The sequence below is a fragment of the Pseudoalteromonas sp. bablab_jr011 genome (assembly GCF_016464045.1).
In the GTDB taxonomy this organism is placed as follows: Bacteria; Pseudomonadota; Gammaproteobacteria; order Enterobacterales; family Alteromonadaceae; genus Pseudoalteromonas; species Pseudoalteromonas lipolytica.
On record NZ_JACDWU010000302.1, the window covers coordinates 1 to 45143 of the forward strand.

A 45143-nucleotide genomic window follows, 5' to 3' on the forward strand; every position below is an offset into this window, starting at 1 on the left:
AAGCAAATTGCGCACATAGAAAAGGCGCTCAATGCGAGGCCGAGAAAATGTCTAGGGTTTAGGCAACCAGCGGTAATATTCGATGAATTACGCAAAGCAGCCTAATTTAGCGAGTGGTGCACTTCGGACTTGAATTCGCGGGTAAATAAAGATGAAATACAGGTACAAGATGAGGTGCCAGTATCAAACCTGCAAGGTATAAAAGATAAACAACATTGGTTAAATGTTTTTGGTAATGAAAATGATGCTAAAACACTAGCAGAGGTGTTTATTACGAGCTTGAAACAAGATCTAAACACGCTAACTGCACATGTGGATAACCAAGATATAGAAAAAATTCCCCCTGCTATTCATAAACTTAAGGGGGCTATTGTGATGTTGCAATACCCACCATTATCAAAAGTTATAGTGAGTACTGAAAATCGCTTTAATCAAGAAAAAGAGACGTTAATAGTCAGGGAATTAATTGTAGAGTTAAGCGACGTGATCGAAAAAATAAAGTTATGGTTATAATAAACTTAAATTAGATTATTTTATTTTTTCACCATATACTAAGCTGTGTATTGATATGTATCTTTAACTTTTATAATTAAGAGAGCTTTAAATGAAAGAAATCCGATCTTTTGTCAAATCTGCGTCTTTAACTGAACTTGAAAAAGCAAAACAGTTAATTGATTCAGCTATCGAGAAATATACTCAACAGCAAGAAGCTAAAAAAGAAGTACTCGATCTGTTAAAAGAAAAAGGACTTACATTAGAAGATTTACAAGATGTAGTAGGCACAGATAAGCGTACGAAAGTAAAACCTAAATACCGCATCGAATACAATGGTGAAATTATTGAATGGACAGGCCGTGGTAAACGCCCTAAAGCATTCCAAGGTGTTGACTTAACTAAGCACCTCGCTTAATTTCACCCATATGAACTTTTAGGGAAGCACATGCTTCCCTTTTTTGTCTTTATTACTGCACAAAATAATGAAATACGTACTTAGACCTTATCAGCAAGAGGCCGTACAGCGAACGGTTAGCCACTTTAAGCAATCGGACGAGGCGGCACTGATTGTATTACCAACAGGCGCGGGCAAAAGTTTAGTGATTGCTGAATTAGCACGTATTGCTAAACAGAAAATTTTAGTCTTAGCGCATGTTAAAGAGCTCGTAGAGCAAAACGCGCAAAAGTACATCAGCTTTGGTTTTGAAGCGAGTATCTTCTCTGCAGGGCTTAAACAAAAATCGCTTAAAGAACAGGTTACGTTTGCAAGTGTGCAGTCACTAGCGCGCAATACGGCGCAACTTAGTGATACGTATTCATTGCTCATTATTGATGAGTGTCATCGCGTCAGTGGGGATGATCAAAGTCAGTATGGTCAAGTGATATCCAGCCTTAAAAAACAGAACCCCCGGCTAAAAGTATTGGGGTTAACCGCGACTCCTTTTCGTATGGGAATGGGGTGGGTTTATCATCATCATTATCATGGCTTTGTAAGGGGAGATAAAGACGCACCCTTTAAAAAGTGTATTTTTGAGTTACCGCTTCGTTACATGATTAAACATGGCTATTTAACGCCGCCTCATGAAGTAGACGCAGCCATAAGCCATTATGATTTTTCATCTTTACCCAGCGATTCATTTGGACGCTATAGTGCTGAAAATATGAATGCGCTCCTCAAAGATAATACCCGCGCAACGAAGGCGATTATTGAGCAGGTTATTGACTACAGTGAGCATCGGCACGGCGTCATGATTTTTGCGGCAACAGTCATGCATGCCAAAGAAATCGTCGGCTACTTGCCAACTGACAATACCGCATTAATTACTGGTGATACAGATAACAACGAGCGCGACACTATCATCAATCAATTTAAAGCGAAAAAGTTGAAATTTTTGGTCAATGTGTCTGTACTCACCACCGGATTTGATGCGCCGCATGTCGATTTTATTGCCATTTTGCGTCCAACCGAGTCAGTCAGTTTATACCAGCAAATTGTTGGCAGGGGGCTTAGATTAAGTGAGGGGAAAAAAGAGTGCTTAGTGATTGATTACGCAGGCAATGGCTTTGACTTATTTTACCCAGAGGTGGGCAGTAAAAAAGCCCAAAGTGACAACGAACCTGTGCAAGTACTGTGTCCTGGTTGTGGCTTTGCGAATATTTTTTGGGGAAAAACAGATGCCGCAGGCAATGTCATTGAGCACTTTGGGCGTCGCTGCCAAGGTCTTCTAGACGATGATGATGGCACGCAAATACAGTGCGACTACCGTTTTAGGTTTAAAGAATGTGAGCAGTGCGGTGAGCAAAATGATATAGCAGCGAGGCAATGCCAAGCTTGCTCAGCCATGATGACAGACCCCGATGATAAGTTGCGTGAAGCCCTTAATTTAAAAGATGCGTTGGTGCTTCGCTGTAGTGGTTTATCGGCACAACTTATCGCAAATGGGCTGTTGAAAATTAGCTATTTTGATGAGGATGGTGCCAGTTGCGACGAAGTTTTTAATCTTAGCAACGACACAGGCCGTTTTATCTTTAACAAGCAATTTGGTCGGCGAGCTCAAAGGAATAGTGCCCCGATTACCTGGAAAACAGCAGAACAGGTTATTGAACAACAACATGTATTGGTCGCGCCAGATTTTGTTATTGCCCGAAAGAACAAAAAGTATGGTTGGAAAGTTGCCCAGAAACTATTTGATTATCAGGGTAATTATAGAAAAGCCAATCAATTAAAGTAATCAACGCCTGCCATATGCAGGCGTTATGTCGCGTGTTTATTCGTCAGCCATTAAACCCCAACCATCACCATAGCCGTTGTGGCTATTTGCGATGCTCTCGAGGTATTGTTCAGTTTGGCTTAATAGCGTGTGGTCAGGGACCATTTCAACACGTGTAACGACTTCCCACACCCCGGTGTCGGGACACTTTACTAACTCTGTTGCAGGCGCTAGTTCATCACTTGCAATTGCCGTTGCGAACTTTTCTGCTTCAGGTTTTTGTTCAAAAAGAATATAGAAATCTATTACTTGCATGCTGGTTAAATCAACACCAGCCGCTGCAATTTCTGCTAATAATTGACCATTTTCGTCGTCAGGGAAATGCATTTAATCGCTCATTCATTATAAATCTAGGAATTGTTAGCTATTGTAGCGAAAATAATTGGTTAACGCGCACTAATTTTAACACTTCAATTATGTCAGTGGCTATTTCACTGTGCTAGTATCATTTTGTATTTATCTGATTTATGACACTTTCAAAAAAGTAAGGATATTTTTTGTACATTCGGCATTTCTTTTTTGTCTTTTTAATTTTATTTTTTTCACTGAGTAATAATGCATTTAGTGCTGAAACGATCATCAAAGATTATAAAATTCAAGGGGTCAATGGCGACCTTGAAAAAAACGTCGCGCTTTACATTAAACCGTTAATAGATGAAAAAACGTCTAAAGCCTTGCAGCGTCATGCTAAAAGCCAAGTAAAGGCGAGCTTAAAAGCACTGGGGTATTATAAGCCTGTCGTTAAAATAAAATTTGATAACGCCGAGCAGTTGATCATCGTTGATATAGAGCGTGGGCCAGTGACACGTATATCCGACGTCGATATTACCATTAGCGGGGCCGGTAAAGCGGATCCTGAGTTTATGGTTGCTGTAGATAGTATTAGTTTAAAACCGGGTGATTTTTTAAATCACGCTAAATATGAAGCGGCAAGGAAGCGTATTGAAAGTCAACTTTTAGAGCTGGGGTATTTTGATGCTAAATGGCATGCACATACCTTGGCTGTATCTCTTAAGAAAAACAGTGCGAAAATTACCTTCAATGTTGATACCGGTCCTCGTTATCAATTTGGTGAAATAACGATAGGTAATCAAACGCCAGCTGAAAAATACATTCGATCTTTAGCTGAATTTAAGGCAGGTCAACCTTACAAATCAACAGAAGTATCCGACTACAATCTAGCGCTCTCGAGTACCCCTTATTTTACGAGTGTACGAGTCTATGCCGACATAGCAAATCGAAAAGATGGCAAGGTGCCAGTGAATGTTGATGTTTTGCACAAGCCTGCAAATAGTTACGAAGTGGGGGGAGGATTTAGTACCGACCTAGGCCCAAAAGTGCGTTTTAAATGGTCTAAACCGTGGATTACACAAGACGGACACTATCTCGAAAGCAACCTGAATGTCTCTGAAAAGCAACAAGACATATCGTTAGGTTATACTGTGCCGGTAAATGATCCAAATGATGATTTATGGCGTTTTTCAGTTGGTTATAAGCTCGAAGATAAGCTGACGAATGATGTATACAGTAAAATTTTAACAGCCCAACTGCAGCGCCAGTGGTTAACTGATGATGAGTGGGTGCGTACTGCCTTTTTAAGACGCGATAGAGAAACCTACCAAATTGGCGATGAAGAGCAAAGCTCTAAAATGCTGATGCCAGGCATTAGTTACGCGAAAAAAGACACCGAAGGTGGCACAACACCTTACGAGGGTTATCAATGGCTTATATCTGCCGAATTTGGTTTAAAAGACATGTTTTCAACGACAAATATTTTGCGACTTCAATTACAGAACGCTTGGCTTACAACCGTTGCTGATCGTCACATGATATTTTTACGTGCCAATTTGGGGGCCATGTTAGTGGATGATATTGACAATGTGCCTTTTTCACTGCGTTTCTATGCAGGGGGAGACCAAAGTGTCCGTGGTTTTGCATATCAATCAATTTCTCCTGAAGATGAAAAAGGTCGCCTTATTGGGGGGAAATACCTAGCCACTGGAACTGTTGAGTATAACTATCAATTTGCAGAACATTGGCGAGCTGCCGTCTTTGTAGACAGTGGTACAGCGACTAATGATTTTACTGATCGTGTTGAAGTAGGTGCTGGTTTTGGTTTTCGTTACTTAACGCCCGTTGGACCCGTTCGCATTGATCATGCATGGGGGCTGACAAAAGAGAGTAAAAGTACCCGTTTAAGTATTACCATAGGGCCTGAAATTTAATGAACAAGTTTAAAAAAACGACGACGATTTTATCAGCCATACTAGTCAGCGTAGGCGTCATACTTTTTTGTTTATTATTCACCGCGCCAGGAAATCACTTTATTGCATATTCAGCTAATAAATTAGTAGATGGCTTGAAGATAAATTTACCGAGCGGGCGTTTTTTGTACAATGATGCATTCGATGTCTCGTACGATAAACAAGGACTCAAGTTTTCAGCAAAACAACTAAAAATTGATTTGTACTGGTGGGGGTGTGATGGTGTTTGTGTAGACAACTTAAGTGCGCAAACAATAGATTTAAAACTTGATACACCCCCCTCTTTGGCAGAAAACCCACAACCAACCGATACAGAAATGACTGACGGTGAGCCCACCACGGCTGAGCAAATAACGTTGCCGATAAATGTCACGGTTAAACGCATTGCTGTTAATCGTTTTACCTTGGAGCATGCAAGTGCTGATGTGACGGTGAGCAAATTAAACCTGACAGCCTATGCATCACAATCTGATATCAACGTACACGCATTTACTATCGCCGATATTGCAGTTGCATTGCATGAAGTAAAAGAAGCCCCAAAAAGTGCGCCGCTGAATGAGCTGCCAGCTCTACCATCACTTGATTTTACCTTACCAATTAATGTGCAATTGCACGCATTTAAGGTCGATAAAGTTGCAATAACTCCTTTTGCAGCTGAAAGTGCGCACGTTATTAACAACATTGAACTTGAAGCGATAGCGAAAGAGAGTGAAATCAGCGTCGAGAAATTGGCTGCACGTTACATTGACTGGCAGTTGAATACCCAGTTTCATGCGCGTTTAAGGGGTGATAATAAAGTTGATGCCTCGTTGTCTGTGGTTAATTCTCAGCACCAAGCAACTCTTGGCTTAAATGGGCGTTTAGGGGATTTAAACTTAAACCTCACTACGCAGGGTCAATACCCAGCTACACTGAGTGGTCAAGTCAATCTACAACAAACGAATTACCCGTTTAGCCTAAAAGGTGGCATTGATACGTGGCTGTTAGACACAGAAGCTGCGCAATTACGTTTATCTGACCTTGCTATCAGTATGCAAGGCGATGCGGATGATTACGCCATTAATGTCAATTTAACAAGTCGGCTAGGTGCATACCCTGCGATGTTAACTGAAATGCAGGCAAATGGAGGCCTTACACGAGTCAAAATTGATCAACTAAAGCTCAGTGCTAACGACAGCCAAGCTACGGTTAACGCATCAGCAGATTGGTCTGAGGGCGTGACAAGTCAGTTTTCAGGCACGTTAAGCGATTTAAAAGCTCAGTACTTAACGGATGCCGTAAGCAGTAATTTATCTGGCAAGTTTAATGGCTCCTTCACTCTAAAAGACGAGGATTGGCAGCTAATCTTAGCAAACACAGTGATTGATGGCACAGTAAATGATATCCCTGTGAACGTCGCCTCTGACTTTAAACTCGACAGCAGCCTTCACGCGAGTTTTGATAAGCTTGAGCTTAAAAGTGGAAATAACGAAATTACACTATCGGGTCAAGTCGATGATACATGGCTTGTTGACGGTAAAATCCGCCTTGATGCAAGTGAACAAAGTGTGCTTCCTTTGCAGGGTAAAGGAAGTGCAGACCTTAAATTGCGCGGAGCACGCCTTGAACCGACAGCCAATGTGAACTTGCTCCTCAATACTTTAAGTTATCAGGATATCCAAGTTGAGGGTTTAGCGTTAAACGGGCAGTTTGATTATGCTGCGGACTGGCAAACAGAGATATCGCTTATTTTGGATTCAGCTAGTTTTGCTGAGCACAAAATTAATCAGATTGAACTTAATGCCTCAGGTGACAAAACGGATCACCATGTCGTATTTTTACTGGATGCTGATCAAGGTAAAGTGTCGTTTGATTTAGATGGAAAGTTCACAAAGAACACGTGGCAAGGGGCGTTAAGTCAAATACTTGTTACCGATAATAAAGTTCGTTTTGGAACAGATAAAGCCATTAATGTCAGTGTAAATACGCAGACGCAAGACTTTAATGTCTCGGCACACTGTTGGCAAAGTGAAAAGTCTCAGTTGTGTGTAAACACCTTGCAGCAAACAAAGCAATTGGGTCAACTTAATGCGCAACTTGGGGCGTTATCGATACCAGAGTTTAAACATTTCTTACCTGATAATCTCGATTTAACCGGCTTAGCGCAAGGTGAGTTTGTTGCCAACTGGCATAACGCAGAGCTAAAAACCCTGCGAGCTAACATAAATATGCAAGAACTAGCTGCATCACTAATCGATGGTGCGACAGTTTATAAGCTACCGATTGAGGTCTTCAGCCTGTCTGCGATAAGTGATGCAGAAACGGCGAAGCTTGAAGCGACACTCGACTCATCAGTACTTGGAAAAGTAACCTCACAAATTAATGTAGAGGATATTCAAAACCAGCAATTACTCTCGGGTGATCTGGTTATTGAAAAAATTCTACTCACGAATATACAGCCTTTTATTGGCACGTTAGAGCAGCTAAATGGTGATATTAAGGGTCAGCTGGCCTTGGCAGGTTCATTAAAAGAGCCACTCATTAATGGTGAGCTTAATGTTGACAGCATTAACTTAGAAGGAGCAACGCTTCCTGTTTCATTGCAAAACTCACAGGTGAATATCGCTTTTAATAATCAAAGTGCGACAGTGACTGGTGAGCTAAAAGACAGTGAAGGGGGAGCGCTAAAGTTATCTGGGGGTGTTGATTGGCATGCAGATTTACCCGATGTAAATTTACAATTGCAAGGCAATGAGTTCTTTGTACGTGCGCAACAAGATGTCACCTTTAAAGTGTCGCCTGAGCTCACTATGTCATTAAAAAATAATGCCTTTAACCTTGAAGGGCAGGTTGTTGTTCCGTGGGGGCGGATTGCCATTGAAGAGCTACCCGAGGGAGCTGTGCAAGTCAGTGATGATGAAGTCATTGTGGATATTGAACAACAACAAGCTGAAAAAGTTCCTTTCGATTACGCTATCAACTTAAAGGTACTGGTTGAAAGAGACGTGCGTATTGATTCATTTGGATTACAGTCAAAAGTCGAAGGGGATATTAATATCAACATGGACCAAACGACACCGATGATTGCCACCGGAGAATTAAACCTTGTTGAAGGAACCTACCGCGCTTTTGGCCAAGATTTACAAATAAGGACAGGTCAAGTCGGCTTTAGTGGCTCTATAGATAAACCGTATTTAAATATTAAAGCTATTCGCAACCCTGATAACACCGCAAATGGTGTGGTTGCGGGTATTACTTTAACCGGGAATGTGGAACAGCCATCGTTAAAAGTGTTCTCAGAGCCGGCAATGGATCAAGCACAAGCATTGGCTTACTTATTGAATGGTCAGCCACTTGACGAAGGGGACAGCTCAACCGATGCAATGTTGACGCAACTATTATTAGCGCAAGGTGTTAACCGCAGTGAAGGTGTGGTATCTAAAATTGGCGAAAGCTTTGGTTTATCGGATGTTAGCTTGAGTTCTACAGGCAGTGGCGATGATACTAAAGTTGAAATATCAGGCTATGTTACGCCCGGTATTCAAGTGAAATACAGCGTGGGGATTTTTGATTCATTGAGTGAGGTGGCAGTGCGCTATCAACTCTTATCACAACTGTATATTGAAGTGACCAGCGGTCTTAATCGCACTGTTGATATTCTGTATAAGTTTGATTGGGATTAATAACCATACCAATCCGCAATAAGACTTAATCATGTTGAGGGACTAAACCTGTCGCTGCCTGTTTTAAAAATGTCTGATTTACGACTGCATGGATGCAGAGCAATGCAGGAGCAATTGCAGTGAACACCTCAATAACGATATTTTTGACTTGTTATCAACGAGGTTATATTGCCTCAACATAGAGCACTTAATTAAGCGAATCGTATCACAGTGCGTTGGGGTATTTTTACTTGCTTAATTGTTAAGAAGTTAATAGGCTGAATTGTCAATTACTTAAAAGATAATAATAATGAAATTTAGTCTATTAACGGTATGCGTTGCTGCACTTTTAACAGGGCCTATTCACGCTGCTGATAACGTTGAAAAACGCTCAGCAGCTGAAATTATTGAAACCGCAGATGAGTCTCAATGGCGCATTGTGCAACCAAACAACGTTCTTAAACTTACTCTCCCGACGGGTGCCGCGTATATTGAGCTCAATGATGGCTTGGCGCCTTTGCACGCCAAAAATATGCGACTACTCGCCCAAGAAGGTTTTTATCAAGGGCTGAGTGTTTATCGCTTTGTTGAAGGTTTTGTCGCGCAAGGTGGTGACGCGAATGAAACAAAGTCGGTTAAAAAGGCGAAAAAAGCGCTGCCTGCTGAATTTTACTTAAAAACGGATACACCGCTGGCGATCACTGAATTAAAAGGCCCAGATGGTTACGCAGTAAAAACGGGCTTTCTAAATGGGTTCGCGGTTGCGCAAAATGAAAGTCAAACACAAACATGGCAAGTGCATTGCTCCGGCATCTTTGCAATGGCTCGTGATAACGATATTAACAGTGGTGGCACAGAATTTTATGTCACTATAGGTAATGCACAGCGCTACCTAGACCGAAATATTACAGTATTTGGGCGTGTATTAGAGGGGATGGAGCACTTTAACCAATTAATGCGAAAGCCCATTGAAGGTGCGGTATTTAATCCTATTACAGATATGCAAGTTCTGGCTGATATTACAGACACTGATACAAGCCAGTTTAAAGTAATGAAAACAGATTCAACAGCTTTTAAACAGTTAATCGATGCGCGCAAAAATCGAGTAGAAGATTGGTTCGTTGAAAGCCCACATTACATCGACGTATGTGCCATGCCTATTCCAACCGAGCGAATAATGCCAAGTAGCAGTAATACTTAATCATTTTGAGGGATTAAACCTGTCGCTACCTGTGTTAAAAGTGTCTGATTTACGACTGCATGGATGCAGGAGGTAGAGCAATGCAGGAGCAAATGCCGAGAACACCCCAATAACGACATTTTTGCCTTGTTATCAACTCGGTTTGATTGCCTCAAAACTGTTCATTTAATTGAGCGAATTGGCATAAATAAGCCATGACCACCCAATAGATTATTTGATACAATGGTTGCCCTATTGGCAAATAACTATAAGGGTATCGGGTGGTTAACCTAGGTCCGCTGTTCGGCGAATTAAAAACATGCTTACGCAAAGATCAATTCATCCTCAAAAAACGCCTGCATGGCATCAAAAAAATAAACGATGAAACAAAGCAAGCGAACATAGCGCAAAAAATCGCGGATGATATTGCTCGCTCACAGCAATTGCGTGTTCAACGTATAGCGGCATTACCAACAGTAACCTATCCAGAGCAACTTCCTGTTAGCCAAAAGAAAGAGGATATTAAGCTGGCGATTGCCAACAACCAAGTGGTGATCATTGCAGGTGAAACTGGCTCGGGTAAAACAACACAAATTCCAAAAATGTGCTTAGAGCTTGGTCGTGGGGTAGAGGGCTACATAGGGCATACTCAACCAAGGCGTTTGGCAGCTCGCAGCGTTGCTAACCGTATTGCTGAAGAGATGCAATGTGAGCTTGGTCAGCAAGTCGGTTTTAAAATTCGTTTTAGTGATCAGGTCTCAGATAACAGTTATATAAAATTGATGACCGATGGTATTTTGCTGGCTGAAATTCAGCAAGACCGCTTTTTAAATCAATATGATACGATTATTATCGATGAAGCCCATGAGCGTAGCCTAAATATCGATTTTATTTTGGGCTATTTAAAGAATTTATTGCCAAAACGCCCCGATCTAAAAGTCATTATTACCTCAGCAACCATCGATCCAGAGCGATTTTCTCAGCATTTTGATGACGCCCCGATTATTGAAGTGTCAGGACGCACTTTCCCTGTAGAAGTACGTTATCGCCCAACTACAGAGATTAATAAAGAAGAGATGGAAGCCGATGGTGACCAACTGCAAGGTATTTTTGATGCCGTTGACGAGCTGTGTGACGAAGGACCCGGTGACATTCTTATCTTTATGAATGGTGAGCGTGAAATACGCGACACTGCCGATGCGCTTTCTAAACGCAACTTAAAAGGCGCAGATATCCTGCCACTCTATTCGCGTTTATCAAATGCCGAGCAAAATCGTATTTTTGCACCGCATTCACGTCGCCACATCATTTTAGCCACAAATGTGGCAGAAACCTCGTTAACCGTGCCCGGTATTCGGTATGTTATTGACCCAGGCACCGCGCGAATTAGCCGTTACAGCTACCGTACAAAAGTACAACGCTTACCAATAGAGCCAATTTCACAAGCCAGTGCCAATCAGCGTAAAGGCCGTTGTGGTCGTATCGAAGCGGGTATTTGTATTCGTTTATACAGCGAAGATGATTTTAATTCGCGTCCAGAATTTACTGACCCTGAAATTCTACGTACTAACTTAGCGTCGGTTATTTTGCAAATGCTAGGCCTTGGGCTGGGCGATATGCAACAATTTCCGTTTGTACAAGCGCCAGACAGTCGTAACATCAATGATGGTTTAACGTTACTCGAAGAGCTTGAGGCGGTTAAACCTGCTAAGCGCCATAAGCAAACTGAGCTGACTAAATCAGGACGTAGTTTAAGTCGTTTACCCGTCGACCCGCGTTTAGCCAAAATGGTGCTAACCGCAGACAGCCTTGGGGCATTGCGTGAAGTCATTATTATTGTTGCTGCGCTTTCGATTCAAGACCCTCGTGAGCGACCCCAAGAAAAGCGGGGGGCAGCTGATGAAAAACATGGCCGATTTGATGATCCAGATTCAGACTTTATCGCATTTTTAAATCTGTGGAATTATCTTGAAGAGCAACAAAGTGAGTTAAGCAATAGCCAGTTTAGAAAACTGTGTCAAAAAGACTTTTTAGCTTATATGCGTATTCGAGAATGGCAAGATATCGTTTATCAACTGTCGACCGTGTGTAATGAAATGGGCATGAAAGCAACAACTAACGTAGCCGACAGCGACCGAATTCATCAGTCACTCTTAAGCGGGATGTTGAGCCACATTGGTTTTAAAGACGAAAAACAAATTTACAAAGGCGCACGTAATAGTCAGTTCCATATTTTTCCGGGCTCAGGATTATTTAAAAAGAGCCCTAAATGGATTATGGCTGCGGAGCTGGTGGAGACAAGTAAACTCTACGCTCGTATAAATGCCCGTATCGACCTTAAATGGGTTGAAGGTTTTGCTCAACATTTAGTGAAGCGCAGCTACAGCGAGCCTCATTGGGAGAAAAAACCGGGTGCTGTTATCGCCTTCGAGCAGCAAACTTTATACGGCCTGCTTATTGTTAATAAGCGTCGTTGTGTATACAGCAAAATTGATCCTAAAGTGAGCCGAGAGTTGTTTATTCGTGGCGCTTTGGTAGAACAAGAGCTTGGTCAGAATGAAGGCTTTTTACAGTATAACCAAGAGCTTATTGATGATATTCAAGTGCTTGAGAATAAGTCTCGTCGTCGCGATATCTTAGTGGATGAGCAAACACTGTATGAGTTTTACGACAAAAAAATTCCTGCTGATATCAACAATCGTGCGGCATTTAACGCCTGGTGGAAGCAACAAAAACAAAAAGATAAACGCTTTTTGCACATGTCACGTGAAGCGTTAATGCAGCATGGTGCTGATCATGTCACCGAATTTGATTACCCAGATACATGGCAACAAGAAAACTTACTCTTGCCGCTGACGTACCATTTTGATCCAGGGCAAGCTGTTGATGGTGTTGCGGTTCAAATTCCGGTTGCATTACTTAATCAAGTACAAGAAACCGGCTTTGATTGGCATATTCCTGCGTTTAGGCATGAGTTGATTTGCGCATTAATTAAGTCATTACCAAAAACACTACGCCGTAATTTTGTTCCAGCTCCGAACTACGCCGATGCTGTATTAGCGGCAATTGAGCCTATGCAAGGCAATTTAATTGACGCCATAAGCACTCGTTTGCTGCGTATGACAGGGGTACGTGTTGAGCCAGACGCTTGGGATTACTCAACGTTGGCCCCTCATTTGCGTTTGCAGTTTGAAGTTCGCGATGAGCACGATAAGTTACTTGCACGAGGTCTAAATTTGGCTAAGCTGAAAGCTCAGCTTCAGGGCAAAGTCACCGATACCTTATCAAAAGTGGCTGATAAAGGCATAGAAAAAGCCGACTTAACACAGTGGAGCTTTGGTGAGTTACCAGCTTCCTATGTTAAAAAGCAAGGTCAGTATGAAATAAAAGCGTTTCCAGCTTTAGTCGATAAAAAAGACTCCGCTGCGGTTGAGTTATTTGATAACGAACAAAAAGCACAGCAGGCGCACCAACAGGGCTTACGTCGTTTAGTGCTTTTAAATGTACCGTCACCGATTAAGTATTTGCAGCAAAATTTACCTAATAAATCTAAGCTTGGGTTGTATTTTAACCCCTTTGGTAAAGTGAATGATTTGATTGATGATTGTATTGCTGCAGGTGTTGATAGTTTATTGATAAAGTACGGCAACATTCGTACTCAGCAAGCATTTGAGCAGGCTAAAGAGCAAATTCGTGGTGAGTTGGGCGATACGGTGGTCGACATAGCAACGCAAGTTGAGCAAGTGCTCAGCATTGCTCACAGTCTTAATAAGCGTATGAAAGGGCGCGTAGATTTAACCATGATCACTGCTCATGGTGATATTAAATCACAATTACAAAGCCTCGTTTTTAAAGGGTTTGTAAGTCAGCACGGCGCGGCAAAAATGGCGGATTTAATTCGTTATTTAAAAGCGATTGAACGTCGTCTAGAAAAACTCCCTGTTGATCCTAATCGAGATCGTTTATGTGTACTTGAACTAGAAAAAGTGGCTGAACAGTATCAAAAACTGGCGAATAAAATTCCCAAAGGAATGCCCGTACCTGATGAAATCAGGTCTATTTTTTGGATGCAGCAGGAATTACGTGTTTCTTTATTTGCACAAACACTAGGGACACCTTATCCTGTATCTGCAAAGCGTGTTTTAAACGCAATCAAAGAATGTGAGTTATAATTCAGTAAAGGTATGCGCAATGAAACAGAGAATTCATTGCGCTTGAATTAGTAACACAAATGCTAAAAGGAGATTATGTGGGCATAGAAAAGGATAAACCGATTGCAGTTCCAGCAGACACTTCACGTCGAGTACGACCAGAAATTTTGGTTGTTGACGATGAATATTTTAACTTCGAAATGCTCAAAGCAACCTTAAGCAATGAGTTTTCGTTAAGCTATGCAGATTCAGGAACATCGTGTTTGGCATCGGCTATTGCAAACCCTCCCAATGCCATTTTATTAGATGTGTGTATGCCTGGTCTTGATGGTTATGACACGTGTCGGTTATTAAAAAACACCCCGGAAACAGAAAATATCCCCGTTGTTATGGTATCTGGCTTAGAATCTGAACTTGAGCAAAAAGCAGGATTTGATGCTGGATGTGACGCCTATGTAGTGAAACCATTTTCTGTAAAAACACTCATAGAAAAAATAAAAGCACTTGTGTAAGGAGGCGTCATGTTTCATGAGGAAAAGCGCGATTTTCGCCGCATGCAAATTCATACCCCCGCAAAGTTAATACCTTTAGAGGGCGAAAATAGTCACACCGAAATAGTCGTTACATGCACTGATTTAAGTGCAACAGGCTTAGCAATATGTTGTGATGAAGTATTAGAAATTGGCAGTGTTTACCGAGTGGTGATTGCCTCTACGAGCACAGCAATCACCTCGTTTGATGCAACAGTTAAAGTTATTAGAGCAACCAAGGAGCAAGATGGCTCCTTGAGTGCAGGACTTGAAATTGTTCACTTTAACTAGGTTTTAGCTGTTTTAGTACACTTTACAGATAAGGCCTTTTAGGTAAAAACCTTCGGGGTAGCTGCCAGCAATAGGGTGGTCGGCAGCTTGGTTTAATCGTTCCATAATCAGTAAATCTTTACCTGCATCTAGCGCTGCATCGGCAACCACTTTTTGAAATAAGTTTTGTTCCATTAAGCCAGAGCACGAGAACGTTAATAAGGTGCCACCGGGCTTTAGTATTTGCATCGCAATCATATTAATATCTTTATAGCCGCGACATGCGCCGGTCAGCTGTGCTTTATTGTCTGCAAATTTAGGCGGGTCCATCACGATGGTATCAAACAGCTTGCCTTCATCACGGTATTGACGCAGTAACTTAAAGACGTCTTGCTTAACAAAGTCGACTTTATTCAAATCTAGGTTGTTGTGCTCCACATTGCGTCTGGCGGTATCGAGCGCAGGTTGTGATACATCCACATTGGTTACATGCTGACAGCCGCCACGTAATGCGTACAGCGAAAATGTGCCAGTATAACTGAAGCAGTTAAGCACTGTTTTATCTTTAGAGAAGCGCTCTAGAGCCGCACGACTATCACGTTGGTCTAAATAAAAGCCTGTTTTATGGCCTTCTATAATATCGACTTCTAGCTTTAGGCCGTTTTCTTCAATTAATACGGGCTCTGTCGGTGCATTACCCCACAGAACACCTTTGATTGGATCTAACCCTTCTTTTGTTCGCACGTCGACATCAGAGCGCTCGTAGATATCGCAGCCAGGAAAAATAGCCATTAGTGCCGCGACTATTTCGCCCTTATGGCGCTCTGCACCTGCACTGAGTAACTGACATACTAATACGTTATCAAACTTGTCGATTGTGATACCCGGTAAGTAATCAGACTCCGCAGCACTTAAACGAAAGCCTGTTAAGCCTCCCTCGCTGATCACTTGCTGGCGTGCATCGTACGCACGGCGAAGACGCTTTTCGAAGAATGCTTGATCAATCACTTCGTTTTGGTCAAAGCTCCAGACACGTGCGCGTATTTGTGACTCTGGGCTGTAAGCTGCAATGGCGAGAAACTTACCGTCATTATCATAAATAGTAACCGTATCACCTAGTCCTGGTTTACCTTTTACTTTTTTAATGGCTTTAGAGAACACCCAAGGGTGTTTTCTTTTTAATGATTTTTCTCGTCCAGCTTGTAGGTAAATAGCAGATGACATAGGGATTCTCGCGTCAAACAAAAGGGGGCATAGTTTAATGAAGCACTGGCAAACATACAATGAATGTTTTGAACAAATCCAGTAACCACGTTAAAGTAAGCATAATTTCAATCAGTTAATGGTAACAGCCGCTTTATGCAGTCAAAAATAGACTTTGCAGAACTTGAAACCCAGTGTCGAGATTTTATTTTATCTTTACTTCATGCCGATGTGGCACACGACATCAGCCACATTGAGCGAGTGGTGAGGGTTGCAAAACAGCTGTGCACTGCAGAAGAGGCTAATATGGCAGTTGTGTTACCCGCAGCCTGGTTACATGATTGCGTTGCGGTTGCTAAAAACCACCCTGATAGAGCGAAAGCGTCAACAATGGCTGCAGATAAAGCGTTGAGTTTTTTATCATCCATTAATTACCCTGAGCAATACTTTGCCGCAATTCATCACGCCATTGTTGCACATAGTTTTAGCGCTAACATCGCAGTACAAAGTGTTGAAGCACAAATAGTCCAAGACGCTGATCGAATGGATGCATTAGGGGCTATTGGGGTAAGTCGCTGCATGAAAGTGGGTGGCTCGATAGGGCGTTACCTTTACCATAAAGACGATCCATTCTGTTTACATCGTGAGCCTGATGACACTAAATACACGCTTGATCACTTTTTTATTAAACTATTACATATCGCCCAAAGTATGAATACTCCCTCGGCGAAAGATGAAGCAAAAAGACGAACAGAGTATATGTTGGCCTTTCTAGAGCAACTTAAATCTGAGATTGGTGAGTAACCATGGGTGTACCTTTATTAAACGGGGTTGATCACTGCCATTTAAATGTTGATGATTTGGCGCGGGCAGTGACATGGTACCGTGATGTGTTGGGTTTTTCTGTGGTTCCTGAGCTTGCTTTTTGGGATGAAGGTAAAGGTCCATTAACCCTTGAAGATCAGGCAAAAACAATCCGTCTCGCATTATTTGAAGCGCCCGGTAATAGTAAAGGGATCGCTTTTAGTGTAAACGCAGCGCAATTTTTAGCGTGGCTTGAGCATTTAGCTCAATTTAATATAAAAACGGTGATTGCCGATCATGGCGTGACTTATTCTATGTATTTTAAAGACTGTGCTGGCAACAGTCATGAAATTACCTCTCATGATTATGAGCAAATTAAAAAGGGCCTTGAGTAAGGCCCCTTTTAATGGGTATAAACTAGCGAGAGTAAGTGTTTTTAATCTCGATAATTGCGTCGATTTGGCCAATGAATAAACCGACGAGTTGGGGATCAAAGTGTTTGCCTGATTCGGCTTGTAGCAGCTCTACTGCTTTTTCAACTGGCCACGCATCTTTGTATGGGCGCACAGAGGTGAGTGCATCAAATACATCAGCAATACTGACGATACGACCTTCAATGCTGATCTCTTCTCCTTTTAAACCAAGAGGGTAACCCGTACCATCCCACTTTTCATGATGCTCCAGTGCAAGCTTATGAGCGAGCTGTAATAGGGGAGAGCTTGAATTTTCGAGTATTTTTGCACCAATGACAGCATGTTGCTTCATATGCTCAAACTCGTTGGCATCTAAACGGCCGGGTTTTAAAAGTACCGAATCAGGTATGCCTATTTTGCCAACATCATGCATAGGGGCGGCTTGTTTCAACTGTTCAGCTTGGTATTCAGTCATACCATAAGCTAACGCGAGTACTTTGCTGTAGCGACTCATACGGGCGATATGCTCACCTGTATCTGTGTCTTTATATTCTGCCGCTCGGCCTAAGCGATTAATTAAATCGATATGGGCTAATTGTAATTGCTCGGCCTGCACTAGCGATAAATGTGTTTTCACTCGGGCTCGCACAATAGCAGGGCTGATGGGTTTGGTTATATAATCAACAGCACCAAGTGAAAAGCCTTCGGACTCATCTTGTTCATGGGACAGTGCCGTGACAAATATCACGGGAATATGAGCTGTTTCAGGGTTCGCTTTTAAAATTTTACATACCTCGAAGCCATTCATATCTGGCATCATGACATCCAGTAAAATTAGTTTTGGAGGTTCATTTTCAATGAGCTGCAGAGCTAAATCACCCGATTTAGCAAATGATAACCGATAGTCATTTGCAAGAACTTCACGCATGACCTTAAGATTTGCGGGCTCATCATCAACGACAAGAATTCTTGCTCGATCAGTAATTTGACTCATGACTGCTCCTTAATCAGCTGCAATGCGGTGCTTTAAATTGGCTAATGCAGTACTTGCTGCATCAAAGTCAAAGTTATCAAAATGTCCAACTATCTCTGCGACTGCGTCTTTATACTCGACAGGGGCATTGTTTTGGACATCACTCAGTAGTTCATCATCTATTTCAGCATGCTCGGCTTGATTTTGTAGTGCCTCGATGTGATTTAAAAATACGCTTATCGATACCGCTTGCGAAGGTGTTTTATCAGTATTAACCTGCTCTTGCTCCTCGAGTAAAGTAACCAGTGCTTGCCACTCTTGATAGCACGCAGTTATTAATTTAGAAAAGTCTTCTTTACCCTGTTCTTTTTCGGCCTGCGACAATAAATACAGTAATTTCGTTAGTGTCAAATTGCCCGCCACACCTTTTAGCGTGTGTAACAGTGTCGTTTGTTCAGATGCATCAAGTGTTGACTCTTTTAAACGTAGAATACTCTGCTGATGATTAGCAAGAAATAAGCGTATTTCAGTATTAAGCTTTTCTTTGCTACCCCACATTTGGATACCTTTAACATAATTGATATGTTGCTTTGCTTTGTTATCAGGCTTAGCTGTGATGTGCTTAATTTCTAAACCGAGCACTTTCGCTATCTCATGATTAACTTGTTGTATATCGACGGGTTTGTTTGCAAAGCCATTCATACCTGCTTGCTTAGCTGTGAGCTTATCTTGTTGAAGCACGCTGGCGGTCAACGCGATGATAGGTGTTTTCTTTAATTGTTGTTGCTGCTCTAATTCACGAATTTTTTTACAAGCAGTTATACCATCGCATTCAGGCATGTGGATATCCATTAAAATGATATCAAAGCTGTGTTGTTTAAATTCAGCAATAGCCTCTAGCCCATTTTTTGCTTTATACACTGTGTGGCCAGCTTGTGAGAGTAATATGTTTAATAGCTCGACATTTTGTTCAATATCATCAACCACTAAGACTCGAAGAGGTGGTAATGTAAGTAGGTTATTACTGAGTTTATCTACTTTATTAATGTCGCCTTCTTGCAAAGGAAGAGAAAAGAAAAAACAACTGCCTTCGCCTTCATTACTCACGGCACTTATTGTGCCTCCCATAAGCTCGACCAATTGCTTGCTTATGGTGGTGCCTAAGCCTGTGCCGCCAAAGCGACGCGTCATCGTTCCATCGGCTTGTTCAAAAGGTTGGAAAATTGCTTTCAAGCGGTGTTTTTCAATGCCAATCCCAGTGTCTTGCACCTCAAAAAAGAGCTGATTGTTTTGTGTCTTACTTACACTAATCGTGACAGAACCTGATTCTGTAAACTTAACCGCATTACCAATTAAGTTATTGAGTACTTGACGAATACGCGCGTCATCACCGATATAAATTGGTGCGACATCATCAGCAATTTTTAAATCTAATAACAGGTTTTTGCGCTTTGCTTCAAGCCAAAAGGTAGAAACGATGTTATCGAGAAGGGCTTGTAAGTTAAAGTGCTCATGATGAATATCGAGTTTGCCTTTTTCTAATTTTGCCGAGTCTAAAACATCGTTAAGAAGATGCAATAATGAGCGTGCTGCATTATTTACGGTAACGATGTGCTTTTGTTGTTCTTTATTAAGTGGGCTGTCCATTAAAATATCGCTGAACCCGATAATTGCATTCATGGGCGTGCGAATTTCATGGCTCATATTTGCCATAAATGCCTGTTTAGCTTGTGCAGCGGCTTCAGCTTCTTGTTTTGCGTGTTTTAATGATTCTTCATAGATATGGCGTGCGGTAATATCAACTAATACACCATCAATCCACTGAACTTCAGAATCATCCGTTTTGTTAATAGAACCTTGATCTAATACCCAAACGACCTTACCGCTGCGATGGCGTACGCGATACTCAAGTGCATATTGATTTTTTTCAGAGATTGCTTTTGTCATGATCTCATTAATATGCGCTTCGTCTTCTTTATTTATAATGTCAGCAAAACTGATGGCTTTTGACGTAAATTCTTCGGCAGTATAGCCCGTTAGATCAAATACATTGGGACTAATGAACAGCATGCTCCAATGGTCATCGAGCAAACAACGAAATACAGCGCCAGGCGTGTTATTCATTAACGTGCGATATTGCTGTTCTTTTTCTTCTAGGCTGCGTTGTAATGCGCGTTGTTCGGTTAAATCGGTTATGAAGCCCACAAACAACGTTTCTGCATCGGGTTGTTTCACTTCACCAAGACCTAAGCGAATAGGGAATAAATGACCTTCCTTGTGTTTTGCACACACGTCGCGGTTAACGCCAATCACTTTTTTAAGAGCGTGGTTGCCACTGTTTAGCAAATAACCATCGTGCTGAGCCGCAATGTCGTCATCCATCAACACTTTCACGTTCTGACCGAGCACTTCTTCTTGTTTCCAGCCAAAGATACTTTCTGCAGATTTATTAAAGCTTAAAATAATACCGCGACAATTAATTGTCACAATACCATCGATTGCCGTACTTAAAATGGCATCGAGTCGTGATTCTTCTGCCGATTTTTCAGCAAGCAGCATACGATAGCGCACCATACCATTGATAATCGCAACGACAGCGGTTAATAACACGGTAGCAAATGACACCATGGCAGCAATAAAAACAAGATTGGTATTGTCTGTGTTATCGGATAAAAAAGGGGAGGTCGCGACAAATCGCGTTGCAGCCATGCCCATGTAATGCATACCGGCGACAGCAAAACCTAAAATAATGGCGCAAATAATCCGGTTTTGTAATGCGGTTAAATTTTGAAAGTGGTCGTTCAAATGAAAGCGAGTATACAGCCCAATAAATGATAAAAACACGGCAACAAAAATGGATGCAGCAAACCACATAGGGTCATAACGAAGTAATGGGCTCATTTCCATTGCCGCCATACCCGTGTAATGCATGGTACCAATACCTGCGCCCACTAACACAGAACTCATGAGTAACTTTAACCCTGCGGGAATATGTGCAATGTCTTTACTGCGTATTAGTGACATACCTGTGTAGCAGGCTAAAAAAGCAGGAATAAACGAAAAAAATGTCAGAGCAGGATCATAGTTAATGGTTGTGCATAAAGAAAATGCAAGCATACCAATAAAGTGCATACTCCAAATTCCGCCAGACAAGACTAGAGAGCCGGTTGCATTGCCTAGTTTTCTGTATGATTCAAAGCGGGTTTTATTGGCTAAATCAATAATATGCAATGAAAAATATGCAGCAAAAATAGCGGTAGCAATCGAAAGGACAACTAAACTAGGATTGTACACCCCACTTATGATTAAGCTTGGATTTTGATCGGTAATAAAAAATTTCGCGAGCATAATAATTCGTTCAGACTGCAAGTAATGTCAGTCTAATACAATTTGCGCTAGATTTAGAGAAAAAAGATATGACAGACTAAGTAGGATTTATTTCATTAGCTATATTTAATTAGAAAATACTTAAGTGTGAGATTACCCATGCGCAGGACTGAGCAGACACTCGTCGAGCAAATGCAAATAAATGATGTTGAAATTCAGCATAGAATGAATTTATTAGGGCTCTCTTCACAATGCTTAGCATCACTCATTAACTATAAACCACTTATCGAGTCGGCGATTGAGAAAATGGTTGATGAGTTCTATAAAAAGCAAACAGAAGTCGATGAAATTTCATTACTTATTGGAGATGCTGACACACTGACACGTTTAAGAGATGCACAAAGACAATACATTATAGATTTATTTTGTGGCTGTTATGAAAATGATTACGTTAATAATCGGCTACGTATTGGCATGGTACATAAGCGAATTGGGGTAGAGCCCAAACTTTATTTATCGGCGGTATGTACCCTTAAAGAGCTCATTTTTGATGTGTTAAGAAACACCATAAAAGACCATGCAGAGCTAAATCAAACATTAACCATTATTGATAAGCTTATTTATTTTGATACAACATTAGTGTTTGATACGTACATTGCGAGTCTTGTTGGCGAAATAGAAAATGCGAAACGAAGAACAGAAGTGTATGCGAAAGGGCTTGAAGAGAAAGTGGCGCAGCGTACACATGAACTTGAAAAACTTGCCAAACTAGACCCCCTCACAAATTTGTATAATCGCCGAGAAATGCAAGAGTTGTTTCAGCGAGAATTAGCAAGAGCGCGCCGTCAGAAGCTACCTTTGACTATTGTATATTTTGATTTAGACAACTTTAAATCAGTGAATGACACACAAGGGCATTTGAAAGGTGACGAGGTATTAAAATTCATCGGGAAATATCTTAAAAAGAATACAAGAGAAATAGACATTGCCTGTCGTTATGGGGGAGATGAATTTTGCCTGATCATGCCAGATTGCGACGTAGAAAACACCATTGCGATATGTAATAAGCTGATCGTTGCTTTTGAAGCAAAATACCCCGCGTTACATTTGAGTTTTGGCATTATTTCAGCGCCTTTAGACAGCACAGTCGGTGCTGAGGAGCTTATAAATCGTGCTGATCGGAAAATGTACGAGGCTAAAAAGCATCAAGGTTCTCACATAATCCATTAACGTGTCATACGCTTTACAAACACCACCACAAACAGCGCTAGCGAAAAGCTGCCACAAAATGCTTCAATCGCTGCTATGAGCCTTGATAATCCAATGGGGGTAATATCGCCATAGCCTAGCGTTGTAAAAGTAACAACGCTAAAGTAAATGCTGTTTAAAAGTGCTGATACGTTATCATCGAACGAATTATCAAAACTAAATCTAAGCAATGAATCTTGATAGCTGACACCAAATAAAAAGTAACATATTGCGCAACAAACGATAAGAGACAGACTAAAGCGAATGACATTTTCAGGTTTTTCACCATAACCACATAACATGTCAATAAAGCTGGAAGTAATTTGTTTCGTTGATCCTTTCGGGTACTGTGCGTGGCGCATTCTTAATTCTTTATAGGTAAAGTTACCCGCGAGCTCGAAAAGCCCTTGGTGTTCAGACGCTTTACGTAAATTTCTGTATATTTCTTCGGATTGTTCAAATAAGTCGCGCGCAGTCGAGTATTGCCTATTTCGACGAGCTTTAAACGCCTCGGCTTCTTGTAGTAATTGTTCGCCTAAATAAATATTATCAATGCGGCTATCACTGAGTTTAACCCCAAGTAGGTTGGTATTTCGCAAATCGCAGTAGTGTAAGCTGGCGCTATGAAGGTTCGCTTTCATTAAGGATGTATTGGCAATTTTATTGTTGAAAAGATGTGCCCCCGACAAATTGGCTCGATAAAAATTGCAGTAAGAAAGATCATAACCTTCTTCATCATCTTTCTTTATTAAATTTAGACCCACTAAATTTGCACGTTGTAATTGCAGACCCTGAAGTAACCCGCCCTTTTTTGCATATCGTTCAAGCTTTTGAGTCAGCTCTAAGCCTGATTTATCAAATTTATTATCATGCCAAAAGCAATACCCAGAACCCATATCGGTTTCTTGACACGTGTTACCTGTTGGTGAAATGTAGCTACAACACGGTTTATCAGGCATAAGAATAAAAACTTATTTATGAGTCATCTTTATAGATTAGCAGGTATTTTACGGGGTAAAATATAATACAAAGATTTTATTAATTACATTGGCTTATTTTGTTTGAGTACACGTTAAAACGCAGTAAACGTAGAAAAACTGTCGCGATTAAAGTCGCCGAGCAGCAGTTGACTGTGTATGCACCTCACTTTGTCCCGCGTAAAGATATTGAAGCGTGGTTAAAAACAAAGCAGCATTGGGTTGCAGAGCAAGTTACTAAACAATCATTACACGCTGAGCAGTGTCAATTTCCCATTAAAAATTCGCAAATCAAGCTATTTGATCAGGTAATTCCCCTTGTATTTAAGCAAGAAAATTGCAGCCAATGGTATCAAGACACTGATACTCATGAATTAACCCTTGCTATTTCACCGCGCGTTAAACTCACAGACGCAAAGTATCTTGCATTGATGGAAGAGTTTTTACATGACAAGTTAGAAACCTACCTTGAGATGCGTATACAAAACTACTGTATTCAAATGAGAGAAGCGTTACCAACACGTCTTAAAATTCAACATTACAAGCGGCGATGGGGCAGTTGTAATCGCCAAAGAGAGTTAACCTTTAATTTGCACTTAGCCAGTGCGCCCCTATGGGTTATTGATTATGTTGTTGTTCATGAACTTGCGCATTTAAAGCATATGGATCACAGTGCGGCATTTTGGCAACGGGTGAGTGAGTTTTATCCCGAACATAAAAAAGCAAGCAATTGGCTGAAAGTGAATGGTCCATTTTTACGCTGGCTCTAATACTAATCCGCAAAAATACTTAATCATTTTGAGTGATTAAACCAGTCGCTACCTGCGTTAAAAATGTCTGATTTACGACTGCATGGATGCAGGAGGTAGAGCAATGCAGGAGCAATTGCCGAGAACAACTAAATAACTAAATAACTAAATTTTTGCCTTGTTATCAACGCGGTTTTATTGCCTCAAAATAGACCACTTAATTAAACGGAATAGTATAACAAAAGGATAATTCAATTGAAATAGCTGTATTTTTAGTTTAACGATTTAGGAAAAGAGAAGTAAATAATAAGATGAAAAATAGAATAGTGAATTAGCAGAGAAGGAAAGTGGTGGAGGGAGCTGGATTCGAACCAGCGAAGGCTGAGCCGTCAGATTTACAGTCTGATCCCTTTGGCCGCTCGGGAACCCCTCCACACTAATTTTTATTGCATTTGGCCCCACTTAACTGAGCGTAGAAAAGTGGTGGAGGGAGCTGGATTCGAACCAGCGAAGGCTGAGCCGTCAGATTTACAGTCTGATCCCTTTGGCCGCTCGGGAACCCCTCCAATGCAACGGCGCTGATAATAGCAAACTGGCTCTTTAAGTAAAGAAAAAAACTAAAGAAAAATAGATTAATGCCGATAACTGGTTAATCTTGAAACTATTCGGCCAAAGTCTATGCAAATTGATGGTTTGTTGCTCAACGAGAGTCAACTTGATAATCGTCTTAACAAAAGTGTTCATGAACACCGCCAAGGTGAGTTTGCCTTATTATTGGCGATGCTGTCTCATGATGCGCTTGATTTTAGCCAGTTTCATTTACCGAAAACAGAATTAACCGATACTCAGAGTTCAGAACACGTACTCAGAAATGAGTTAGGGGCAGGCCCAAAACAACCATTAGCGCCTGAACAATATGATATGTTAATCGGGCAGAATAATGGGCTGCGACTTTTAGAAGGTGGCTTGTCAGATATTCGCCTACGTAATTGCCTCAGTCCTGAGCCGCTTGCTATCCGCGATGATAAAAATCATGTGCCGTTAGAAGTCATCGATAACTGTGAGCCAGCAGTCAGAAAACGCTATTACGATAAAAACGCACCCACAGAGCGTATGCAAATGGATGCAGCTGCGTTTTATGACAGCTTAACGGACGAGGCGATTCATCAGCCTTTGCAATTGGCAACTGCTTAATTAATTGAAATTGTCATACTCGCCTTGTACGCTACACTTACAAAGATAGGTAAATTGGTGCAAATCAGTAAAAAGTACAGCTAATTTTTTATGTGCTTGTTATAATGCGCCCAAATGGCTTTATGCCATTATCATTGAACCAAGTTATTAGGACTATAATGAAGAAAACATTCACGCTTAACCATGAGAAAATTAAATACCCTCGCATGGTTGATGCAGCTAAGCACGAAGTGAAGAAGTATTTAAAACGTGAGCGTAATAAAACTCTCCCAGAAGATGCCGATTACTGGGCATTTGATTGTAAATTTGGAGAGTCAGCTGACGACGCGAAAGTCGTTCATGTGGCGGAAATTAATAAATGCATTAGCGATATTGAAGCAAAAGGGCTTACATCGTTTTATGTCGAGATTCTAGCGCGTCCAGCACAACGCCAGTTACAAGAATTTGACGAAGAATAGTCGTTATAATTCATAGAATTTAAGAATGGGCCTTGAGGCCCATTTTTATTGTCTGAAATACAATGACATTATTGTGTGTTGATTTATATCACATGCCCACCACGCAACGGCTTTCCCTACAATGGCTAGTCAAGGTTTAGATTGGCTATATAAAAAGTGAATAGCCGTGATTTAAATTGCGTGACACTTTTTATATTTTTTGCCGCTACCGCAAGGGCATTCATCATTACGGCCAATTTTAATATCAGCAACGGGCGTTATTTCACCATCAAGGTAACGCCATAGTCCATCTTCTTTAATAAAACGCGATTTCTCGTGTAACTCACAATACAAGTTTTGGTAAAAGTAATTTGCTTTAAATTCTACAAAACCTTCTTGCTCGTTATATTCAGTATCTAAAACGCTTAGCTTGGTAAAACGACAGCTATTAGCAAAATCTTTGATTTCGCTAACAGGGTTAGCGGTTTGTTGGCTTTGTGCGTATGTTGTAAAGACATATTTTGCATCTTTTAAGGCATAAGCACTAAAGCGAGAACGCATAAGTTGTTCCGGCGTTTGCGCTTGGCTATCGCCTGCGTGCAAAGGTTGGCAGCAAAGCGAGAAATCTTGTTTGCTGCCACAAGGACAAAGGGAGTGTGTGAGTGATGTCATAACAACTTACCTAAAACAATAAATTGCTATTTTAGCAAGCCTATTGTGGCTGCGGTACTAAATTGTTTAATGGGTTGCTTTTGGTGAAGCAGTAAAACTTTGCAGATGCATGTTCTAAATTAAGAGTCATAGAATCTAGTTGATTGTTGCTGACAATATCTGTCCAGGTGATCACTGCGGCAAAGTTACCGTTGTGCAGCGCCGAACTTAACACATATTCAAGATTCACAAGGTGCTTTTGTCTGATCACTAACAGTTTACTGGTGTCGATTGAACATGAATCGAGTAATGCTTTACTTGGCACATGATCAGGTGCAATTAACAATGTCCACGCACTTTGGCTGTTATAGTGATGTAATACCTTTAATAGCTCAAATGTTGCTGAAATTTCGTCTTCAATTTGAATTAAATTAACCGACGCTTTGTCGTTATCTTGTTGATAGCTTTTAACGGTTCTTAAGGTAATTGGCTGTAACATAACTTTCACTCACTGGTTGTTTATACAGTATGTGTATACAGTAGTTTATACAGTGTTTTTGCGCAAGTGTTTTTTTGCTATTTTTTTAACCAATTATTCAGTTTTTAATAATTTTAAAAAATTAAATCTTTAAAAACAATTGGTTATTTTGTTTCTTTGCAGTGTGATATTTTGTTAAAAATGGATGAAATAATATATACAGTGTTTTATATCGAAGTTTATACAGTAGTTTGTATGCAGGATATTTGAGGTTTATACAGGTGTTTTGATAAAGAAGCCGGTGTACACCGGCTTCTAAAATTTAGTTTTTCAAGTACGTATTTAAAAACTCAAGGTACGCGTTTGATGCTTTGATACGGTTTTCTTTTTTAGTAAAACCATGACCTTCGTCATCGAACAACACGTATTCTACGGGGACACCATTCGCTTTTACTGCGGCAACAAGCTCATCACTCTCAACTTGCAATACACGAGGGTCGTTTGCACCTTGAATAACCATCAGTGGTTTCGTAATGTTTTTAGCATGGAAGAGGGGAGATATCGCTCGATGGCGTTCGCCATCAGTTGCAGGGTCACCCATTTCATCGTACAGCGCTTTTTTAAAGCTTTCCCACCAAGGTGGTATAGAGTTTAATGTTCTTACCCAGTTAGTTACGCCAAAAATATTAATACCTACTTTAAATTCTTCAGGTTCGAAAGCCAGCGCCGCTGCCGTCATAAAGCCACCGTAACTGCCACCCATAATGCCAATTTTATCAGCATCAACCCAGTCTAAGCTCTGTAAGTGCTTTTTCCCGTAGACAATATCTTGCAAATCGTCTGTACCATGCTTTTTATCATCTAAATGGAAAAAAGTTTTACCATAGCCAGAGCTACCGCGATTGTTTACAGCAAATATAGCATAGCCATGATTAACTAAGTTCTGCTGCATTGCGCTGTAACCTGTGCGGCTCTGGCCGCCCGGACCACCATGCACCCACACTAGAGCAGGCACTTTATTATTACTATTAGCCTGTTTGGGCTTATATAAAACGCCAGGGATTTCTAAACCGTCAAAGCTTTTAAAACGCACAATCGTGCTTTCAACGAGATCATTTTGATCAATTGCATCGCTTAAAGTATGGGTCAGTTTTTTTGCTTTCGTTTCGCCTAATTGCCAAACAAATAAGTTACTTGGCGAGGTATCTGAATTTAGGTAAAACGCCATGCTCTTTTCATCAGCTGAAAAGCTTACACCACGTAAATTGCCCGGGGGCAAGGCAGGCATATCGATTTGTTTATTGGTTTTTGTGTCAATGATTGTCACTTTAGTACTGGCATCAGCATTAACCCCACTTACTTGGTAACGCCCTGATTTTGAGAAGTAAATAAAGCTGACATCCCAGTCATCTTTTAGGGCGGGGCTGTGCTCACCTGTCGTTAAGTCATAGCGCCAAACCTGTGAAAATTCACCTTTTGCATCGGTCGAGTAATACAGAGACTTGCTGTCTTTTGAGAATGTTTCAGGGCCATATTGCGCTTCATTATCATGACGAGTGATTAGCTCAGGTTTGAGCGTTTTTTTCATTGTATCGAGAATGAACACATCACTGTCTTTATTAGAGTTATTTTTTGATAAGGCAATAAAGCGGCCATCAGGGCTAATCGCCCCGACATCTAGACCAAGAGTATTTTGATAAACAGGTGTTATTTCATAGCGTGAACTGTCTACGCGATATAAATCCATAAACTTAGGATCGCGTTGATTACTCGTTATAAAAAAGTGTTTGCCATCGTCTGTAAAGCCCGCAAAGCTGGCACGAGTTTCATCGCCAGGAGTCAGGTCTTTGACAGTGCCGTCTGTCTCACGTACATAAATATGATAGCGCTCGTTCCCGCCTGAGTCCTTGGTAAATAATACGCGCTCATCGTTTGGAAAATAGCGAACAGCATAGGTGCTGTCTTCAAAGTTTGTTAAACGTTTTTTGTTCGCTGTTTTAATATCAATTTCGTAGAGGCTATAGATGCCGCTTTCATCACTGCTAACAAGGATTTTGTCACCTTTAGGTGAAAAGCTGCTGCCCATAATTGAAGTGGTATCAAAAAATGTTTCAGCGTCATACTGTTTAATAGTGTGTTCTTGTTGCTGACTAATTGCGCTGGTGGTCGTTTGGTTTGATTGTGAACATCCTGCTAATGCAAGGCTTAATGCACACGCAATAGTTGCTAGTTGAAAACTCGGTTTCATTTTAATTATTCCTTATTATTTTTCCGTTATTGAGTCTTACTTGTTCAATATATAAACGCAAGTTTTGCAGCTAAATAATTGTTACAAAGCATGTAACTTTTTAGGGACATTGCTGTGTTACAATTTAAATTTCGCAAAGGAATGGCAATGATAGAAATAAAAAATCTCAATAAGCGTTTTGCTACAGCAACCGTGTTCGAAAATTATAATAAGCAATTTAACAGTAAGAAAATGTGCTTACAGGCGAGCAATGGGAGTGGCAAAACCACGTTACTGATGATAATTGCTGGCCTTGAAAAATCACAGTCGGGGCAAATAATGTATGCTAATAAACAGCATAGTTCACCACAAAAGTATGTGGCTATTGCCAGCGATCGCATTTGTTTACCTGATTTTTTAACGGCTCAGCAAATTATTCAACTGACCTGTAAAGCCTTAAATGTGCCTGCGCCAATTGACCTTATTAACGGATTTAAGTTCAGCGAACACTTACACACCCGTTTTAGTGCATTATCGACAGGCAATCAAAAAAAATGCCAGCTTATAATCACGTTTATGAAGCGGGCGCCTTATTTGCTTTTAGATGAGCCGAGTGCAGCACTTGACCAAGCAAGTATCCATTATTTACTAAATTTGCTTGATAACTATTTAAGTGATAAACCCGATGGGCAAATCATTTTAACCAGCCACGAGCCAGATGTGTTTTTACACCAAGGCTTTGAGTGTACGCCATTATGATAGAGAGCTTGTCACGTTATAATGCATTAATGAGCTACCGCTATTTAGCATATACAACTGCACTTAAGAACTTACTGGCGCAGCTTAAAAACTTTGGTTTGTTGTTTGCGTTAGTGCTTGGGCCTGCGGTTTTAGGCATCGCGCTGTTGTTATTTTTGGGGCTGGGTAAAATTGTAGACAGCCATGAACATGCCCGTTTTAGCGCCCAGTTAGCTTTGCTCTATCTGGCACTGCAAGCCGTTATGTTATGGGCTGTTGCTCCTGCTATAACAAACTCAGAAAATAGAGCCTTTCAAGCACATATCTTTAAGCCTGCTTGGCTAATTTTAATCGACTGTAAGCTTTTACTACTCAGTAATGTGTGGTTAATGGCAAGCTTATTGATAGCCGTTGACCTTCGTCTTCAGCAATGGTTGCAGGTTCCTCATTTTATTCTATTTATGCTGTTGCAGTGGCTGTGCGGTTTAATGGTAATTTATAGACCTTATTCGCTATTTTATGGTTTTTTAGCGTGTAGTATTCTGGTTCTTTTACCGTTTAGTTTAGATTCCTTACACTACCATAGCGGCTTTTTAATTGGTTTTATGGGGAGTTTATTTTTTCCTAACATGAACCTCAGTCACAAACGTGTGGTTAGTTCACTCACTTCATTTTGGATTAGTTACTTTTTGGAGCACAGCTGGAGTGTAATTTGGCGAAGTGCTTTGTTTACTGCAAGCCTATTAGCCGCAGTGCAACTAGTTGAAATTCGTAGCGACTTTAATCATGCGATACAGGTTATGGTGTTGGCAAACTGTGTATTACTAAGTAGTTCATTACAGTTTGATTGCTTTGCAGTGCTTCAAAAATACCGAATGTTTTTTCAAACAAATGGTCAGTACAGACGGTTTTATTTAAGTCATTTTATACCCAGTTTACTGTTTTATGGTGCAGCGACATTGGCGGCAATGCTTTTGTTAAATGTTTTACAATGGCCGCTGGTGGCTTTGGCTGCTGTGTGGTGCTTTTTACAGCAGCTTTTAGCGCAAAAAAAACCAGCGCATTTTGCGCTGGTTTGGTGTGTTATAACAATTGGAATAGCGTTAATTGCTTAAGCTGCATCAGCTTTGCTGTTATTTCCGCTACGTGCAGCTTTACCTGCAACGAGGTCAGCTGGGTCAAAATCGTCTACGTTAATTACATCGAGACGAGCTTTTTCAACAGCAGCTAATTTATCAGCTTCGGCTTGGCTTAAAATGCCTGCTTCAAGGCCCATTTGTGCCACTTTATCAAGTTGGAAGAAAGGCAGTTTTACACCTTTTTCGCGGCATACTTTATCAAATAATGGTTCAACTTCTAGTACGTCTTTAAGCGTTTGCTCTTGACGGCCCACTAAGTTAAGTGGCTCATTTTTAAGGTATACATAACTTGCTAAACGGTTACGTGTTTCGCTAGGTACTTGTAATAAGTGTGCGAGTTTGTGCTCAAGCTTATCTGTTGGCTTGCGTACTGGGCGACCAAATGGGAATAACATGATTTTAAGCATCGCACGAAGCGCAGCAGACGGCATGTTATTAATTAAGTCAGCCAGTGCACGTTGGCAGTGATAAAGGTGATCTTGGCAGCTCCATTGAACAAGCGCAAAATCTTCTTTTTTACGGCCTTCGTCGTTGTAACGTTTAAGTGTTGCAGACACTAGGTATAAGTAGCTTAGTAAGTCACCTAAACGTGCTGAGATACGCTCTTTACGTTTTAATGAGCCACCAAACACAGCCATGCTGATGTCAGACATTAATGCAAGTGAAGCACTAAAACGTGACGCTACGCGGTAAAACTCTGCGGTTTCATCTTTGTACGGCGTACTTGTAAAGCGCGCACCGGTGAATGCTAACCACTTAGTACGTACTAGGTTCGAAATGGTAAAACCAATATGACCCATAAGTGCTTTGTCGAATACTGCAAGTGCTTCTTCGCGGTCTTCAATCGAGCATGCACCTAGTTCAGTAAGTACGAACGGATGACAACGAATTGCACCTTGACCATAAATGATCATGTTACGCGTAAGAATGTTTGCACCTTCAACTGTTATTGCAATTGGCGCACCTTGGTAACCACGGCCTAAATAATTGTTTGGACCAAGCATAATGCCTTTACCACCGTGAACATCCATGCCGTGAATGGTTGCTTCACGCATTTGTTCTGTTAAGTGGTATTTAATGATAGCTGATACCACTGACGGCTTTTCACCAAGGTCAACGGCACCGGTCGACATGCTGACTGCGGCATCAGAGCTGTAGGCATAACCTGCAAGTTTTGCGAGTGACTCTTCAACCCCTTCCATTTGACCGATAGGTAAACGGAATTGACGACGAATGCGGCTGTATGAACCAGTAGCAAGTGCGATGGTTTTAATTCCACCCGTTGAATTAGACGGCAAGGTGATTGCGCGGCCTACCGATAAGCATTCAACCAACATACGCCAGCCTTGGCCAGCCATTTTAGGGCCACCAATGATGTAATCTAGTGGAACGAAAATATCTTTACCGCGAGTAGGACCATTTTGGAATGGAACATTTAGCGGGAAGTGACGACGACCAATTTCAACCCCAGGGGTGTCTGTTGGGATGAGCGCACAAGTAATACCTGGCTCTTTGTCATCACCTAATAAACCGTCTGGATCTTGTAATTTAAAAGCAAGACCAAGCACTGTCGCAACAGGTGCAAGGGTAATGTAACGTTTATTCCATGTTAGGCTAATACCTACCACTTCTTCACCATTCCACTGACCTTTACATACGACACCGTAATCAGGAATAGCACTCGCGTCTGAACCGGCTTCAGGTGAGGTTAGGGCGAAACATGGAATTTCTTGACCACTTGCTAAGCGTGGTAAGTAATGATCTTTTTGCTCTTTAGTACCATAGTGCTGAAGCAGCTCACCTGGACCTAACGAGTTAGGCACACCAACAATTGAAGAAAGTAGTGTTGATTTACTCGTAAGCTTTTGCAGTACGCATGATTGTGCAAACGCAGAAAACTCTAAACCGCCGTATTCTTTTTTGATGATCATGGCAAAGAATTTATTATCTTTTAGATATTGCCAAACATCTTGTGGTAAATCGGTTAATTCATGAGTTGCGTGCCAATCATCAAGCATGCCACATACTTCTTCAACAGGACCATCAATAAAGGCTTGCTCTTCAATGGTTAGTTTGGGTACTGGGTATTGATGTAATTTATTCCAGTCAGGACGGCCGCAGAATAGATCTGCTTCCCACCATGTTGTACCGGCATCGATTGCTGATTTTTCTGTATCCGACATTGTCGGAGTGACTTTTTTAAATGCAGCAAAAATAGGCTTGATAATGTATTGTTGACGAATGCTAGTCACAGAAAGTGGCACAGCAATTAATAAGAATAGTAGCCAACTAATTGCGCCAAACGCGCCAGCAAAAGTGCCAACAAGTAATGTCGCAATGGCAATACCTAAGCAGGTATTCCAGCTTGCTCTGTGGTAACTCGCAATACTAAGCAGCACGAGTAAACCAAGTAAAAATAAGAGAGTCATTGATTATTCCTTAATAGAGGTCAGACCACCTCTCTTAGAGTAGCGCTAGAAACGCTAATTATCAAGAGGGGGACACGGATAAAACTAATTTTACCTGTTCATTTTTTTACAGTGTAAACCATGATGAGCAGACAACCAGATTGGCGTTTAGGTTTATTATTGCGATTTAATAAATAATAATGTTGATAAAAGTAAAAATTTAGCGTGTTCAACCAGATAGTTAATAAAATACAAATAGGGTAGTTGCTAATAGTGTCGCTATGTTTAACAATAACTGCTGGCACAGCTTCGCTATTAATGCCATTCCTTCATTTAGTTTTATAGGTAAAGAGTTCTATGTGTGAGTTGCTTGGCATGTCTGCCAATGTACCAACGGATATTTGTTTTAGTTTTTCAGGCTTATTAGAACGTGGCGGTAACACCGGACCACATAAAGATGGCTGGGGCATTACTTTTTATGAAGGAAAAGGCTGCCGTACGTTTAAAGATCCTGAGCCAAGCTGCCAATCTGAGATTGCGAAGCTTGTTAAAGCGTATCCTATAAAGAGTATTTCGGTTATTAGTCATATTCGTCAGGGCAATCGTGGCCGCGTGTGTCTTGAAAATACACACCCATTCACGCGTGAATTATGGGGCCGCGAAATTACTTACGCACATAATGGTCAGTTGTCTAATTATCATGACTTAAAGCCTGATTACTATCGGCCAGTTGGCAACACCGACAGTGAACTGGCTTTTTGCTGGCTACTCGATAAAATTCGTGAAAAGTACCCTAAGCGCCCATCCAACATGGCGTCGGTTTTCCGTTATGCCGCAAAACTCGCCCATACTCTGCGAGAAAAGGGGGTGTTTAATATGCTATTAACGGATGGCGTGTATGTGTTGGCTTATTGTACTAATAATCTGCATTGGATCACCCGTCGTGCGCCGTTTGGCAAAGCCACATTAATTGATGCTGATATGGTGGTTGATTTTCAAAAAGAAACCACACCGAATGATGTGGTTACTGTCATTGCAACCCGACCACTTACCCACGATGAGCGCTGGCAAAAAATGGAACCAGGTGAGTTCGTGCTATTTAAAATGGGTGAGAAAATATAACGATAACATCGAAGCGCTTTTACGGCGCTTCGTTACTCATTTCTTGCTTAACCGCAGGCGGTGTACTCACAGGTGCTGTTACTGTGAATGAGTTAAGTTGTACTTCAAACTGTTCCACGCCTTTTTCGCCTTTCCACATACGCACTAACATGTAATCCATTTCGGGAGCAAACCAAGCAAGAGCTTGACGTTTATCGTTATCGTATAAGCGTTTTACTTTAATGGCTTCAATATTGCCGATTGGTAAAGAAATCATTTCGGTGCCAATGACTTCAAAGTCGTAGCTACGCAGATTTCCTTTTTTATCTACTAGTGGGTATGAAAGCTGGGTTTTACCTTGCTTTAACTCTTCGCGCACTTGAACTTGGTACGACAGAGAGTCTTGAAAATCATCTGACCAATCAAATTTTAGCGGGTATTTACTTTGATTACTGTTCACTTGCTTTTGTGCAGCATCAAATTTTAATGTGTACTCTTTATCAGGTCCTGTACCAGAGCGCTCCATTGTGTAGCTTAAAGGCGATACTTTTTGATCTTGATAGGTAAATTTTGAAGTTTCTTTTCGTGAATCAGAAAATATCATCCATTCGATTTCACTATGATAAGTTAGCACATAGCTATCGTTGGCTGTTTTTTTAAGTTCGCGTACTGCTTTACCATGGGTTTCGCCTTTACGAAGTACATCGTATTTGGCTTGGTATTGAGTGAGATCGCCAGCTAAAACACTGGTAGGAAGTAATAAAGTGCCCACACACGCGAGTAGGGCACTTAAATTTTTATTCTGGGTAGTGCGCGCCGTGTGCAGGAAGTTGTTTTTCGTCAAAAACTGCATAATCTGCTTCCATCTTGAGTCGTTGTTCACTGAACCACTTGACCACCAATGGATAGATTATATGTTCTTGCTGATGAACACGTTGTGCGAGTGTCTCTGCGGTATCGTTTTCGAGTACCGGCACTTTGGCTTGAAGAACAACGGGACCGCCGTCTAGCTCTTCTGTGACAAAGTGAACACTAACGCCATGAACGTCATCTTTTGCATCTATCGCTCGTTGGTGGGTATTCAGCCCTTGGTACTTAGGCAACAAAGAAGGGTGAATGTTCAACATTTTTCCCTTAAATTTTTGCACTAAGCTAGGAGTAAGAATACGCATAAAACCAGCTAATACAACTAGATTTGGTTCAAAATTGTCAATAATGTCCATTAACTCAGCATCATAGGCCTCGCGCGAGTCAAAGTCTTTATGGCTAAGTACACGAGTTTGTATACCTGCATTTTTTGCTCGTTCAAGGCCATAGGCGTCGGCTTTATTACTAATTACAGCGGCGATTTCGGCTTTTATCTCACCACGCGCACATGCGTCGATGATGGCTTGAAGGTTTGAACCGCTACCAGAAATTAATACAACAAGACGACAAGGGGTCATTAGTCACGACCACCTAAAATTTCTACTTGCTCTTCGCCTGCTTTCGCATCTTGGATTTCACCGATATGCCATGCATTTTCGCCAAGATCTTTAAGAATCGCTAAGCTTTGCTCAAGTTTATCGGCTGGAACAACTAATACCATTCCAACACCACAGTTAAATGTACGGTACATTTCGTGAGTTGTGATGTTGCCATTTTCTTGTAACCAGTTGAAAATTACAGGCCATTCCCAGCTGTCACCTTTGATCACTGCTTTTGCAGATTCAGGTAAAACTCGTGGGATATTTTCCCAGAAACCACCGCCTGTGATGTGCGATAACGCGTGAACGTCAACCTGCTTAAATAACTCAAGGAGTTGTTTAACATAGATGCGAGTTGGCTCTAAAAGGTGATCGCCCAGTGTTTTGCCGTCTAGGTCAGCGCTTGTGTCAGCACCTGATACTTCAAGTACTTTACGAATTAATGAGAAGCCGTTTGAATGAGGACCACTTGATGCTAGAGCGATTAATTGGTCGCCAGCAGCCACTTTAGTGCCATCGATAATTTTTGACTTTTCTACAACACCGGTGCAGAAACCAGCCATATCGTAGTCTTCACCTTCATACATACCTGGCATTTCAGCAGTCTCACCGCCGATTAACGCACAGCCAGAAAGCTCACAGCCTTTACCGATACCTGTTACAACATCGGCTGCAGTGTCGACGTCTAATTTACCCGTTGCATAGTAATCAAGGAAAAATAGTGGCTCAGCACCTTGTACAATAAGGTCGTTTACACACATAGCAACAAGGTCGATACCCACTGTATCGTGCTTTTTAAGATCGATTGCTAAACGTAGTTTTGTACCAACACCGTCTGTGCCAGCAACCAGGACAGGCTCTTTATAGCCAGTTGGTAGTTCGCAAAGTGCGCCAAAACCACCGATACCGCCCATTACTTCAGGACGTTTGGTTTTTTTAACGACGCCTTTAATACGCTCAACAAGTGCATTACCGGCATCGATATCTACGCCCGCGTCTTTATAGCTAAGAGACTGTTTTTGTTCGCTCACAGGTTTTCCTCAAAAAAGTTGCATGTGGGTTGCTTAGAAACGCGCGTATTTTACAACAATTGCACTGGCGCGGCTAGTTGAAAAATCACTTTAACCGACTTGACAAGGACAGTTGTCCGCAAAATGAGAATGAAGGTGTAAAGATAGAGGCGCCAGTGTGTTCTGGCGCCTAAATAAAGAGGGGTAAAATAGGTTAGGCTTTCGCCGTTAAAATAGCCCGCAGAGGAGCAGGGTAGCCCTCAATCGTTTTGCTGGTGTCGGTGGGGTCTAAAAAGTCAACCAGTGACTCGTTTTCCATCCACTGGGTTTTGCGTTGTTCTTCAAGTGTGGTGATTGCACAATCTTTAACTTGGACATCTTTAAAACCAACGCGCTCCATCCACAGCTTTAATGCTGCCGTACTTGGAATAAACCACACGTTGCGCATTTTTGCGTAACGATCGGTGGGCACAAGTACCGTGTGTTCGTCACCTTCGACAACCAGCGTTTCTAACACTAATTCACCCCCAGGACGAAGCTGTGCTTTTAATTGGGCTAAAAAGTCGATAGGCGAGCGACGATGATATAACACCCCCATCGAAAACACGGTATCAAACGCTTTAAGCTCTGGCAGTGCTTCAACACCGAGTGGTAATAAGTGAACATTGTCATCTTGGTGGTAATGTTTAATCGCTTGAAACTGGCATAAAAATAGATCAGAGGGGTCAATGCCCACCACAAAGTTGGCACCTTCACCACGCATACGCCATAAGTGGTAACCAGAACCACAGCCAATATCAAGTACTGTACGGCCTTTTAATGGCTCAATATGCGGCAACAAACGATCCCATTTCCAATCGCTGCGCCATTCAGTATCAATGTCGATACCGTGTAAGCTAAATGGGCCTTTACGCCAAGGCATCATGCGTTTTAATAAATGGGTGAGCTGCTTTTGTTGACCTTCTGATAACTCATCGCCTGTGCCTATCTGTACTTTATCTTGCAGGTTTACATGATCCGTACTGATTTCTGGTAAGTTTTTTAATACCTTTTGCCATTTGGGTAAATCACCATGACTTGCTTCTTGCTCCCAATGCTTAAGTTGAGCAGGCAAGGTTTCGAGCCAATGACTGAGCGGGCTTTGTGCTATTGCAGCGTAAAATTGGTTAAACCATTGAGACATGAAATACTCTTTAATATCGTTGTGCTGTTACTTGATGGCAATCATCGAGCAGAAATTAAAACATTGGTACCATACTTGGGTTTGGCTAAAGCCAATCTCAGTGAGGCGTGCTAAATGAGTACTCAAATGATCAGGGCGCATAACATTTTCAATCGCTGTGCGTTTTTGGCTGATCTCAAGTTCTGAGTAACCGTTGTGACGTTTAAAATCATGGTGTAAATCAATCAGCAAATTATTGCATTGCTCATTTTCACCTTTAATTTTTTCGCTAAGCAGCAACACGCCACCGGGCTTTAAATTAGCATAGATTTTCTCAAGCACTGCGTGGCGCTTTTCAGGCGGAATAAACTGCAGGGTAAAGTTCATTGCTACAACAGAAGCATTTTCGATGGCTAAATCGTTAATATCACCAAGGGTAACTGTAACGGGAACTTCAGAACGAAAGCCTTGTAAATGCAGTTTACACCGCTCAACCATGGCTTGTGAGTTATCTACCGCAATGATATTACAGTTATCTGTACGAATATTACGGCGCATGCTTAATGTTACAGCACCTAACGAGCAGCCTAAATCATATAGGTTTGAGTTACTTTGTGCGTACTCACCAGCTAGTTTTCCCATGGTACTAACAATAGTGGCATAACCCGGCACCGAACGCTGGATCATATCTGGGAATACTTCAACTACATGTTGGTCAAAACTAAAGTCTTTAACCGCTTGCTCAGTGGCATAAATACTGTCTTTTTGCGTCACGTGAACAGTCTCTTTAAAAAATAATACCGCTATTTTAGCATTTTTAGCTGGATAGTCAGTGATAAATTCAGTAGCTTGGCTAGAATTATCAATAACAAGTACAAGAAAGAGAAGTTTAATGACTAAAAGCAAAGTGATCAGTACAGAAGATATCTTATCAACTCTGTGTCATTCAGTTACCGGCGTATTATCGTCAGCAAGTGGCAATAAAATTAGCTATTCGGCTATGGTACAAAAAATTACCCGTACCTGCATGCGCCCAGATATAGGTTGTTTTGTATTGTTCGATGGTGGTTTTACAGGCCTGGTGGTAACAAACTTCACGGCACAAGCGGCGATGGAAATTTACCATGATTATATGCGCAGTATGGGTATGCCAGAAGAAGAAATAGCCAATAGCCATTTATCAGACGACGTTGCCAACGTACTTGGTGAGCTGATGAACCAAATCGTGGGCGACTTTACTTCTAAAGTACGCGACCAATTGCATACGTCTATCACCCAAAACCAACCTAAAATGATGGCAATCAACAAGCAAGTACAGATTTCGGTTGATACCACTATGGATAGACCACAAGCACGCCGCGTGACATTCACTACATCGAAGCAAAATATCTTCTATCTTGAGCTTGCGATGGATAAAACTGAGTTTATCAAGCTTCATGACTTTGATATTTCAGAAGCGGTTGACCCTGATGACATCATTGAAAACGAAGCAAAACAAAAAGCTGAAAAGCAAAAAGCAGCATCACAAGCAGACGATGCCGATGATGATTTTATGGCTGAACTTGGTTTGTAACCGGATTCGTATATACTATCTCTCAGTATTAATTGGTAGCTAATCATTTAATACTGAGAAATATAAGATTGGATCATCACAAGTCCTCAACTATCGCTTTATGTACCTTTATTTCTAACTCCGAACTTTCTTATTGCCAACGTCAAGCTAAGCGGGAAATTATAGTTTGTCTAAATTATGCGAAGCACAAGCCAACTGCAATTTATCGTTTAAGTGCCTAGCTATATTTTTAATACTCTAGCCTTGAAAGTATTTCTAATAGTTCTAGCTCATCAAACTCACCAGTTATTTGGTAAATCACCTCACTCTCTACTTTATTAAGATATACCCTATCATAATCGACATTGCTTCCAGTAATAGTAAAGGCAAACAAATCACCTTTACGATAAACCTTCATCTTATTTGAGCTATCTATATCAAATGCTTTTTTTATGGCATCTAACTTGTTAGTTTTTAATGAATTTGTATATAACCTCAGGAAAAACTCATGCACAGTTAGATTAAATTTTTTGTGAAGGTTTGATATAGCAATATCTGGCGGGTTAAGTCCTATTGTTAATTCTTTATCATTATTCAGAATTGTCACTGTGTGGTTAGATAATCCAAGGAAGTTTATTCTCTTTAAATCATCTCTCGTAGGACAGAAAGATATATCTACAATATTTAACTGAAAGGTATCTGTTGAGCACTTTGATTTAGGGAATTGTATCACATTAGTTGCAAAGACATTACTAGATGTTATTAATAGCAAAAAAGGGATTACTCTTTTCATTTTATATTCCCAACGCAGATAGTTGTAATTTAGTTCTATAGTTACGTACAACTTCTTTAGCACAAGTTAATGATTGCTTTGATTCTATCTGTCTTAAAACACTTTGAGTAAAGTTTCTTACGATCCAAGATATGGTTGCCTTTCCTCCAATTGGCCGTGGAACCCAACTTAATGCAGTTGAGCATTTCTGAGTTGCAAAGATCATTTCACCAAAGGTTTCTGCTACGCGAGCATTAACATCCCCTTCGAAAGTAAGATTTAGACCTGCTGCCTTATAAAAAGCATTGATAGCATTTTTTACTGCTGTATGATCAGTCATATTAAATTCCATTTTAATTTTTATATAAAATATCCACTCTAACTCTAGAGGATACATTTATTTGAATTTATAGCAATGTTAATTCACCGATAACATTGGCCTGTGATTACCTAGAGTTCCCTTTAACAGTGAATGAGCTATTTTTAGGGTTGCCAGTATGTAAGTTTAAATGATTTCATTATTAATAGGTTTAACTTGGGTGTAGGGGGGAGGTTTGATGGCATTATAACTGGAGGTCTATTTAATCAAGAGTATAAAGTTGTATAATGAGTATTTTTATAATAAATAATTTAAAAGTTATGACTTGAATATGTTAGAAAGCTTTAACGAGAATGGGTTTTTATAAAAAATTATAAATTTCAGCAGTTATTTCATCCTTATAAATTTATAATTAACTTTTGATAGCATTAATAAGGGTTTTTCCCTTCACCTACCAGCACACTGAATATTCTTAAATCAAGCTCGAGTTGATGGTATTGCGGCTCCATGTGGCAACAGAGTTGATAAAACGCTTTGTTGTGGTCCTTTTCTTTAAAATGTGCAAGTTCGTGAACAACCAATGCTTTTAATAACGGCTCTGGTGCGCATAGTAAGTCGCTGTTAATGGCTAGGTCGTGCTTACGCGTTTTGCCTTGCATACGAAAAGTATGCGTACCTAACGCATTGGTGACCATATCGCCTTGTTTTTTAAACGCGGCACGACCAAAAGGCAGGGCGTTTTTAAGGTAACGTTTTTTAAGCTCGGTTGCATAATTGTATAAGGCTTTATCATTGGTGATGTTATGCGCGTCAGGGTATTTACCTTTTAAATACTGTGCGGCTTTGTCATTACTAAAAAGCTGTAATACTTGGTCAACGATATGGGGCGGGTAACCTTGAAAATAACGGCTGTAGTCTTTCATATGCACTCTGAAATTAAAATAAACTGCTTTGGCTGGCTTCTCGCTCACCTGTAAAAGGCGCGAGCACCGGGTGATTATAACCTAAATCTTGGCAAAATTGCCTCGCCAATAGTGGCGATTCGCGGTTATCGGCGGTATGAAAAAACACATACGGTGATTTACCTTCTTCAAGCCATTGTTTTATTTTTTTAAGCCAAGGTTGGTAATACGATTTGTATTCATGGTTAAGGCTTGCAATAACAAAGCGCAGCATCGGATTACTGCCCGTTGCTATAGCATGGACAGGTAAATAAGGCTTTTTCTTTTGCGCATCAATCAATGCATCTGTTTCTGCGGGCACTGCAAATAAAGCCCGTGTATCCATACTTATGCGATTAATGTTGTTTTCAATTAGTAGCTGATTAAGGCGAATTTCAGCATCACCTTTTTGAAAAAACGCGGGATGGCGTACTTCAACACCATAATTGAGGTGTTTGGGTAACTGGGCAATAAAATTAGTCAGCAGGGGCAGAGCATTAGGGCCAAAGGCACTTGGTAACTGCAACATAATTTGCCCAGTTTTGGCAAAAATAGGTTCAAACAGGGTCAGCCATGCATTTAGCTCATTGTTTATATTGGTGAGTTGTAATTCATGGCTAAAGCGTCTGTGAAATTTAAAGGTGAATTTAAAGTCGTTGGGTACAGCATCGCACCAGCGTAATAATGATTCGTGACTTGGGTCAGCATAAAAGCTGGTATTGCCCTCAACCGAATTGAAGGTGTGCGCGTACTCGTTGAGCATGTCGGCACTTTTACAGTGACTAGAGAGTAAATTTCCTTTCCATGCGGTGCTAGACCACTGCGGACAACCTAAGTACAGCATTAAATCAACCAATAAATTTAAACTGCGCGTAGTGTAACAAAAGAAATGAATGCTCAGAAGTCAGTGCGTATATTTAGGCTTCTTGGCGCACTGCTGGCACTCGCATTTTGAGATGTTTTGGGTATAATGCTCAGCCTTAAATGATTACTTTGTATAGTGGCTTTTGCTCTCAAAATAGCGAACTCTTAAGAGCAGGCGGCTATAAGTCTTTAACTGACAGGAATACTATGCGCTCTATATATTGCGGACAGCTAAATAAATCTCACGTAGATCAAGAAGTTGAACTATGTGGTTGGATCAATAAACGCCGTGACCTTGGTGGACTTATTTTCGTCGATTTGCGTGACAGAGAAGGGCTCGTTCAAGTGGTTTTTGATCCTGAAGTAGAAGGATTAATGGACACTGCGAATAAACTACGCCAAGAGTTTTGTGTGCAGTTAAAAGGTGTTGTTCGCGCACGCCCTGAAAGCCAAGTAAATAAAGACATGGCAACAGGTGAAGTTGAAATTTTAGGCACAAGCTTAACTATCATCAACCGTTCAGAGCCATTACCTCTTGATTTTAATCAGCAAAACTCTGAAGAGCGCCGTTTAAAATACCGCTACTTAGATTTACGTCGTCTTGAAATGAGTGACCGTATTAAACTACGTGCAAAAGCGAGCAGCTTTGTGCGTCGTTTCTTAGATGACAATGGTTTCTTAGATATCGAAACACCCGTACTTACAAAAGCAACACCAGAAGGTGCGCGTGACTACTTAGTACCAAGCCGTGTGCACAAAGGCAGCTTTTATGCATTGCCTCAGTCGCCACAGTTATTTAAACAATTACTAATGATGTCGGGTTTTGACCGTTACTATCAAATTGTTAAATGTTTCCGTGACGAAGATTTACGTGCTGACCGTCAGCCAGAATTCACACAAATCGATTTAGAAACGTCATTCATGAGCTCTAATGAAGTTCGTGCGATGACAGAGAAAATGATCCGTGAAATGTGGCAATCACTGCTTAACGTTGATTTAGGTGACTTCCCTGTCATGCCTTACAGCGAAGCAATGCGTTTATACGGTTCAGATAAGCCAGATTTACGTAACCCAATGCAACTTGTTGATGTTGCTGACTTAGTCAAAGACGTTGAATTTAAAGTTTTCTCAGGCCCTGCAAACGACGAAAAAGGCCGTGTTGCCGTGTTAACTGTACCAGGCGGTGCAGAGCTTTCTCGCAAGCAGATTGACGACTACACGAAATTCATCGGTATTTATGGGGCGAAAGGCCTTGCATGGATGAAGGTTAACGACCGTGCTGCGGGTGTTGAAGGTGTACAATCACCAATCGCTAAATTCTTAAATGAAGACGTGATTAACCAATTACTTGAGCGTACTAATGCGCAATCGGGCGATATCATTCTATTTGGTGCAGACAAACGCAACGTGGTTAACGAAGCAATGGGTGCGCTTCGTCTTAAGATTGGTGTTGATTTAGGTATTACAAACCTTGATAGCTGGAAACCGCTATGGGTTGTTGACTTCCCAATGTTCGAAGAAGACGACGAAGGTACATTACATGCGGTTCACCACCCATTCACGGCTCCAAAAGAAATTTCGCCAGCAGAGCTAGAGGCAAACCCTGCCGCAGCAATCTCTGATGCATACGACATGGTATTGAATGGCTATGAAGTAGGTGGTGGCTCAGTACGTATTCACAACGCCGACATGCAAGAAACAGCGTTTAGAATCTTAGGTATTGATGCACAAGAGCAACAAGACAAGTTTGGTTTCTTACTTGACGCCCTAAAATACGGTACACCACCGCATGCAGGTCTTGCGTTTGGTCTTGACCGTTTAGTGATGTTGCTATGTGGCACTGATAACATTCGTGACGTAATTGCATTCCCTAAAACAACGCAAGCATCATGTTTATTAACAGATGCACCAAGCAAAGCTAATGCGGATTCGTTAACAGAGCTTGCGATTAATGTGGTTGCAAAAGACGCTGAGTAATTCTTAATAAACTGAATTATAAGCTTTAATGAAAGCCCTAAGGTGTACTCCTTAGGGCTTTTTTGTGTTTAATGTCTCGTCCTGAAATGTGTTTACACATTTAGGACTTATTATGACCAAGTCAAATAATACACCGATCAAACGAACACAACGAGATTATTCATTAGGCTTTAAATTACAAGTTGTCGACGCTGTAGAAAAAGGCGATATGA

At 41.0% G+C, this 45143-nt stretch carries 39 protein-coding genes, 2 tRNA genes and 1 pseudogene; 22 read left to right on the forward strand and 20 right to left on the reverse strand.

Going from position 1 to position 45143, the window contains the following annotated elements:
- The 4 genes and pseudogenes from JIG41_RS18700 to JIG41_RS18715 form a co-directional block, all read left to right on the forward strand.
- Nucleotides 1–105, forward strand: a pseudogene (locus JIG41_RS18700) (IS30 family transposase); the annotation flags it as partial.
- A gap of 24 nt (nt 106–129) precedes the next feature.
- Entirely contained in the window at nt 130–513 is a 384-nt protein-coding gene (locus JIG41_RS18705; RefSeq protein WP_199525250.1) for an Hpt domain-containing protein, read from the forward strand.
- 91 nt (nt 514–604) lie between these two features.
- The gene (locus JIG41_RS18710) at nt 605–910 is read left to right on the forward strand and encodes an H-NS family nucleoid-associated regulatory protein (protein ID WP_036969446.1); all 306 of its coding nucleotides are present in this window, start codon (nt 605–607) and stop codon (nt 908–910) included.
- Nucleotides 911–977: 67 nt separating this feature from the next.
- Complete coding sequence (locus tag JIG41_RS18715; RefSeq protein WP_199525251.1) at nt 978–2726, forward strand: DEAD/DEAH box helicase; 1749 nt, start codon at nt 978–980, stop codon at nt 2724–2726.
- Between the two features lie 36 nt (nt 2727–2762).
- Here JIG41_RS18715 and JIG41_RS18720 read toward each other — a convergent pair whose 3' ends face one another.
- On the reverse strand, nt 2763–3092 hold the full coding sequence (locus JIG41_RS18720; protein ID WP_036969441.1) for a ribonuclease E inhibitor RraB: 330 nt from the start codon (nt 3090–3092) through the stop codon (nt 2763–2765).
- 170 nt (nt 3093–3262) lie between these two features.
- Between JIG41_RS18720 and JIG41_RS18725 the strand changes: the two genes are divergently transcribed.
- The 6 genes from JIG41_RS18725 (at nt 3263) to JIG41_RS18750 (ending at nt 14822) form a co-directional block, all read left to right on the forward strand.
- On the forward strand, nt 3263–4990 hold the full coding sequence (locus JIG41_RS18725; protein WP_065979370.1) for an autotransporter assembly complex family protein: 1728 nt from the start codon (nt 3263–3265) through the stop codon (nt 4988–4990).
- The gene (locus JIG41_RS18730) at nt 4990–8691 is read left to right on the forward strand and encodes a translocation/assembly module TamB domain-containing protein (RefSeq protein ID WP_199525252.1); all 3702 of its coding nucleotides are present in this window, start codon (nt 4990–4992) and stop codon (nt 8689–8691) included. Before JIG41_RS18725 ends, JIG41_RS18730 begins: the two co-directional genes overlap by 1 nt.
- 289 nt (nt 8692–8980) lie before the next feature.
- On the forward strand, nt 8981–9871 hold the full coding sequence (locus JIG41_RS18735) for a peptidylprolyl isomerase (protein ID WP_199525253.1): 891 nt from the start codon (nt 8981–8983) through the stop codon (nt 9869–9871).
- Nucleotides 9872–10131: 260 nt separating this feature from the next.
- The gene (hrpA, locus tag JIG41_RS18740) at nt 10132–14022 is read left to right on the forward strand and encodes an ATP-dependent RNA helicase HrpA (RefSeq protein WP_199525254.1); all 3891 of its coding nucleotides are present in this window, start codon (nt 10132–10134) and stop codon (nt 14020–14022) included.
- Between the two features lie 83 nt (nt 14023–14105).
- On the forward strand, nt 14106–14513 hold the full coding sequence (locus JIG41_RS18745; RefSeq protein WP_256213682.1) for a two-component system response regulator: 408 nt from the start codon (nt 14106–14108) through the stop codon (nt 14511–14513).
- A gap of 9 nt (nt 14514–14522) precedes the next feature.
- Nucleotides 14523–14822, forward strand: a complete 300-nt coding sequence (locus JIG41_RS18750; RefSeq protein WP_036969429.1) for a PilZ domain-containing protein — start codon at nt 14523–14525, stop codon at nt 14820–14822.
- A 12-nt stretch (nt 14823–14834) separates the two neighbouring features.
- On the opposite strand, the gene JIG41_RS18755 is transcribed toward JIG41_RS18750, so the two are convergent.
- Complete coding sequence (locus JIG41_RS18755; RefSeq protein WP_036969427.1) at nt 14835–16025, reverse strand: class I SAM-dependent methyltransferase; 1191 nt, start codon at nt 16023–16025, stop codon at nt 14835–14837.
- Between the two features lie 135 nt (nt 16026–16160).
- Between JIG41_RS18755 and JIG41_RS18760 the strand changes: the two genes are divergently transcribed.
- Together JIG41_RS18760 and JIG41_RS18765 are read left to right on the forward strand one after the other, a co-directional pair.
- A complete protein-coding gene (locus tag JIG41_RS18760; protein WP_036969424.1) occupies nt 16161–16808 on the forward strand; it encodes an HD domain-containing protein in 648 nt (215 codons plus the stop codon).
- A 2-nt stretch (nt 16809–16810) separates the two neighbouring features.
- Complete coding sequence (locus JIG41_RS18765; protein ID WP_065979366.1) at nt 16811–17203, forward strand: VOC family protein; 393 nt, start codon at nt 16811–16813, stop codon at nt 17201–17203.
- A 22-nt stretch (nt 17204–17225) separates the two neighbouring features.
- Here JIG41_RS18765 and JIG41_RS18770 read toward each other — a convergent pair whose 3' ends face one another.
- Both JIG41_RS18770 and JIG41_RS18775 read right to left on the reverse strand, forming a co-directional pair.
- Nucleotides 17226–18215, reverse strand: a complete 990-nt coding sequence (locus JIG41_RS18770) for a two-component system response regulator (protein WP_199525255.1) — start codon at nt 18213–18215, stop codon at nt 17226–17228.
- A 9-nt stretch (nt 18216–18224) separates the two neighbouring features.
- The gene (locus JIG41_RS18775) at nt 18225–21542 is read right to left on the reverse strand and encodes a PAS domain S-box protein (RefSeq protein ID WP_199525256.1); all 3318 of its coding nucleotides are present in this window, start codon (nt 21540–21542) and stop codon (nt 18225–18227) included.
- 138 nt (nt 21543–21680) lie between these two features.
- On the opposite strand from JIG41_RS18775, the gene JIG41_RS18780 reads away from it, so the two are divergent.
- On the forward strand, nt 21681–22751 hold the full coding sequence (locus JIG41_RS18780; RefSeq protein ID WP_036969415.1) for a GGDEF domain-containing protein: 1071 nt from the start codon (nt 21681–21683) through the stop codon (nt 22749–22751).
- On the opposite strand, the gene JIG41_RS18785 is transcribed toward JIG41_RS18780, so the two are convergent.
- Nucleotides 22748–23728 (reverse strand): ion channel, encoded by a 981-nt coding sequence (locus JIG41_RS18785; protein WP_199525257.1) that lies wholly within the window; start codon nt 23726–23728, stop codon nt 22748–22750. The two genes, JIG41_RS18780 and JIG41_RS18785, sit on opposite strands and share 4 nt — an antisense overlap.
- Nucleotides 23729–23826: 98 nt before the next feature.
- Between JIG41_RS18785 and JIG41_RS18790 the strand changes: the two genes are divergently transcribed.
- Nucleotides 23827–24516 carry a M48 family metallopeptidase gene (locus JIG41_RS18790; protein WP_036969409.1) on the forward strand — a complete coding sequence of 230 codons (690 nt, stop codon included), beginning with the start codon at nt 23827–23829 and terminating at the stop codon, nt 24514–24516.
- 327 nt (nt 24517–24843) lie between these two features.
- Here the strand turns inward: JIG41_RS18790 and JIG41_RS18795 are convergent.
- Nucleotides 24844–24928: transfer RNA gene (locus JIG41_RS18795), tRNA-Tyr, on the reverse strand.
- 48 nt (nt 24929–24976) lie between these two features.
- Nucleotides 24977–25061: transfer RNA gene (locus JIG41_RS18800), tRNA-Tyr, on the reverse strand.
- A gap of 112 nt (nt 25062–25173) precedes the next feature.
- Here JIG41_RS18800 and JIG41_RS18805 point away from each other — a divergent pair.
- Both JIG41_RS18805 and JIG41_RS18810 read left to right on the forward strand, forming a co-directional pair.
- Nucleotides 25174–25689: a VC2046/SO_2500 family protein gene (locus tag JIG41_RS18805; protein WP_180311487.1), complete on the forward strand. Its 516-nt coding sequence runs from the start codon at nt 25174–25176 to the stop codon at nt 25687–25689.
- Between the two features lie 158 nt (nt 25690–25847).
- A complete protein-coding gene (locus JIG41_RS18810; RefSeq protein ID WP_036969405.1) occupies nt 25848–26147 on the forward strand; it encodes a DUF6172 family protein in 300 nt (99 codons plus the stop codon).
- 171 nt (nt 26148–26318) lie between these two features.
- Here the strand turns inward: JIG41_RS18810 and JIG41_RS18815 are convergent, their stop codons facing one another.
- The 3 genes from JIG41_RS18815 to JIG41_RS18825 form a co-directional block, all read right to left on the reverse strand.
- A complete protein-coding gene (locus tag JIG41_RS18815; protein WP_036969402.1) occupies nt 26319–26798 on the reverse strand; it encodes a YchJ family protein in 480 nt (159 codons plus the stop codon).
- Between the two features lie 40 nt (nt 26799–26838).
- Nucleotides 26839–27276 (reverse strand): SulA-like leucine-rich domain-containing protein, encoded by a 438-nt coding sequence (locus JIG41_RS18820; RefSeq protein WP_036969400.1) that lies wholly within the window; start codon nt 27274–27276, stop codon nt 26839–26841.
- Nucleotides 27277–27577: 301 nt separating this feature from the next.
- Complete coding sequence (locus JIG41_RS18825; protein ID WP_199525258.1) at nt 27578–29503, reverse strand: S9 family peptidase; 1926 nt, start codon at nt 29501–29503, stop codon at nt 27578–27580.
- Between the two features lie 147 nt (nt 29504–29650).
- Here JIG41_RS18825 and JIG41_RS18830 point away from each other — a divergent pair, with 147 nt between their 5' ends.
- Both JIG41_RS18830 and JIG41_RS18835 read left to right on the forward strand, forming a co-directional pair.
- The gene (locus JIG41_RS18830; RefSeq protein WP_074989730.1) at nt 29651–30241 is read left to right on the forward strand and encodes an ATP-binding cassette domain-containing protein; all 591 of its coding nucleotides are present in this window, start codon (nt 29651–29653) and stop codon (nt 30239–30241) included.
- A gap of 8 nt (nt 30242–30249) precedes the next feature.
- Nucleotides 30250–31335 carry a DUF6136 family protein gene (locus JIG41_RS18835; protein ID WP_206770814.1) on the forward strand — a complete coding sequence of 362 codons (1086 nt, stop codon included), beginning with the start codon at nt 30250–30252 and terminating at the stop codon, nt 31333–31335.
- Here JIG41_RS18835 and fadE read toward each other — a convergent pair.
- Nucleotides 31332–33788, reverse strand: coding sequence for an acyl-CoA dehydrogenase FadE (gene fadE / locus JIG41_RS18840; RefSeq protein WP_036969391.1), 2457 nt, complete (start codon nt 33786–33788; stop codon nt 31332–31334). The genes JIG41_RS18835 and fadE overlap by 4 nt on opposite strands.
- 336 nt (nt 33789–34124) lie before the next feature.
- On the opposite strand from fadE, the gene JIG41_RS18845 reads away from it, so the two are divergent.
- Complete coding sequence (locus JIG41_RS18845) at nt 34125–34889, forward strand: class II glutamine amidotransferase (RefSeq protein WP_036969389.1); 765 nt, start codon at nt 34125–34127, stop codon at nt 34887–34889.
- 19 nt (nt 34890–34908) lie between these two features.
- On the opposite strand, the gene JIG41_RS18850 is transcribed toward JIG41_RS18845, so the two are convergent.
- From JIG41_RS18850 to cmoA, 5 genes are all read right to left on the reverse strand, one after another.
- Entirely contained in the window at nt 34909–35721 is an 813-nt protein-coding gene (locus JIG41_RS18850) for a DUF3108 domain-containing protein (protein ID WP_199525260.1), read from the reverse strand.
- Complete coding sequence (gene purN, locus JIG41_RS18855) at nt 35666–36313, reverse strand: phosphoribosylglycinamide formyltransferase (RefSeq protein WP_199525261.1); 648 nt, start codon at nt 36311–36313, stop codon at nt 35666–35668. Before purN ends, JIG41_RS18850 begins: the two co-directional genes overlap by 56 nt.
- Nucleotides 36313–37365 carry a phosphoribosylformylglycinamidine cyclo-ligase gene (gene purM / locus JIG41_RS18860; RefSeq protein ID WP_036969381.1) on the reverse strand — a complete coding sequence of 351 codons (1053 nt, stop codon included), beginning with the start codon at nt 37363–37365 and terminating at the stop codon, nt 36313–36315. Before purM ends, purN begins: the two co-directional genes overlap by 1 nt.
- Before the next feature lie 193 nt (nt 37366–37558).
- Nucleotides 37559–38527 (reverse strand): tRNA 5-methoxyuridine(34)/uridine 5-oxyacetic acid(34) synthase CmoB, encoded by a 969-nt coding sequence (cmoB, locus tag JIG41_RS18865; protein ID WP_036969378.1) that lies wholly within the window; start codon nt 38525–38527, stop codon nt 37559–37561.
- A 27-nt stretch (nt 38528–38554) separates the two neighbouring features.
- Nucleotides 38555–39280: a carboxy-S-adenosyl-L-methionine synthase CmoA gene (cmoA, locus tag JIG41_RS18870; protein ID WP_036971611.1), complete on the reverse strand. Its 726-nt coding sequence runs from the start codon at nt 39278–39280 to the stop codon at nt 38555–38557.
- A 118-nt stretch (nt 39281–39398) separates the two neighbouring features.
- Between cmoA and JIG41_RS18875 the strand changes: the two genes are divergently transcribed.
- Nucleotides 39399–40079, forward strand: coding sequence for a DUF3334 family protein (locus JIG41_RS18875; protein ID WP_036969376.1), 681 nt, complete (start codon nt 39399–39401; stop codon nt 40077–40079).
- Between the two features lie 229 nt (nt 40080–40308).
- On the opposite strand, the gene JIG41_RS18880 is transcribed toward JIG41_RS18875, so the two are convergent.
- The 4 genes from JIG41_RS18880 to JIG41_RS18895 all read right to left on the reverse strand — a co-directional run bounded on the left by JIG41_RS18880 (nt 40309) and on the right by JIG41_RS18895 (nt 42934).
- Nucleotides 40309–40851, reverse strand: coding sequence for a hypothetical protein (locus tag JIG41_RS18880; RefSeq protein ID WP_180311492.1), 543 nt, complete (start codon nt 40849–40851; stop codon nt 40309–40311).
- A 1-nt stretch (nt 40852) separates the two neighbouring features.
- Nucleotides 40853–41170 (reverse strand): hypothetical protein, encoded by a 318-nt coding sequence (locus tag JIG41_RS18885; RefSeq protein WP_180311493.1) that lies wholly within the window; start codon nt 41168–41170, stop codon nt 40853–40855.
- A 407-nt stretch (nt 41171–41577) separates the two neighbouring features.
- Nucleotides 41578–42072: a M48 family metallopeptidase gene (locus JIG41_RS18890; protein WP_074989719.1), complete on the reverse strand. Its 495-nt coding sequence runs from the start codon at nt 42070–42072 to the stop codon at nt 41578–41580.
- Between the two features lie 13 nt (nt 42073–42085).
- Complete coding sequence (locus tag JIG41_RS18895) at nt 42086–42934, reverse strand: DUF72 domain-containing protein (protein WP_118844191.1); 849 nt, start codon at nt 42932–42934, stop codon at nt 42086–42088.
- Nucleotides 42935–43161: 227 nt separating this feature from the next.
- On the opposite strand from JIG41_RS18895, the gene aspS reads away from it, so the two are divergent.
- Nucleotides 43162–44931 carry an aspartate--tRNA ligase gene (gene aspS, locus JIG41_RS18900; protein ID WP_180311494.1) on the forward strand — a complete coding sequence of 590 codons (1770 nt, stop codon included), beginning with the start codon at nt 43162–43164 and terminating at the stop codon, nt 44929–44931.
- A 112-nt stretch (nt 44932–45043) separates the two neighbouring features.
- On the forward strand, nt 45044–45143 hold a 100-nt coding region (locus JIG41_RS18905; protein WP_199524622.1), incomplete at its 3' end, for a valyl-tRNA synthetase.

What these genes read in the sequence shown, in the direction of transcription:
- JIG41_RS18815 (WP_036969402.1), bottom strand. Translation starts at nt 26,798, where the DNA reads ATGACATCACTCACACACTCCCTTTGTCCTTGTGGCAGCAAACAAGAT.
- JIG41_RS18810 (WP_036969405.1), top strand. Translation starts at nt 25,848, where the DNA reads ATGAAGAAAACATTCACGCTTAACCATGAGAAAATTAAATACCCTCGC.
- JIG41_RS18805 (WP_180311487.1), top strand. Translation starts at nt 25,174, where the DNA reads ATGCAAATTGATGGTTTGTTGCTCAACGAGAGTCAACTTGATAATCGT.
- purN (WP_199525261.1), bottom strand. Translation starts at nt 36,313, where the DNA reads ATGACCCCTTGTCGTCTTGTTGTATTAATTTCTGGTAGCGGTTCAAAC.
- JIG41_RS18850 (WP_199525260.1), bottom strand. Translation starts at nt 35,721, where the DNA reads ATGCAGTTTTTGACGAAAAACAACTTCCTGCACACGGCGCGCACTACC.
- JIG41_RS18825 (WP_199525258.1), bottom strand. Translation starts at nt 29,503, where the DNA reads ATGAAACCGAGTTTTCAACTAGCAACTATTGCGTGTGCATTAAGCCTT.
- JIG41_RS18735 (WP_199525253.1), top strand. Translation starts at nt 8,981, where the DNA reads ATGAAATTTAGTCTATTAACGGTATGCGTTGCTGCACTTTTAACAGGG.
- JIG41_RS18875 (WP_036969376.1), top strand. Translation starts at nt 39,399, where the DNA reads ATGACTAAAAGCAAAGTGATCAGTACAGAAGATATCTTATCAACTCTG.
- JIG41_RS18765 (WP_065979366.1), top strand. Translation starts at nt 16,811, where the DNA reads ATGGGTGTACCTTTATTAAACGGGGTTGATCACTGCCATTTAAATGTT.
- JIG41_RS18720 (WP_036969441.1), bottom strand. Translation starts at nt 3,092, where the DNA reads ATGCATTTCCCTGACGACGAAAATGGTCAATTATTAGCAGAAATTGCA.
- JIG41_RS18845 (WP_036969389.1), top strand. Translation starts at nt 34,125, where the DNA reads ATGTGTGAGTTGCTTGGCATGTCTGCCAATGTACCAACGGATATTTGT.
- JIG41_RS18710 (WP_036969446.1), top strand. Translation starts at nt 605, where the DNA reads ATGAAAGAAATCCGATCTTTTGTCAAATCTGCGTCTTTAACTGAACTT.
- JIG41_RS18820 (WP_036969400.1), bottom strand. Translation starts at nt 27,276, where the DNA reads ATGTTACAGCCAATTACCTTAAGAACCGTTAAAAGCTATCAACAAGAT.
- aspS (WP_180311494.1), top strand. Translation starts at nt 43,162, where the DNA reads ATGCGCTCTATATATTGCGGACAGCTAAATAAATCTCACGTAGATCAA.
- JIG41_RS18785 (WP_199525257.1), bottom strand. Translation starts at nt 23,728, where the DNA reads ATGCCTGATAAACCGTGTTGTAGCTACATTTCACCAACAGGTAACACG.
- JIG41_RS18770 (WP_199525255.1), bottom strand. Translation starts at nt 18,215, where the DNA reads ATGAGTCAAATTACTGATCGAGCAAGAATTCTTGTCGTTGATGATGAG.
- JIG41_RS18730 (WP_199525252.1), top strand. Translation starts at nt 4,990, where the DNA reads ATGAACAAGTTTAAAAAAACGACGACGATTTTATCAGCCATACTAGTC.
- JIG41_RS18895 (WP_118844191.1), bottom strand. Translation starts at nt 42,934, where the DNA reads ATGCTGTACTTAGGTTGTCCGCAGTGGTCTAGCACCGCATGGAAAGGA.
- JIG41_RS18755 (WP_036969427.1), bottom strand. Translation starts at nt 16,025, where the DNA reads ATGTCATCTGCTATTTACCTACAAGCTGGACGAGAAAAATCATTAAAA.
- cmoB (WP_036969378.1), bottom strand. Translation starts at nt 38,527, where the DNA reads ATGTCTCAATGGTTTAACCAATTTTACGCTGCAATAGCACAAAGCCCG.
- fadE (WP_036969391.1), bottom strand. Translation starts at nt 33,788, where the DNA reads ATGACTCTCTTATTTTTACTTGGTTTACTCGTGCTGCTTAGTATTGCG.
- JIG41_RS18890 (WP_074989719.1), bottom strand. Translation starts at nt 42,072, where the DNA reads ATGAAAGACTACAGCCGTTATTTTCAAGGTTACCCGCCCCATATCGTT.
- JIG41_RS18885 (WP_180311493.1), bottom strand. Translation starts at nt 41,170, where the DNA reads ATGACTGATCATACAGCAGTAAAAAATGCTATCAATGCTTTTTATAAG.
- JIG41_RS18775 (WP_199525256.1), bottom strand. Translation starts at nt 21,542, where the DNA reads ATGCTCGCGAAATTTTTTATTACCGATCAAAATCCAAGCTTAATCATA.
- JIG41_RS18880 (WP_180311492.1), bottom strand. Translation starts at nt 40,851, where the DNA reads ATGAAAAGAGTAATCCCTTTTTTGCTATTAATAACATCTAGTAATGTC.
- JIG41_RS18750 (WP_036969429.1), top strand. Translation starts at nt 14,523, where the DNA reads ATGTTTCATGAGGAAAAGCGCGATTTTCGCCGCATGCAAATTCATACC.
- JIG41_RS18830 (WP_074989730.1), top strand. Translation starts at nt 29,651, where the DNA reads ATGATAGAAATAAAAAATCTCAATAAGCGTTTTGCTACAGCAACCGTG.
- JIG41_RS18715 (WP_199525251.1), top strand. Translation starts at nt 978, where the DNA reads ATGAAATACGTACTTAGACCTTATCAGCAAGAGGCCGTACAGCGAACG.
- JIG41_RS18760 (WP_036969424.1), top strand. Translation starts at nt 16,161, where the DNA reads ATGCAGTCAAAAATAGACTTTGCAGAACTTGAAACCCAGTGTCGAGAT.
- JIG41_RS18780 (WP_036969415.1), top strand. Translation starts at nt 21,681, where the DNA reads ATGCGCAGGACTGAGCAGACACTCGTCGAGCAAATGCAAATAAATGAT.